The sequence below is a fragment of the Marinobacter sp. S0848L genome (assembly GCF_023016065.1).
GTDB lineage: Bacteria > Pseudomonadota > Gammaproteobacteria > Pseudomonadales > Oleiphilaceae > Marinobacter.
Map to the genome: position 1 here is coordinate 57,672 of NZ_JALKAQ010000001.1, position 56,665 is coordinate 114,336.

Below are 56,665 nucleotides of genomic sequence, written 5' to 3' on the forward strand. Positions count from 1 at the left end.
TCCTGATACTCCAATTGCTCAGCCAGGGCGCGCTCTCTTGCAATACGCCCTTCAATTTCCGATTCGGCCGCCGCCATACGCCGGCCCAGATTGAGAATGCCGCGATGAATCTGCCGAAGTTCCCGAGGGCCCGAGGGCGGAACCGCCAACAGCCAACGCCCGGGGGCCAGGTTCGCCATGTTTTCCAGTAAACGGCTGACATGCCGCCCCACCGTTCCGTAATGCCCCAGTACCACCACCGCAATCATGATGAAGGAAAATGCGGTCCATATCGTGACAGCCCACCAGCGCGAGGAAGCCACCAGATCGTGGAAATCACTGCGTTTTCGGGTGACCTGAAGCAGCCCCTGGATGCGGCCATCGTTGCCCACCAAAGGCGTAAAATGGGAAAACACCGATTCGCCATCCACTCGCCGGAATGCCCCGCCCAGTTCTCCGCTCGCGATGACTTTCTCGGCACTTGCACTGTTGGATACATCGGTATCGGCAACGCCTAAACTGGCGACCCGGTCGCTGTTTTCATCGAACACAGACGCACCGGATATTCGGCCAATCTGAAAAATGGACTTCAGCGATTCGCCCAGCACCAACTCATCGCCTTGCGCCAAAGCGTTGGAGACGGGCCCGCTCACAGCTTGCGCAACCAACTCCAGATCTTCTCTCAAGCGGTCATTCAGCGCTTTTTCAACGGCCCCCATGCCGATGTAGATAGCAATACCACTGAACAAAACCAACGGCACCACAATGCTCAATACCAGGGTCAGCTGAAGCGACCGGAACATATCCCGAATGCGCCGGCTAATAGGAAACATAACGGGCTCCTGTACCTATGTGTCACAGCATTTCTGACACATGAGGCATTTTGCCACAACCTTCATTACCAACGATTAACGACCAAAAACCATAACCTATTGATTTCATTGAAGTTAAAAGAAATAAAAGATTGGCATGACGAATGCGTTACCGAATATGACATTCACAGAAACGGGGCGCTGCAACATGTCGCCCGGCACCATCAAGCGTAAGGAGCCTGATTTATGAATAAGCTACTTGTTTCCGTAACGGCATCTCTGGCACTGCTGGCCGCTACGCCAACTATGGCACAGCAAGAGGGGCAGCAAGCTCCGGCCAATCCACAAACTCAGAACCCCGGCTATTCTGATCCCGCAGCCGCTGGCACCCAAAGCACCAATTTCAGCGATGCTCAGTTGAAGGAGTTCATCAAAGCGCAAGACCAGGTGATGGAAGTTCGGGAAGAGTACATCGAGAAGATTGAAGCCGCGGATTCCCAGCAGAAAGCTCAGGAGCTTCAAATGAAGGCAAACGACAAAATGGTTTCTGCCATTCAGGACGCAGGCATCGAGATCTCCACTTACAATGCCATCGCGACCGCATACGGCAGCGAGCCGAAGATCCGCAATCGCGTTGATGCGCTGATGTAACCCCACTGTCCAGCGTTCATCCGTTGCCCCGCCTACGCGGGGCTTTTTTATGTCACTGCCACAACAATGGGCGGGAGATCATTTTGACCTCTTCGGCAGCACAAACCTCTCCGGCGCGGGCGGTCAGCTCAGCGATAAACCGGGTTTGATCGCCCGGCGTTAACGGATAAGCCTTCAAGCGATATTTCATTCCCATATCCGTACCCAGCACAGCCACCACAACCGGCTGATAAGTTTTGGTCAAGGGACAGGTATAAATCACATCACGAAACAATTCGCGCATGCGGGCAACATCATGATTGGGCTCAAGATACAGCTCCGCCACACACATAAGGTTGTCGGTCCCGTCGTTGCCATTTGCCAGCAGGTTGTTCCACAACAAACCATGAGGAATCACGATAACGGTGTCATCCAGCGTGACGATTTCCGCTGCCCGCGTGCCGATTGCGCGCACTTCGCCATACTGGCCGTTGATCTCGATCCAGTCCCCCGGGCGGTAAGGCATTTCGTATAAGGTGACAATTCCGGCAATGAGGCTGTTTGCGTAATCCTTGAACGCAAAGCCCAGCGCCAACGCCAGGGCGCCAAATATCGCCAGCATGTTTTCGAAGGATGGCTCCACCAGAATCGGCACTACCATCACAATGGTCAGAACGATGATCACCAACCGGAACAACGGTACCGACGCTAACAGATACAAACGAGGTTTGCCGGACAGCTTCCGAGCCAGCATGGGCACCAGCTTCTGGATCGCCATAATCAGCAGAGATGCCAGCACCACCACCGCAACCGCTTCAATGATTGCGCCTGACGAGATCGTGGACAGTGCGTCTTTCAGCCCCAACTCTTCCATTCTGTGCTCCTAGAACCCATCTACCGGGAATCCGCGCGCCTGCAGATACTTGCGAACCGCCGGGTAACCCAGCGGAGTGGGCCGATACGCTTGCGTTTTTTCATCCTGAACAATCAGATCTGCCCTGAGAAATCGGGACAACAATAACTTTAGTTCGCGATTCGCGATGCCGGTGGCCCGCTCAAGCGATTCAATGGTTAATTGGCTGTGCAACAGAATGGCGTGCAGCACAAGCCCGGCTTGCTGGCCGGAGCCCTGTGGCACGCCGGGCAGGCTTAACTGGTCAAACGGAACGACCCAGCACTCAGCGGTGTTGCCGGCGCTTGCCTCTCCTTCACCCTGTTCGGCGTCCTGTTCCGGTTGGGCCCGCAATGCTCGCTGCCAAATCGCATGCGCAACGCCCCGATTACCTCTGGCGGCATTGGCAAGGTCCTGTGCAAAGCAACTGTATTTTTCTTTCGAGTCGTCCGCTTTAGGTGGCAACACATAAAGGCCGTCGTTGGTCATGCGGGCCGTTAGTGACCGCCCATTGCCACCACGGGCCAAGAAGTCCAGCCAACCGGTTAATCGCCCGGAATCCAAAGGCGCCGGCGTTAAAGGATTAACGTGGATCTCTGGCCAATATCGCACCCAGAATTGCCAGCACCAACTCGAACACGCCACAATGCCACGGCCAGTGCTGTCCAGAGCCACGCGAGCAAAGAAAGACTTCAACAGATTCAATCCGGAGCGGTGGCGCAACCAGAAGTTCGCGAGTTCAGGCACCACCCAGTCATCGTCACCCAACTGTTCGTCCCACCAACGATCGGCATCTGGCTCTGTCATCGACAGGTTTGCCGGTGGTTCAATAATTCGAACTGGCAGAGTCAACAACGCATCAGAGACCCCCGAAAAAGGCGGCGCGACAACAAAGCTCACCTCGCGATTGTGGGCACCTTGCTGACGCAGCGCTTCGAGCTGCTCGAGAATGGCCGACGCCAGAGCCGAGGCATCCGGTTCCGGCGCGTACCGTTTTAGCTTATTTGCGGATAAGGAAGGCAAGTCGTCCAGACTTTCGAAAGCTTCACTTTCAGGGGTAAGCCCCGAGCGCAACTGTTCCAATATGTCCTTCAACCCCGCACGCAGTGTTTTGTGCACCGATACATCTGGCGTACTCCACTGGTCCAGCGCTATCAAACCACCCGGCAGGCAGGGGTGTTCATTATCTGTTTCGGTCGTCAAAAACCCTCTCCCTTAGTGTTATTCGGGAACCAGCCAGGAAAGACTGGCCGACATCCCTAGTCTAGCCTCGCCTTCAAGCTCCGCCAGCATATCGCTCAGCCGCTGATCAAAGCCCCAGGGTGGATTGACCACCAACATGCCAGAACCGACCATGCCACGCTCCGGTGGCTGATCGAGCATTACTTCGCTGCGTAATACCTTGCGCACGCCACAACTTTCCACCCCTGCAATCAATGATTGTTGCAGGCCGCTGGTCAATATCGGGTACCAAATCAGATACACGCCGTGGCGACATTTTTTCCACGCTTGCGCCAAGGTGTTCGCGACCTGACCGTATTCGTCTTTCACTTCATAGGACGGATCGATCAAGGTCAGCAATCGGGGCTGTGCAGGCGGCAGGTTCTTTAGCAGACCCTTCAGTCCGTCTTCGTTCTGAACACGAACGCTGTTTTGCTCTGCCCAGGCTTGCAAAGACTTCCCCTCGGCCGGGTGCAATTCAAACGCAGTAATCGAATCCCCGGGCCGGCCAAAATTCGCCAGCCAAGCCGGCGAGCCGGGGTACAGCGACAAGGCTTCCGCGCCTTCGTTCAAACTGTCCAGCAACGCCACCATCGGCTGCCAGTCAGGTGATTTCAGCGTCTCTCGCAACGACCACAAACGGTGGATACCGGCGTCGGCTTCGGCGGTTTTTCTGGCCCGCTCACTGGTCAGATCATAGATCGCGCTGCCGGCGTGGGTATCAAAACACGCCATGGCGGTCTTTTTGGATTGCATCATGACCAACGCCAGGGTCAATGCCGCGTGTTTCTGAACATCTGCAAAATTTCCAGCGTGAAAGGCGTGAAGATAACTCAACATGTCGGGCTCCTGATTCCAGCCATCCATTAAGCCGCAGACACCCCCTACAAACAACACCCAACACCGCCCAGTGCCACGACAAAACAAAAAATCTTGCGTCAACCTTGCTAACCGCCTCATAATGCAAACGCTAACGCTTCCTATTACCACGTGCATCTAAAATACATGGAGTTCTCAATGACCGCTTTGTTCCGCCCGGCTCCACTGGCCCTTACCATTGCAGCCACCCTTTCCGCTGGCTGCGCCTTCACCCATTCCGCCGCCGAGACTGAGCCGGTCACCAAAGCGTCTGTCGTCTCCCATTATGCCGACCTGGCCCTCGCCAACTACCAGGATGCGCTGGTTACCGCCAAGGCTCTGGATAAAGCCACCGACCAGCTGATTGCGAACCCGACCGAAGCCAATCTGCAAGCCGCCAAAGAAGCCTGGCTGGCTGCCCGTGTGCCCTATCAGCAAACGGAAGTGTTTCGTTTCGGCAACACCATCGTAGACGACTGGGAAGGCCAGCTGAATGCCTGGCCACTGGATGAGGGCCTGATCGATTACGTCAAAACCGACGATTACCAGTACGAGCTGGGCAATGCCGGTGCCACCGCCAATATCATCGCCAACACCCGCGTGAACGTAGGCGGGAAATCTCTGGATACAACGGTATTGACGCCAGAACTGCTCGCAGACCTGAACGAAATTGGCGGCTCCGAAGCCAACGTAGCCACCGGCTACCACGCGGTGGAATTCCTGCTGTGGGGCCAGGATCAGCACGGCTTTGAGCAAGGTGCCGGTGAACGTCCGGTTACCGATTATGCAACAGGTTCGGATTGCACCAACGGCAACTGTGAGCGCCGCGGTGAATATCTGGACGCGGTAACAGACCTTCTGGTTTCCGACCTGGAATGGATGGTGGCGCAATGGGCGCCGGGTAACGAGAACAACTACCGCAGTGAGCTGACAAACGGCGATGAAAACGAAGCCGTTCAGAAAATGCTGTTTGGTATGGGCTCTTTGTCTCTGGGTGAACTGGCGGGCGAACGTATGAAAGTGGCTCTGGAAGCCAACTCCTACGAGGATGAGCACGACTGCTTCAGCGACAACACCCACAACTCCCATTACTACAATGGCCAGGGTATCCAGAACGTTTACACGGGCAGCTACCGCCGGGTTGATGGCAGCCTGGTCAGCGGTCCATCCCTGTCTGATCTGGTCGAAGCCAACAATCCTGAGTTGGATGCTCGCCTGAACGCTCAGCTGGACGCGTCCATGAAGGCCTTGGGGCAACTGAAAGCACACGCTGAAAGCAGCGAAAACCCAATGGCTTTTGATACCATGATCGCGCCGGGCAACACCGAAGGTGCACAAATCGTCAATAATGCGATTATGGCACTTGTTGAACAAACCGGTTCCATTGAGCAAGCCGCACGCCAGCTCGGCATTGAAGCACTGTCCCCTGACGATGCCGGCCACGCATTCTGAGGCACGATGAAAAAAGCACTGATCTGGGGAACGCTGGCTATGGCCAGCGTTCCCGTTTTCGCCGCCAGCCACGCTGGCTACCCGATACAAACCACACCGAATACCGGTGGTGAAGGCACGGTTCAGCAAACCGACACCAATGCGTATTCACTCCCCCAAGCCAACTTGTCGATGACCAAACGGCTGGATTTCAGTGTGGGTAACAGCTTCTTCCGGAACCCTTGGGTTGAAGCGCCCGCCAGCACCGACGCCCGCGATGGTCTTGGGCCCCTGTTCAATACCAATTCGTGCCAGGGCTGTCACATCAAAGATGGTCGCGGCCATCCTCCGGGTGTGGACGAACCGCCAGTATCCTTGTTCCTTCGGCTAGCGGTACCCGCAGATCCGCTGAAAGACGCGGATATACTCCGCACGCAAGGCTTCAAACCAGCGCCTGTTTATGGTGCTCAGCTGCAGACCGCAGCTCTGCCCGGCGCCAAACCCGAGGCCAACCTGCGTATCGAATGGCAATCCGTCACTGAAACCTTACCCGATGGCCATCAGATTTCTTTACGCAAGCCGGCGTACCACATTGATACCCCCAACTACGGTCCGCTACCGGACAACCTGTTGATCTCTCCTCGCGTAGCACCGCAAATGATTGGCATGGGGCTGCTGGAAGCCATTCCGGTCACCGACCTAGAGGCCTTAGCCGACCCAGAAGACAGTAACAAAGACGGTATTTCCGGCAAACTGAATCAGGTTTGGGATTTGGCGGCCAAGCAGACCGTGCCGGGCCGCTTCGGCTGGAAGTCTGCTGAGCCAAACGTGCATCAGCAGAGCATGGGCGCATTTGCCGGCGATATGGGGCTGACCTCCAGCATCAAACCCAACACTGACTGCACGCCCGAACAGAAGTGTGAACAATTCCCCGATGGCGGTGCTCCCGAAGTCACCGATAAAGTCGCCGGCTTTGTGACTTTCTACGCCAAGAGTCTGGCGGTTCCAGCCCGGCGCAACCTTGACCAGGACACCGTTCAGCAAGGCGCCAGGCGTTTTAACGAAATTGGCTGTGCGGCGTGCCACACGCCCAAACACACCACAGGCCAAATCGCTGACCGCCCGGACCTCAGTAATCAGACGATCTGGCCCTACACCGATCTGTTACTGCACGACATGGGGCCTGCCTTGGCAGATGGCCGTGACGAGTTTCTCGCAGACGGCAACGAATGGCGCACACCGCCCTTATGGGGCACGGGGCTGGCGAAGGTGGTGAATCCACAAGCGGGCTTCTTGCATGACGGCCGTGCCCGCACGCCGGAAGAAGCCATTCTTTGGCACGGAGGCGAAGCACAAGCAGCAGCCGATCAATATCGCCAACTGTCCGCCGCTGACCGACGAGCCCTGATCGATTTCCTCAATTCGCTTTAAGGAGTTGCCATGCAGCCCATCATTCGAGCCTTATGCGCGTCGACCCTCGCCGTTGCCGCTTCTGTCAGTTTCGCGGCCGCACCGATGGATGGTCCGCAGAGTGCCCGCACGGGCTGGCACCCGGCAATTCAATCGGGGTATGACTTGCTCGCCGAGGAAACCGCTCAGCTTGCCGAGCACGCCAGCCGTTACTGCGCTGCGCCCGACGAACAGCTAAGGGCACAACTGGAACAACACTGGCGTGACGCCTTTATGGCCTGGCAACAGGTGCGCTTTGTCGATTTCGGGCCGGTAGAAAACAACAATCTGGCCTGGCAGTTTCAATTCTGGCCAGACCCGAAAAATCTGGTTGCCCGCAAAGCCGCCTACCTGACGAAATCAGACCAGCCGATAACCGCTGACCTTATTGAGCAATCGGGCGTGGCGGTTCAGGGCTTTCCGATGCTGGAATACCTGCTGTTCGATGACGCATTGTCTAGCGGCGAAAATGCCCTGCCGGCTCCGCACAGCTGCGCAGTGCTGACCACGGTCACCAAACACCTCGCATCGAACAGCAAACAGCTCAGCGCCGACTGGCAAAGTTTCAAAACGCCTTACCTCAACACCGAGGCCTATCAGGTTTCTACCCTCAAGTCGGCCATGGCCGCACTGGAGATTCTTGAGGAGCGGCGGTTAGCAAAACCCATGGGGCTGCGCGGCAATGGTAAACGTAACCCCTACATCACCGATGCCTGGCGCAGCGGCACCAGCCTGTTATCGGTGGAAGCTACCCTACGCGGGCTGCAGCAACATTTTCTGCCGGAATTCCTGAAACTGCTGGAACAAAAGGGCGAATTACAACTGGCCAAGCGAATCCAGCGCCAGTTTGATGCAGCACTGGATAACTACCCCGAGGCTGATCGCCCGATGACCGTATTGCTGTCTGACGACAAGGCCTTTCGCACGCTACAAGGGCTTTACGTTGACGTTTCCCAGCTCGCCACACTGGTCAACGACCAAGCCGCCGTAGCTCTGGGTGTTGTGCGCGGTTTCAACTCCAGCGACGGTGACTGAAGGACCACGTGTAATGGATAGAAGCCGACGCCAACTCCTGAAAGCGGCGCTTGCCGGCAGCGCGGCATTAAGCCTGAGTGGCTGCAGTTTGTTGCCCCGAAAGTCCGGGTTCAACCCCGAGCAATACTCTGCAGCCGTGGGAAAGCCCGATGGCACCTTCGGTGTAAGCGCCTTCGGCCTGAACGGCCAGCCGCTTTGGGTGTCACCCGTGGCTACCCGTTGCCACAGCGGATGCACACGCCCCGTGAGCAATCAACTGGTGTTCTTCGAACGCCGTCCGGGGTGGCACTTCTATGTCCTGGACGCCTCTACGGGAAAACGACTGCACAATATTGAAGCCGCGCAGGGCGAGCACTTCGTCGGCCACGGCGTATTCTCCCCGGATGGGCGCTGGCTTTATGCTACCGCCAGCCGGTACGAACCTGGCGAGGGCATCGTGGCAGTTTATGACGCGGAGCAAAACTTCCAACGGGTGAATACCTTCGAATTAGCGGGCATCGGCCCGCACCAAATCACTCTGCACCCGGACGGTGAAACCCTCGCCATTGCCTTGGGTGGCATTCTCACCCACCCGGATTATGATCGGCTCAAGCTCAATCTCGACACCATGGCACCGGCACTGATTCTGATGAACCGTCGATCCGGAGAGATTGTTGGCCGCCTGAACCCGAGCCACCATCAACAGAGCCTTCGGCATCTGGACATTCACCCTTCCGGAAAAGTCTATATAGCCTACCAGCACCAAGGCCCAAGGCACGAAATGCCGGCATTGCTTGCCCGCATGGATCACAACCGGCTTACCGAAATTCGTTTTGACGATGAAACCCAAACGGGCCTTGCCAACTACATTGCCAGCGTTATTGCCCACCCGGAAAACGATCTGGTGGCCGCAGCCTCTCCCGTAGGCGGCACAGCTGTAGTTTTCCAAGGTAGCACCGGCAAACTACTGGCGAAAACCTCGATTCCCGATTGTTCGGGCGTGCAGGCATTAGCCGGCGGAGACTTCCTGATTTCCTCGGGCAAGGGCAAACTGGTTCGCCTTGGCGCACACCAGCCGGCTCAGGAGATTGCCCAACTGCCGCTGTATTGGGATCATCATTTGGTGTAGTCAGCCACAACCGCACCAACCGGCCCTTAAGCAACTTCCCGGCTCCTGCTATGCTTGGCAAAATCCTTCATCGGAGTAGCCGCCTTGTCCGAAAAGTCCTCCTATTCGATTGATCAGCTATACAGCCTGATCGCCAACGAAGAAGACGCGCGTGTTTGCAAAGACATTCCTGCCGAAGCCTGCCGGGAAGTACCTCGCAACTTTTTCTTAATTTTGTTCAGCAACGTACTGACCAAGCTCGGCGACCTGCTGATCAGCCCGAAAACCGTTCTGGCCTGGCTGATGAGCGCCGTTGGTGCCCCCGCTTTGGTGGCTTGGCTGGTGCCCATTCGTGAATCGGGCTCGATGGTGCCGCAAATGGTGATCGGCGCCTGGGTTCGCCGCAAGGCGGTGCGCAAATGGTTCTGGACATTGGGCAGTTTCGGGCAAGCCGTGAGTGTGATGGCAATGGCTGCGAGCGTGTGGTTTTTCGAAGGCTACGCCGCAGGCGGCGGCATTGTCGCGGCACTTGTTGTGTTCTCCCTGTCCCGAGGCTTTTGCTCCGTTTCAATGAAGGATGTGCAGGGTAAATGCATTCCAAAAACCCGCCGAGGCCGCTTGTCGGGATTGGCCAGTACTCTGGGCGGCTCAGCAACCGTAATTCTGACGGCGCTGCTGTTCTGGGATCGGGGCGACCCCACCATTGGCTTTTACGCCCTGCTGTTGTTACTGGCCGCCAGCATGTGGATCATCGCGGGTTTTCTGTTTGCGGGTGTTGAAGAGTACGCAGGCGAAACCGATGGCGGCGGCAACGCGTTGGCAGAAGCCTTCAAAAGCTTGTCGTTGTTGCGTACCGACACCCTGTTCCGAAACTTCGTGATTACCCGAGCACTGCTGCTGTGCTCTGCCCTCGCTTCGCCTTACTTCGTGGTACTGGCTCAAAAAGAATCGGACATCGGCTGGATGCTCGGCGTATTCCTGCTGGCCAGCAGCCTGGCCAGCTCTCTCAGTGCCAGCTTCTGGGGTTGGGCTGCCGACACCTCCAGCCGCCGGGTGATGATCCGTGGTGCCGCCATGGCCAGTAGCATTTGTGTTGGTGTGGGTTGTCTGGCCATCGTGTTTGGCCCGGGCTTCGGTGGTGCCTGGTTCTACCCGATCGCGTTCTTCATTCTGAGTATCGCCCACGCCGGCGTTCGCCTTGGCCGCAAAACCTATTTGGTGGATATGGCCGGCGGCAACAAGCGCACCGATTACACCGCAGTCAGCAACACGGTGATTGGTATTTTGTTGTTAGCAACCGGTGGGCTTACCGCGGCTATTTCACTGATATCCAATGTCGCGGTGATTATCGTGCTTGGCCTGATGGGGTTTGCGGGGATGATCAGTGCGTTGCGGTTGGATGAGGTGACGGAAGACTAACCCTCCAGAACAAATAGACAACGAAAAAGGGGCTGGTCACCAGCCCCTTTTTACTTTCATTAGACGATCTTCACTCAATTACAGCGATACCGTCACTTCTTCTTTGGAGGCACAGGCTCCGAACACTTCGAACTTTTCCAAGGCAGAGATGAACTCGAAACCACCACTGTAAATCTCGATTGCATCAAAACGCTTGGATGTTTGGAACACTACATAAACACGGTCGTTGGTGCCGATAATCTCGGAAAAGCCGAGCAGATCAAGATCAGCTCCCAGTTGCCCGCCAGAATCCTCCTGGATTTCACCGTTAAGCAAGGTACGTACTTTCAAGCCACCGTTGGTGAACAAGCCCAGCTTGAGCAACTGCGGCGCTTTTTCCACTTCGACACCAATAACGTTGTTACCCGGGAAGGCAAAACCGCTGGTTGTTGCAATTCGCAGGCTCACAGACGAAAGGCCCAGCAAGTTGGTGTTGCTGATGGTTGCAAAGTTGTTCAGGTCTTGGTCAACCAGATTGCCTTCATCCACAACACCACACAACTCGCCCAATGCAGGCAGAAGGCAGTTGGAATCGCCCTTAGATGCCTCGGCTGCAAAATCATTGTCGCTGGCCACGATAGGAGAGAACTGTTGCCCTGCACCGCACGAGAACTCAACACTCGCCAAATCGCAGGCATCACCAATGTTATCGCCATCGGCATCAGCCTGATCGGGGTTAGCTACTGTTGGGCAGTTATCACCGCCAGCCCAGACCTCGAGTGGCACCATGGCTCCAGGGGCCACATCGGTTTTATCATTAACACCGTCGCCATCAAGGTCTGCATCGCAGACGTCGCCTAAGCCGTCGCCATCAAGGTCTTGCTGATTGGGGTTGGCGACGGTCGGGCAATTATCATCATTAATATCGTTGCCCTCCAGATCTTTGTTGGCGATGCCGTCACCGTCACGATCTATTTTTTCCCAAAGGACACCATCCGTCTCACACGCATCACCAAGACCATCACCATCACTATCGAGCTGGTTCGCATTGGGTTGTAGCGGGCAATTGTCGCCTCCCTCGGCAACCGAAATCACGCTGAAGGTACCATCGGAAGCTTCAACCTTATCGGATACGCCATCACCATCGGCATCGGTATCACACGCATCTCCAACATCATTACCATCACGGTCCGCCTGCGACGGATTAGCGATTAACGGGCAGTTATCTCCGCCATTAGCTACAGATACCGTTTCAAAGGTGTCGTCAGACACTTTGACCTTACCATCAACGCCATCACCGTCCGCGTCGATGTCACAGGCATCGCCATACAAATCGCGGTCAGCATTCTGTTGGTCCGGGTTCGAAATCAACGGACAATTGTCTACATCATTAAGGACGCCATCACCGTCGAGATCATCCTGGTTCGAAACTTCTCCGTCACAGGCATCGTCAATGCCATCTGCATCGGCATCAACGCCATCATTGACGGTAGCCGGGCACGAATCCTCATTGTCCGGAATGCCGTCACCATCTTCATCAAACTCTTTCGAACCATCATCGTCCGCACCGTTGCCGGAACCGTCTACGTTCTGTTCACCACCATTAACGCCAGTTCCGTCACTGGAGCTATCGGCTTCACAGCCTGCTAATGCCAGCAAAGCCGTAAACAATAAAATCAAAGGCAAATTCAGGTTACGCAACTTCATAATTAAGCTCCCTCTCCGACTGTATCGGATACAACATTGAACTCAACGCGACGGTTCCGTTCACGCCCCTCTTCGGTGTCGTTGCTGCGCACCGGGTTGGCCTCGCCATAACCCGTGGCCGTTAACTGCTCAGGGGCAACACCCAGATCCAAGAGGTAATTGCGGACCGCGTCCGCACGCTTTTGCGACAGTTCACGGTTGTAGCCTGCGGAACCCTGGCTATCGGTATAGCCCGCCAACTCAACTTTCAGGTCGGTTTGGCCCTTCAAGGCATCCGCCGTGCTGATCAGAATGTCTTTGGCATTGGCTGTCAGGCGGTCAGAGTTAAATTCGAAAGTTACGCCCTGTAAAATGACGGTCTGAACCTGATTGGTTTCAACGCAACCAACGGCATTGACTTCAAGGCCTTCCAAGGTGTTCGGGCACTGATCGACACCATCAACCACGCCGTCGCCGTCTGAATCGGCCAGGTTCTTTTCAACCACCACCGGCTTCTCGATAACAACCGTTTTTTCGACGATTCGAGTGCGAGTCGCACCGATAGGAACGGTTAAACCAAGACTGAAATGAAGATCCGAGTAGTCTTCTTCAAAAGCATCCCACAGGTATCTCGCATCAGCTCTGAGGCGGAGTCCAGACTTGGAGAACGGGGAAGAAATAAAACCCAGAGCGGCGTTGGCGTAGCCATTAAACTCGCTACCGGAGCTGTTGAACACGTCGTTACGTGAAACACCGCCGCCGATAGAAACATAAGGGGAGAAAGTCTCGGGCCCAAACAGGCGGTAGTTGAAATCAGCGCCCAATCCCTGCTGGTAGAAGTCGGTGCCACCATCCACACCTGTTTCAAATATTCCCGCGAAGAATTGCGGCTCGAGCCACCAATGCTGGCTCAATCGATGGCTGTACATAGCCCGCATTGCGGTGCCGTAGTCATCAACACGATCCTTGTCAGGCTTGATATAGCTGCCTAGAACAGAGACTTCACGTTCGTGCTGAACCGGTTTGGCTTGCGCCAGTGGCAATGCGGCTATACAGAAACCGGCCACTGATAACGCTCGAAATATCCTTCTTGCCATGTAAAACGCCCTCCTTTAATGCGCACCTGATTAGATGCAACCTAAATCGGTAATTGACGGAGGGATTTTGGCTCAAATTGACAATTCGTAATACGGCTCAAATGACAAGGAACTACGTCACATTTACGAAAGATTTTAGACCGTTCGGCCATCATTCAGCGCCAAAGCGCCTTTGACAATCTTGTAGATCACCCAGATAGACGTACCCAAAAGAATGAACCACCCGATGATCAGCGGAGTGGTAACAACCCCAATCACCGTCCAAAGCAGACCTATCCAAAAGGTGCGAATTTGCCAACGGAAATGGCTCTCGATCCAAGTGCCACGGACGTCGTCCATTTTGACGTAATTCACGATCACCCCTACCAGGCCGGTAATACCGCCCAGAAAGAACGAAAGTGCTTGCAGGATGTAAACGACAATCGCGAGGTTGCGTGCCGAATCGGTGGGCGGTTGCTGGGGATCATCGTTGCGGGGAATAAATTCCGGTTCGGCCAAGGGTAGGGCTCCTGGAAATGGGTTTTCTCCAGTCTAGCATAGCGGGCTTGCCCTCTCGCAAAGCCCGCTATTCCTGAACCGCTAACCTAATATTTCTTCAGCCGAATCAGCTTCCGATCACCCCACCGTCTTTGCGGGTTACGATCACGGTGGCATCCCTTGGCCTTGGATCCTTGGCATCCGGCCAATTAGCGGCTGGGTGTTGAATGTTCACAAACATGGTGGCCATGTCTGGCGTGCCGGTTACACCGGTCACCTCACAGCCGACAGGCCCCACGAAAAAGCGTTTGATCTCGCGGGTTTCGGGGTTCGCCGCCAGCATCATATTGTTTTGATATGGCGCTTCATCCCGGCCATCGGTCTGGATCCACAGGCGGCCGTTGTAATCGAACCACAATCCGTCGGGGCTGTTGAAGATGTTGTCGTCGTTCAAGGTGACAACAGCCTCACCATCCACCACAGTTTGGGTGCCTTGCTCGCCGGCAAACACGAAAATGTCCCAATCGAAGCGGGTGGCGGCGTGGTCATTCTCCGCTTCCTTCCAGCGAATGATGTGGCCATTTCGGTTGTTGGCAATCGGGTTGGCAGCGTCGGTTTGTTCTTCGGTGCGCTTTGAGTTATTGGTCAGGGTGAAATACACCTCGCCTGAATTCGGGTCTACGGCACCCCACTCTGGCCGGTCCATCGGCGTGGCACCAGCAATATCCGCCGCCAAACGGGTGTTCAGCAGTACATCCGCCTGATTCTCAAATCCATCAAACGCAATGGTGCCAACAGTGGTGCCCTTGGCAGCGGTGACCTTGGCGGCAAAATCGGCATCACTCAGATCAAGCGGCAGCCATTCACCGGAGCCATCGTCGTTAAAACGCGCCACGTACAGTGTGCCTTCATCCAACAAATATCCACCTGCCGTCGCCGCGTAGTATGGCTTGGACGAGACAAACTTGTAGATATACTCGAACCGGGAATCGTCACCGGAGTAGCACACCACGGGCTGCCCTTCCTTAACCGGCGCAAAAATCACGCCTTCATGACCGAACCGCCCCAGCGCTGTACGTTTCTGAGGCGCGCTTTCCGGTGTGAACGGATCAATTTCAACCATGTAACCGAAGGTGTTGGCTTCGTTGCGGTAGTCATCGGTCGCCGTGGCTGCCTTGGGCGTTACATCAAAGCGCACATAGGCATCGGCGCCGTTATCCGCCAGTTCCCAGTCGTAACGGGAGGTGCCATCAACCCCGTGACGGACCTGTTCACGCGGACGTTCGCCCAGCGTTTTGTTCGCAAAGTAGCCGTGCCAGTTTTCTTCCGCAGCCAGGTAGGTGCCCCAAGGCGTTGGCCCCATCGAGCAATTGTTCAGAGTACCGCGAGTGCGCTCGGCCCCGGGGCTGAATTTCGTCGCCAGCTTTGGATAGCCGCGGAGTGGGCCTCGTAGTTCCATTTCCGTGCCGCCGGTAACGCGACGGTTGAACGGGCTGCCGAATACAATGTCCCAGGTGCCGCTTGTATCTTGCTTGATGTGAACCACCGACACACCATGGGCCGCTATTTCCTTACGGACTTCATCGGAAGGGCGCACGCCGCCGTTGCTGTTTGCTTCAGTAGCCCCCGAGGCATGCAAGGCGGCCTGATTGATGTACTCGTGGTTCATCACCAGCAAGCCTTCGGTGGAACTGCTGCCACCTGCTTTCAGGTCAATGGGAAAAAAGTGCACGCCATCATGGTGCATACCCATTTGCTGTTCTTGTTCTGCACCGGTGTTGGTGCCATCCGGCTTGTAGGCCGGGTAAGTTCCGGTAATTGGTGTGCCCCATGGCAGGAAAGCCTCAGTGGCGTAGCCTTCGGGTACGACAACGCGGTTAGCATTGGAAACCGGCACGGCCTGAAAGCCCATGGACAGATCAGTCGCTCCATCACCACCCGCGCCATCCGGTGTGGACACTGAACCATCGTCATCACTGCCGCCACCGCAGCCCGCAAGCCCTACGCCCACAAGGCTGGCCAAGGCTGCACCAACCGAGCCCTTCAACACAGACCGGCGCTGCATGCGGGTGGTCAATACCTGATCAAATGGACGATTACCCGAGTGATTCACCACCGGCTCGTAGTCCGGGTCCAGATAATTAGGATCTAGATCGTGCTTAGCCATACTTTCTCTCTCTTGAAGGATTGGGCCATCTGGCGTTGTCGAGAGATCAGTGTCGTTGGTCTGTGTGACAGCTTCGCATCGATTGGGTGTCAGTTCGGTTACGGTTTCGTTGCCCACAAAAAAAGCGCCCGCAGGCGCTTTTATAACAGATTGAACGATCGCCTTATTTGGCTACATCGTCCGCTGCCTCTTCCATCGCGTCGCTGGTGTCATCAGCGGCTTCTTCCATTTTGTCACCGGCTTCCTCGAAGCCTTCCTGAATTTCACCCATGGCGCTTTCGTCTGTACCTGTTGCCTCTTCCATACCCTCTTCCGCAGAATCGGCGGCATCGTCCATCATTTCCGCAGCGTTTTCGCCCGCTTGCTCGAAATCCGCACCTTCATCGCTTTCGGAACTGCAAGCTGCAAGGCCGAGCGTCATCAGAAGCGCCAGTGCACTTAGTGTGAGCTTGTTCATAACATTTCCTTCTGTTGGTACATGACTGTAGTGTTTCTAGCGTAGAGGCCCCGCGGTTCGATCGCAATTACCGCAGAATTACTGTTTCGTTAACTCTTTACCGTCGATCAGCAGTATCCGTTCAACGCCGAGCACTTTTCCGGTGCCTAACACCAAAAAATCATGACCGGCCCGGCTTAGAATATCGTGCAACACTTCGTGCACGATCATCATCTGCCCGGACGGATCCTGATAAACAATTTCCGCCTGCTGCTTTGTTCGTATGTACTCTCGAACCCACTCCTGAGCACTCCAGGAAATAACCGCCCGCGCGGGGTTTGTAGCACTCATCTCGATATGTCCTTGTTGTTTTTATTACCCGAAGAATGGACCACCGTTCCGCTTTACGCCAATTTGCCGAACTTATCATTCCAGGCCAGATGTCGCATATATTGTTGTATTGACCGATTGTCCGACATAGATTGATTAGAACAACGAACAAGAGGGAGCGCCTGCTATGAATGCCAAAGTCCAAATATCTTCTGACACATCACACAACACCTCCGCCCGCCCGGCCGGTAAAGACTGGAAAGACCCAAAGCGTTACTTGTGGTTACTCGGCCCGGCACTGCCCGGCATTGGTGTGGCGGCACTGGGCGCGTATGCCATCGCTCCGAAAAAACTGAAAGCGTTGGCGTGGACCGGGCCAATTTTGATTCACGGCGTTATTCCCGCCCTGGACCGAGCAGTAGGCGTGGATAAAAGCAACCCGCCCGAAGAGGCCGTAAAAACTCTGGAACACGACAAGTACTACGACCGGATTGTTAAAGCGTTTATCCCCACCCAATACGTCCTGACGTTTATGGGCGCCTGGCTGGCAAGCCGAAAGAACGTGCCACTCGAAGACAAAATCGGCTTAACCCTTTCGGTGGGGGCCATCAATGGCATCGGGATCAATACCGCTCATGAGCTGGGCCATAAATCGAACAAATTAAACAAGCTGATGGCGATGGCTGCCTTGGCACCAACCGGTTACACCCATTTCGTGGTTGAGCACAATTTTGGCCATCACAAGCGGGTAGCCACTCCGGAAGATCCCGCCAGCAGCAAGATGGGCGAGAGTTTCTGGAAGTTTTTACCGCGCACGGTGGTGGGGGGGCTGAAATCCGCCGTCAAGATCGAGAAGGCGCGTCTGGCCCGCAAGGGTAAGGGTTTCTGGAGCCTGGATAACGAGCTGCTACAAGGCTGGGCGATGAGTGCCGGGTTCTTTGGTGCGACCACGCTGGTTTGCGGCCCGCGAGCGATTCCGTTCCTCGCCGGCCAAGCTGTTTATGGAGCCAGCTTGCTGGAAAGCGTGAATTACATTGAGCACTACGGCTTGCTGCGCCAGAAGAAAGAGAACGGCAAGTACGAGCGAACCCAGCCGGAGCATAGCTGGAACAGCAACAATATTGTGACCAATTTGTTCCTGTATCAGTTGCAGCGGCATTCTGACCATCACGCGCATCCAAGCCGGAGCTTCCAGGCATTGCGTCACTTTGAAGACGCGCCCCAGTTACCCAGCGGATACGCGTCAATGCTGTTGCCAGCGTATTTCCCGAAATGGTGGTCGGAGATGATGGATAAGCGGGTGATCGATCACTACGAGGGTGATTTGTCGAAGATTAACTGGGACCCGGATCGTAAAGCGGAGCTTATGGCCAAGTATGCGGATTACGCCGCAGAGGTAGCGGCGGCCGCCAAAGCCCCTAAATCTGACGCAGCCTAATCCTGAAGCTGGTTCCGGCAGACAACCGGAACCAGCTTTACTCTTACTTTCCTTTAAAAACAGCTTCCCGTCTTTCCAGAAACGACTGGATTCCTTCCTTTACATCTTCACTGGCCATCACCGGCCCAAGGTCTGGAAACAAACGCCGTTTTGCGGCCTCCTGCCCTTCGCTAACGGCGATTTTGGACGATTTCAAACTGCCCTGAACGCCTAATGGTGCGGCTTTCGCGATCTTTTCGGCAATTTCCATGGCCTTGTTCAACTGCTCACCGGGTTCGACGAGTTCTTGAATCAGGCCCCATTGATAAGCTTGTTCAGCCGTCCACTCGTCACCCGTTAGCAAATACCGCTGGGCGTTGCCCCAGCCGATTTCCCGCTGCAACCGAATGGTCGCCCCACCGCAGGCGAAAATGCCGCGCTGCACTTCAAGCTGCGCAAAGCGTGTGCCTTTAGCCGCTACGCGGATGTCGGTGTTGAGCATCAGTTCTACGCCGCAGGTAAAGCAGATGCCTTGAGCCGCGAAGACTACCGGCTTGGTGAGCCCTTCGCCTGTAATATGAAACGGATCCAGTTCGCCTTCGGCGGGTTCGATGCCCTTGCCATTGGCGAACACTCCCGCCCAGTCGTCCAGCTGCAGGCCGCTGGTGAAGTGGTCACCTTCGGCGTACATCACCGCCACGCGCAGTTCCGGGTCGTTTTTCAGCTGGTGATAGGCGGCTGCGATTTCGTGATACATGGCCCGGTTCATGGCGTTCATTTTTTCCGGGCGGTTCAGTCCGATCAGCAGGATGTGGCCCTGCTTTTCTACGTTTACCAATGACATTGTTCTTGTCCTCTAATTTGGCAACCTAGCCTGGGTGTTCGGGAGGCTGCGCGGTCAACGGGGAGGGCTTTTCAGGACACGCCCACGAGTACGTCCCTGTAGGCTCGTTTCGGGCCGTCCATGGCCCTCAACGGTCCTGAAAACCCCTCCCCGTCGCCCGCGCGTCATATTTCTGGGATATACCAGTCCACAAAGCGGTAAACTCAGAACCAATCAGCTTTCATGTTCAAACAGGTATCATCCTGATTTCGGAGCAATACCAAGTCCTGCGCCACCGTTGGCAGTTCCCAGTGAAAGAAGTACTGGGCGGCTTGCAGTTTGCCTTGGTAGAAGTTGCGTTCGCTGTCGCTGTTGGCTGAGGCCAAGGCGTTGGCCGCCGCATTCGCCTGACGCAGCCACATCCAGGCAACCACAATGTGCCCGAACAAGTGCAAGTAGCAGCTGGCGTTGGCAAGTGTTTTGTCCACTTCTCCGCCCATCAGGGATTTACCCAGGCTCTGGGTCACTTTCACCGCTTGCTGCAAGGTTTCGCTCAGTGACAAAGCCCACTGCTGGCAACGGTCGGTAGTAGCAGCTTGCAGGTCGACTTGCATTTCCTGCATCAACAACTGCAATCCGTGGCTTTGCTCTTGCCAGATCTTCCTACCCAGAAGATCCAGTGCCTGAATGCCGTTGGTGCCTTCGTGAATCGGGTTCAAACGGTTGTCGCGCCAGCATTGCTCCACCGGATACTCACGGGTGTAGCCCGCGCCGCCGTAGACTTGAATCGCCAGGTCGTTGGCTTTGGGGCCATATTCTGAAGGCCAGGCTTTGATCACCGGAGTCAGCAGGTCCAACAATTTGCCGGCTTCAGCACGCTTTTGCTCGTCCGGATGAGTGTGTTGTTCGTCCATCAGGCGGGCGCCGTAAAGGCACAGCGCCAAACCGCCTTCACTGTAGGCTTTCTGGGCCAGTAGCATGCGCCGAACGTCGGCGTGGTCGATGATCGGCACTTGTGGGCTTTCCGGATTCTTCTCGCTGGCTTTTCGGCCCTGCAGACGGTCTTTAGCGTATTCAAGGCTGTGCATGTAGCCTCGGTAGCCGATCACTGCCGCGCCCATGCCCACACCAATGCGGGCTTCGTTCATCATCTGGAACATGTACTTCAGGCCTTGATGAGGTTCACCCACCAGATAGCCATGGCACGGCGCGTCATCGCCGAAGCTCAATGCGGTGGAGGTGGTGCCCCGATAGCCGAGCTTGTGAATCAGGCCGGCGAGGCTCACGCCGTTGCGTTCGCCCGGATCGCCGTTTTCGTCTACGTGGAACTTGGGGACGACAAACAGGGAGATGCCTTTCACCCCGGCCGGTGCACCTTTGATCTTGGCCAGCACCATGTGAACGATGTTTTCGGTGATGCTTTGTTCGCCGCCGGAGATGTATATCTTCGCGCCTTTGATCAGGTAGTGCCCGTCATCGGTGGGCGTGGCAGAGGTTCGTATATCAGCGAGGCTGGAACCGGCGTGCGGCTCGGTCAGGGCCATGGTGCCACTGAAGCGGCCGTTGAGCATGTTCGGCAGAATGGTGGCTTTTTGTTGGTCGTTGCCAAACACGCGGATCAGGTTGGCGGCAGCCGTGGTCAGGAAGGGGTAGCCTGCAGTGCCGGGGTTGGCGGCGGTGAAGAAGCCGTTGCAGGCGGCCATGACGGATTCTGGTAATTGCATACCGCCGAGTTCGTAATCGTAACGTCCGGCGAGGAAGCCCGCTTCGGCGTAGGCGCCGAAGGCTTCTTTTACTTCCGGGAGCATTTCCACCTGGCCGTTGACGAATTTCGGTTCGTCTTTGTCGGCTGCGCTGTTGTGGTTGGCGAATTTTTCTTTCGCCATTTTGTCGGCGGTTTCGATGACGGCGTCGAAGGTTTCGACGCTATGTTCGCTAAAGCGTTCGCGCTTGGTCAGGGCTTCGGTGTCCATGACTTCGTATAGCTGGAATGCGAGGTCGCGGCGGTCGATCAGGGTGTCGGTCATTCGTGTTCTCCTGTTGATTGACTATAGCCTCTCACAACCGTTGTACTTGTTGAAATTGTCGTTTCTGACTTATTCTTGGTGAAATCCGCCAATCACTAGAGCGGGCCGCCCGGCGCTTACTGCAGGGAGGCTTCTCCGAGAGACGCCTCCCTGCAGTAACCCCCTACTCTTCGAATAGCTGGTCTGGTTTTCTCTAAAAGGAGTCATCTTTGTGAAAACGGTCACGATCATTGGTTTTAGCGGGGCGCTTGCCAGCGCGATTACGGGGGTGATCGATCTGTTTCGTATGGCCGGTGTGACTTGGGCGCGGGTTCATGGGGAACAGCCACAGCCGTATTTTCGCACGCGTTTGCTGACCGAATCCGGCGAGGCCTGCCGGTGCATCAATGGGCTGACCATTGGCGCGGATGGCTCGTGGCAAGATGTTGCCGCGCTGGGTGAAAACGATTTGGTGATCATTCCGACCATTGGCGCGCCGATTGATCAGGTGTTGGCCGAAAATCCGGGGCTGGTCGGGTGGCTTTCACAGTTTCAATCCACCAGCGATGATCAGGTACGGATTGCCAGTAATTGCACCGGGGCTTTTCTACTCGCTGAAGCCGGGGTGCTGGATAGGCGGCAAGCGACCACTCATTGGGGGTTTAGCAGTCAGTTTCGGCAGCGATTTCCGGATGTGGATTTGCAACCGGACAGGCTGGTGACGGTGGATGGCCATGTTGCTTGTGCCGGGGGCGGGATGGCTTGGTGGGATCTTGGGGTGTATCTCGTGGAGCGGCATGCGGGGGCGCAGGTTGCCCGGGAGTTGGCTAAGGCGTTTGTGATTGACGCGGGGCGATCGAGCCAGGCGCCTTACAGTGCGCTGCAGGCCCGGCGTTATCATTCCGACCCCGCCATTCTGAAACTGCAGGAGTGGCTGGATTCCCATTACAGCGAACCAGTCACATTGGCAGCCCTGGCTTCTTTGAGTGGTTTAACCGAGCGTTCGTTGATTCGCCGGTTCAAAGCGGCAACAGGTGACACCCCTACCGGCTATTTACAGGTGCTTCGCATCGAATCGGCACGGCAGCATCTGGAGAATTCGCGCTTTACGATTGAGGAGGTTACACGGTTGGTGGGCTATGAAGATGTGAGTTCTTTCAGTCGGTTATTCCGCAAGCACACGGGGCTGGCCCCCGGTGCGTACCGTTTACGGTTCGGTCGGTAATGCCTCAACGAACCGTTCTGGCGCGCGTTATGCAGCGATTTCTGTAAAAGGTTCGTTTTGGGCCATGAATGTAAGGAATCCCGACAGATGTACCAAGGGGAAGATGCCGTGAACACAATATTGAGACAGAGCCAGTCCGAGGTTTTAAGTCGTCTCTATGAGATGAAGTGCAAGCAAATCAAGCACGCTCGCGAGAAAGGAGAGCATCTGCACAGCCAGGTATTGGAAGCCGAGGCAGAGGCCATTTCGAACGCCTTGAAGTCCGTTCGTTAAGCCTGGAGCATTGAATGCTCAAGAGTGACTTCCACGGTCACTCTTGAGCTCAGAACGTCTGCTTCAGAGAGCGGCGGCCACTTCGGTGCCTTGCCTGATCGCGCGCTTCGCATCCAACTCTTCAGCCAGGTCCGCGCCACCAATCAAGTGCGCTTTTACGCCGGCGCCTTCAAGCTGATCGTAAAGCTCCCGGTAAGACTCCTGCCCGGCACACAAGATCACGTTATCAACCGGCAGCACTTTCTTTTCGATTTCTTTGCCGTCTTTATCCGACACAGTAATGTGCAAGCCTTCGTCGTCGATGCGGTCGTAGCTGCACCCTTTCAGCATTTCTACGTCGCGATTCTTCAAGCTGCTGCGGTGTACCCAACCAGAGGTCTTGCCTAAGCCGCCTCCCACTTTGCTGGTTTTCCGCTGCATCAGGTAGATCTTACGTGGCGTCGGTGTAGCTTCACGTTCGGCTAGGCCACCGGGGCCGTCAAATTCAGGATGCACACCCCACTCTGCTTGCCAGTCGCTGACTTTGACTTGTTCGCCCTCGGGCTGACGCTCGAAGTCGTGGGTCAGAAACTCGCTGACGTCAAAACCGATTCCGCCCGCACCGATCACAGCCACGGTTTTTCCAACCGTTTTGTTATGGCGCAGTACATCGAGGTATCCGAGCACTTTCGGGTGGTCCACACCTTCGATTTTCGGTGTCCGGGGTTTAACACCGGTGGCAATGATCACGTCATCAAAGCCCTGGGCTTTCAAAGATTCGGCATCCACCCGGGTGTTGAGTTGCAGATCAATTTCCAGCAATTCGATCTGGCGCTGGAAATAGCGCAGGGTTTCGTAGAATTCTTCTTTGCCGGGAATACGCTTGGCGTAATTGAACTGACCACCGATTTTGTCGTCGGCTTCAAACAGCGTGACGTTATGACCGCGCTTGGCCGCAGTCGTGGCAGCCGCCAGCCCGGCAGGCCCCGCTCCGACGACCGCAACACGGCGCACCACCGGCGCTACGGTCAGCACCAATTCTGTTTCAAAGCAGGCGCGCGGGTTCACCAGACAGGACGCGCGCTTGGCTTTGAATACGTGGTCCAGACAAGCCTGGTTACAAGCGATGCAGGTATTGATTTCATCACTGCGATTCTGTTCCGCCTTGCGCACAAACTCACTGTCGGCCAGCAAGGGGCGCGCCATAGACACCATATCCGCCTTGCCGTCGGCAATAATCTCTTCGCCCTTTTCCGGTGTGTTGATGCGGTTGGTGGTGCACACCGTGATATCGACTTCGCCATAGAATTTGGCGGTCACATCGGCGAATCCACCCCGCGGCACGGAGGTTACGATGGTGGGTACACGGGCTTCGTGCCAGCCAATGCCGGTATTGATGATGGTCGCGCCCGCTTTCTCAATGGCTTTACCCAGTGTCACGATCTGATCCCAGGTTTGGCCACCTTCCACCAGATCCAGCATCGATAAGCGATAAATAATGATGAATTCAGGCCCGACCGCTTCGCGAATGCGCCGAACAATTTCAATCGGCAAGCGCATACGGTTTTCGTATGGGCCGCCCCACTTATCGGTGCGTTTGTTGGTGCGTTCGCACAGGAACTGGTTGATGAAGTAACCTTCGGAGCCCATCACCTCAACACCGTCGTAGCCCGCGAACTTGGCCAACTTCGCTGCGTTAACGAAATCGTTGATGTGTCGATCAACGCCTTTGGTAGACAGCGCTCGCGCTTTAAAGGGGCTGATCGGAGCCTTGGTGGCCGAAGCAGAAACAATCAGCGGCTGGTAGCCATAACGGCCTGCGTGCAGCAACTGAAGGCAAATCTTACCGCCCGCTTCATGCACAGCACCGGTAACGTGACGATGCAGCAAAGCCGTTGCACGATTGTTCATGGTGGAGGCAAGGGGGGCTAACTGGCCGGCGAGGTTAGGTGAAAAACCACCGGTGACCATCAAGCCCACACCGCCTTCAGCACGCTCGGCAAAATAGCGAGCCAGTTTATGAATATTCCAGAACCGGTCTTCCAGGCCCGTGTGCATGGAGCCCATCAGTACGCGGTTCTTCAATTCTGTAAAACCAAGGTCAAGTGGTTTCAGAAGGTTAGGATACGGTGTGCTCATGGTTCTCTCTCAACGATTATTTTTGGGGAGTATACACTTGATTGCCGTCAAGTTGACTTGACCTACCCGCCGAGCCGCGTATTATCGGCTTTCAAGTTTCATTGACGGAGCAAACATGACCGGAAGGTCCACCGGCCGCATCGTTTCGCCAGGATTCCTCCAGCCCGCTGACATTGTCTTGCAGCGCGGGCGTCTTCCCTATTTTCCGGATCCGCCAGGTTTCGACTAACTCCTGTATAAACCGTTGCTTACTCGGTTTTTCTGTGCAGTGAGGCCACCCGCCCACTACACTTTGAGGGGCGTTTCGCCCTACATTCACGCCTGAAAACACCAAAAACGAGGTTGCGATGTCGCTACCGCTGGTTGTCCTACTGCCCTTTTTAGGCGCGATTGCAGCTCCCCTGTTTGCTCAGGGAGGGCGTACAGCGATTGCTATAGCTTCTTCCGTGCCCGCGCTGATTGCACTTGCGGCCCTTTTTCCTCATTGGGCGACGCTGGCCGATGGCGGCGTCGTTCTGCACAGTTTCGAATGGCTGCCGGCGATCGGGATTTCGTTCTCGTTCCGCCTCGACGGCCTGGCGCTGATGTTTGCGCTGCTGATCCTGATCATCGGGCTGCTGATCATCATTTATGCCCACTACTATCTGAAAGCCAGCGAAAACGTCAGAAAATTCTACTCGCTGCTGCTGTGCTTCAAGGGTTCTATGCTGGGCATAGTGTTGTCTGGCAACCTGCTGTTGATGCTGATTTTCTGGGAAGTCACCAGCCTGACCTCGTTCCTGCTGATCAGTTACTGGACCCATAAACAAGATGCCCGCCGGGGTGCCCGAATGGCGCTGGCCGTGACCGGTGGTGGCGGTCTGGCGTTGCTTGCAGGCATTCTGATCATCGGTAACATCGTCGGCAGTTTCGAACTGGATGATGTACTGGCCGCGGGCGACCTGATTAAAGCCCACGCAATGTATCCCGTGGCTTTGGTACTGGTGCTACTGGGTGCTTTCACCAAGTCTGCACAGTTCCCGTTCCATTTCTGGCTACCTCATGCCATGCAGGCGCCCACGCCAGTATCTGCGTACCTGCACTCGGCCACCATGGTTAAGGCGGGCATTTTCCTGATGGCGCGGTTGTACCCGGCGCTTGCCGGCACCGAGCTGTGGTTCTATCTGGTCAGCTTCACCGGCATGGCAACGCTGCTGATTGGTGCCTATACCGCGATGTTCAAGCACGACCTGAAAGGTCTGCTGGCGCACTCTACAGTCAGCCATCTTGGCTTAATCACGTTGCTGTTCGGCATGGGCACCAAGCTGGCGGCGGTTGCAGCGCTGTTTCACGTGATCAACCACGCCACCTTTAAGGCTTCGCTGTTTATGGCGGCCGGAATTATCGACCATGAAACCGGCACCCGGGACATGCGCCGAATCAACGGCCTGTGGCGCTACATGCCTCACACGGCCACCCTTGCGATGGTGGCTGCATCGTCGATGGCAGGCGTTCCTTTGCTGAACGGTTTCCTGAGTAAAGAGATGTTCTTTGCCGAATCGCTGGCACTGAACCTGCCCGGTTTCTGGGCGTGGTTGCCGCCCATCGTTGCAACGCTGGCGGGTATCTTTGCGGTTGCCTATTCCGCCCGCTTTATTCATGACGTGTTCTTCAACGGTAAGCCGGTGAACCTGCCAATTTACCCTCCCCATGAGCCACCGCGCTACATGAAATTCCCGGTCGAAATCCTGGTCTTTGCCTGCATCATGGTGGGCATGTTCCCAGCTATTTCGGTTGGTCCGCTGCTGTTTTCTGCGGCTCAGGCGACCCTGGGTGGCGCGGTACCGGATTACCAGCTGGCCGTGATGCACGGCATTAACCTGCCGTTGATGATGAGTGTTGCGGCCTTTGTGGGTGGTTTGCTGATGTACAGCCAGCGCCAACGCTTCTTCGATTTCCATGCGCGCTTCAAGGAAATTGACGAGAAAGCCGTTTTCGAAGCGGTGTTGATGCGCGTCGAAAAGTTCACCCACGATCTGACCGCACGTATCGAAAACGGCTCACTGCAACGCTACGCCATGCTCATGGTGGTGAGTGTCATCGCGGTATCGATTGTGCCTATCATGGATCTGGGCATCTTTGTCGGTAGCGAGGGTTTATCACCCATTGACTGGCCTACCGCACTTGGCGCCGGGTTCCTGATTGTGTCGGCTCTGGCCACGGCGTTCGTTCATCGTGAACGATTCACCGCTTTGGTACTGCTCAGTGTGGTTGGCCTGATGGTTGCGCTGGCGTTTGCCCGTTTCTCCGCGCCCGACCTGGCCATGACACAACTGTCGGTGGAAGTGGTCACCATGGTGCTGCTGATGCTGGCACTCTATTACATGCCGTCGTGGACACCCGTTGAAACATCGAAAGCACGTCGGGTCCGGGATATCGTACTGGCGTTGCTGGCGGGCACCGGCATGACACTGGTCACCTTGGCCATGCTGACTCAGCCGTTTACCTCCATCTCCGAGTTCTTCCTTGAGAACAGCAAGCCCGGCGGTGGCGGCACCAACGTAGTGAACGTGATTCTGGTCGATTTCCGGGGCTTCGATACCCTGGGCGAAATCACCGTACTCGCTATTGCAGCCATGGGCATTTACGCGCTGCTCAAGAATACCGCGCTGACACCCCCTCCCGGTGATGGTCAGGGCCATACATGGACCCGTGATGCCTATCCGTTGATGCTCAAACAGGTCGCTCGGCCGATGCTGCCGATGGCACTGATGGTGTCGGCCTACATCTTCCTGAGAGGCCACAACATGCCCGGCGGTGGCTTCATCGCCGGCCTGATCACCTCGGTGGCTTTGGTTCTCCAGTACGTTGCCAATGGCATGATCTGGACTCAGGACCGGGTGGGTATCAAATACCACAACGTGATCGGCCTTGGTTTGTTGTTCGCCACCATTGCTGGCGCAGGCAGTCTGGCCTTCAGCTATCCGTTCCTGACCTCCACCTTCGGGTACATCACCTGGCCGGTGGTCGGTAAGTTCGAAGTCGCCTCGGCACTGATATTCGATCTGGGCGTTTACCTGGCGGTCATCGGCGCGACCTTGCTGATACTGGTCAGTATCGGCCGCATGTCGCCGCACTCAGCCATCAAGAGCCCGCGGAGGAAGTCGTAATGGAACTTTTGTTTGCTTTGGTTATCGGTACGCTCACCGCATCAGGCGTTTACCTGTTATTGCGGGCTCGTACCTTCCCGGTTGTTATGGGGCTGACGCTGTTGTCCTACGGGGTCAATCTGTTCCTGTTTGCCTCCGGTCGGCTGAGTACTGCGCAACAGCCCATTCTGGGTACGGCGGAAAATTATTCTGACCCTTTGCCTCAGGCGCTGGTGCTAACCGCGATTGTTATCGGCTTCGCCATGACCGCCTTCGTAGTGGTGTTGTCTTTACGTAATCTGGCCGACAACGAAGACGATCATGTAGACGGCTGCCCGCCGGCACATCCTGCCAACAGCAAGCAGGAACAGGAGGAAACCGGCAAATGAATCACTGGCTCATTGCTCCCATCGCCATCCCTTTACTAGGCGGCATACTGCAGACCTTTATGGGCTATGCGCCCATCAGCCTGCGGCGAACGCTGGCCATCACCACCAGCGTGCTGGTCTTGGTCGCTTCGATCGTTCTGGTGGGTCTGGCTGACGACGGCAGCTACCGGGTATACGCGTTCGGCAACTGGCAACCGCCCTTTGGCATTGTACTGGTGCTCGACCGCCTCGCTGCGCTCATGCTGGTGCTGACATCGGTACTGGCTGTCTTTGCTCACATATTCTCGATTGGCGGAGCAGACGAAGGTAACCGGCAGTTCCACACGCTGTTCCTGTTCCAGATTATGGGTCTGAACATTGCGTTCCTGACCGGCGACTTGTTCAACCTGTTTGTGGCCTTTGAAGTGCTGCTGATTGCGTCCTACAGCCTGTTAATGCATGGCGGTGGCACCATTCGAACTGTGCCCGGGCTGCACTATGTGGCCTTGAACCTTGTCGGTTCAGCCATCTTCCTGATTGCCGTGGGCATGATCTACAGCGTCACCGGCACCCTGAACATGGCGGATCTGGCGGTCAAAATCCCGCAGGTATCCGGTGAAAATCTGGCATTGGTGAAAGCCGGCGCCATGCTGTTGCTGGTGGTGTTCGGTCTTAAAGCCGCCATTCTGCCGCTGTGCTTCTGGCTACCGAAAGCCTACGCCAAAGCCACCGCGCCAGTGGCAGCGTTGTTTGCGATCATGACCAAGGTTGGTGTTTACGCCATCATCCGGGTGTATGTTTTGATCTTCGGTGAAGGCGCGGGCGAGCTGGCCTCTGCTGGCATGAACTGGCTGTTCCCGTTGGCGTTGATTACGCTGTCGATGGGCGTTATCGGTGCTTTGGGCGCGAACAACCTGAAAACGCTCATTGCCTGGCAAGTTATCATTTCGGTAGGCACACTGCTCGCGCCGGTTGCGCTCGGTTCCGAAGCAGGTGTTTCGGCGGCCTTGTTCTATCTGCTCAGCACCACCTGGACGGTGGCAGGCCTGTTCCTGGTGGCCGAACTGGTGGCTATCCAAAGAGGCAGCGCGGGCGACCGCATTGTCACAGCGCCCAAAATGCCACACAGGACGTTTATCAGCGTACTTTTCATGATTGGCGCGGTTTCTGCGGCCGGGTTACCCCCGTTGAGCGGCTTTTTCGGTAAGGTGTTGATTCTCAAATCGGTCGAGGCCGGCCCGCAAATGGCTTGGCTCTGGTCGGTGCTGCTGGTCGGTAGCTTCCTAACGCTGATCGCCTACAGTCGCGCCGGGAGCATTTTGTTCTGGCGCACTATTGATGGGCACATCAAGCCGCCGGAACCGATGAAAGGCGTTGTCTCGGTATCAACCGGTGCCTTGATCGGGCTGACGGTACTGATCGTGGCCTTTGCGGGCCCCATCAACGAATACACGGTGGCCACTGCCGCTCAGCTGTTCGACACGTCCGCTTATACTCAAATACTCGAAACACCGATGTTTGGGGGGAAAAACTGATGTTCGATCGTTTGAATTTCCCGCAACCCTGGTTAAGCCTGGTGCTGTTCAGCACTTGGCAATTTCTGAGCGACGGCATTTCCGGAGCCAGCGTGGTAATGGGTCTGGTACTGGCTTGGGTCATCCCTCAAATCACACACGGCTTCTGGCCGGAAAGACCGGCTTTCGTGAAGGTATGGCGAATGCCGATGTTCGTTCTGGTGGTGCTCTGGGATATTCTGGTTGCCAGCTTTGAAGTGGCGATCCTGATTCTAAACCCCAGGCAACCCAAGCCGGTTTTCGTAAACTATCCTCTCCAGCTGGAACACCCTCTGGCCATTTCATTACTGGCCAGCACCATTTCACTGACCCCGGGCACGGTGAGTGCTGATGTCAGCGATGACAACAAAACGCTGCTGATTCATGCGCTGGATGCCGAAAGCGAACAAGAGGTCATCGATGCGATCCACAAGCGATACGAGAAGCCGTTGATGGAGATGTTCCGATGATGACAACTGCACTCTACATAACCATCGCCATGGTCATGATTGCGGCTTTACTGAACGTGTATCGCCTGATCAAAGGCCCCGACGCTCCCGACAGGGTTCTGGCGCTAGATACGCTTTATATCAATGCCATTGCCATGATCATTCTGCTCGGCATTACCTTCAACTCGCGCATGTACCTCGAGTCTGGCCTGTTGATCGCGGTCATGGGCTTCGTCAGCACCGTCGCGATGGCCAAATACCTGAAACGCGGCAGCGTCATCGAATAACGGGGCCGAAGGAGGCATTCCATGAGTCCAATTACTGAGTACATTGTTTCGGCTCTGCTCATTGTAGGCGGCGCATTCACCTTGGTCGGTGCCATTGGGTTGGCGCGACTGCCCGATTTCTTCACCCGCTTGCATGGCCCCACGAAAGCAACCACAGTAGGTGTCGGCGCAATCATGCTTAGCTCGGTGATCTATTTCAGCAGCCACGGCTTTGGTATTTCAGAAATACTGATCACCGTATTTCTATTCATGACAGCACCAGTAAGCGCCAACATGCTGGCGAAAGCCGCCATGCATATGGGCGTAAAATCTATGAAAGGCACCCAAGGCAATCCCTGGGAGCAATAACAAGAAAGCAAAAGACACGAGGTGTTCAGAGATGGCCAAAACAAAAATTCTTCAGCCAGCAGATAATGCCTACCAGTACCCGCTACTGATCAAACGACTCCTGATGTCCGGGCCCCGATACAACCCCGATCAGGAAATCGTCTACGCCAATCGCAGCAAGTACACCTACAGCGATCTGGTGGAACGGGTGAATCGTCTGGCAAACGCGCTCACAAATGCCGGTGTGAAAGCCGGGGATACCGTTGCGGTGATGGACTGGGACACGCCCCGTTACCTGGAATGCTTCTTCGCCATTCCGATGATCGGCGCCATCCTGCACACCGTGAACGTTCGGCTGTCACCGGAACAGATCGTCTACACCATGAACCACGCTGAAGACGACGTGGTGCTGGTACACGATGATTTCATGCCAATCATTGAAAACGTCAAAGACGACATCCAAACGGTCAAAACTTGGATTCAGCTGACAGACAATGAGTCCGCCGCGGATACCTCGATCAACACACTGGGCGAATACGAAGCCTTACTGGGCAAAGCAGACAACCAATTCGATTTCCCGGATTTCGACGAAAACAGCGTCGCCACCACCTTTTACACGACCGGCACAACCGGCAACCCCAAGGGGGTTTTCTTCAGTCACAGGCAGCTGGTTCTACACACGCTTGCGATGACCGGCACTCTGTCGGCCTATGACGAGATGCCGTTCCTGCGCTCGTCCTCCGTGTACATGCCGGTAACCCCCATGTTCCACGTACACGCGTGGGGGGTGCCCTATGCCGCCACACTGCTGGGCATCAAACAGGTCTATCCGGGCCGCTACGAGCCCGAGTTGCTGGTTGATTTGATCAAAACTCACAAGGTAACCACGTCGCATTGCGTACCCACCGTCATGCAAATGATGATGGCGACGGAATCGATCAAAACCGCCGACCTCAGCAACTGGCATGTACTGATCGGTGGCAGTGCCCTGACCAAAGGCTTGTGTGATGCCGCTGCCAAACTCGGCATCAAGATGTACACCGGCTACGGCATGTCGGAAACCTGCCCACTGTTGAGTACCACCTACCTCAAGCCGGAAGATCTGGAATTGCCGCTGGAAGAACAAACCCACATCCGTGTGAAAACCGGCATTGCGGTGCCCATGGTGGAACTGGAAATTGTGGACCCGAGTGGCAAACCGGTTACTCACGATGGAGAAGCCAAAGGTGAAGTGGTAGCCCGGGCACCTTGGCTGACCCAGAACTACTTCAAAGAGCCCCAGAAAGGCGAAGACCTCTGGCAAGGCGGCTGGCTGCACACCGGCGATGTGGCCTCGATGGAGCCGAATAACACGCTTACCATCAAAGACCGCATTAAAGATGTGATCAAAACGGGCGGCGAGTGGCTGTCTTCTCTCGATCTGGAAAACCTGATCAGCCAGCACCCGGCCGTTGCCGGTGCCGCCGTTGTGGGCGTACCCGACGAAAAATGGGGTGAACGGCCTTATGCTCTGGTGACCCTAAAGCCCGGCGAAAACGTTGGCTTGGAAGACATTCAGCAACATCTGCAGAAATTTGTGGAGAGCGGCGAAATCAACAAGTGGGCAATTCCGAGCCAGATTGATTTCGTGGAAGACATTCCGAAAACCAGCGTGGGCAAGATCAACAAGAAACTGATTCGGGATCAGCTGGCAGACTAACCTGCCAGCCCGCTGAAGGCGAAGTCCACTTCAGGTCTTCGCCCGCTGACGATGTCAGCAAGCGCCGCGGCGGAGCCACAGGAGTGGGTCCACCCCAACGTGCCATGTCCGGTATTCAGGTACAGGTTACTGAACGGGCTTTTCCCGATGTAAGGCACGTTGGACGGCGTTGTGGGCCGAAGCCCGGTCCAGAACGCGGCCTGCTCCCAGTGCGCGGCTTCAGGCATCAGCTCGGCCGCCCTGCGTACGATTGCCCGGCAGCGGGTGGCGTTCAGATTCCGGCTGTACCCACCCAGCTCGGCGGTACCGGCCACCCGAATACGGTCGCCCAGTCTGGAATACACCAGTTTAAATTCATCGTCCGTCAAACTGACCTGAAACGCGGCTTCCTCATTCTTAACCGGAACCGTGATGGAATACCCTTTGGCCGGATAGATATTCAAAAACAGGCCGAGTGGCCGGGCAAGTACCGCACTGAAACTCCCCAGACTCAGCACATAGCTGTCGGCCCGAAGCGTGTGATGTTTGCCTTCGCTCAAAGCTTCCACCCCAAGAATCCGTTTACCGACTTTCTCGAAACCCAACACCTCGGTGCCATAAAGGAACTCGACACCCGCTTCCCGACAACGCTCCGCCAGCGCTTGGGTAAACTTTCGGGCATCGCCGCTTTCATCTTCGGAAGTGTAAGTGGCGCCTGCGATCCGGTGGTGGATGGGTTTCAACGCCGGTTCCAGCTCCACCGCCCGGTCGGCTTCCACCACCTGCCGATCACAGCCCAGCTCCCGCATAATGCGCGCTGGCTCGAGCGCTGCCTCGAATTCTTTGGGGTTGGTATAGAAATGGAGAATGCCTTTATCGAGCTGATCGTAGTCGAGCTCGATCTTTTTCCGTAAGGCCTGAAGCTGACCCCGGCTGTAAGTACCGAGGTTCACCATCTGGCGAATATTATGAGCTGCTTTGGCCGAGGTGCACTGCCCCAGAAAGGAAAGCGCCCAACGCCATTGGTAGGGGTCCAGCCCCGGCCGATACAGCAAGGGGGCCTCGGGTTGCGACAGCCATTTCAGGATTTTCAGTGGCGCGGCCGGGTTAGCCCAAGGCTCCGCGTGGGACACGGAAATCTGGCCGCCATTCGCGTAGCTGGTTTCCAGCCCGGATTGAGGTTGACGATCGACCACCGTAACCTGGTGCCCCTGCGCCTGAAGAAACCAGGCCGTAGTAACTCCCACGACCCCAGCGCCCAGTACCAGAAGGTGCATACCTCTTGTTCCTTACCAATCGAATTAAATAAAACCTCAGCCGCCGGACCGCTTCACAGTCCAGCCTTTTTGCTCAAGCAGCGGCACCAGCAGATCCCGATGATCGCCCTGAATCTCCACCACGCCATCTTTTACTGTACCACCTGTGCCGCATTTTGCTTTTAGCACTTTGGCATAGTCTTTCAACGCTTTGCTATCAAGGGGGATACCGGTAATCAGGGTCACACCTTTGCCTTTCCGGCCTTTGGTTTCCCGGCTCACGCGCACAATGCCATCGCCTTCGGGCTGCTGCGGCTCTCCGCACGAACATTCGGAAACCGGGTTACGGCAGCCCGGACACATGCGGCCTTGCTCGGTGGAAAAGACCAGGCCGCCTTCCCGCTTTTTCATACCCATCAAGACAATCCTGTCGGTTAATCAGTTTAAGCCGGGAGGGTATTTCGAAAACATTTCCGCGACAACCTCATCAATCAGCTTGCGCCGGGTTTCCGGAGACTGGTTTTCATTCAAGTACCGGCGACTGGCGGCTCGCCAGACCACTTCCTCACTTTCCTGATCGACCAGCTCTACCACCAACTTGCCTTCAGTGACTTCACGAACCGGTGGCGGTGCCGACAAGGCCCAGCCAAAGTTACCGCGACCAAACCCGAAGCCCAGACCTAAACCGCTCTGTTCCAGCCGCTCCTCAGATACGATCTGCCAGCTAACGAGCAGGTCGGCGTTATCCTTTTCGGCTTTTTTCATGGCCTTGCGGTTGAGTTCACGCTCGACTGCACTGCGAACCCGGGCGTCGTCAAGAGAGGCAAAACCGGATCCTTGATCCATCGGCGCGTAGGCCCAACTGCTGTAATTTCCGAACACCGTTGAGGTGTTGTAGTCCGTCACGACATTGCTGGCACAACCGGCCATTAAGATCGCCACAGCCGCCATCATTAGAACTCGCATAGATGTTCTCCTGCATTGGAGTTATCTGTCACATTATACCCGCTGCACCTGTCGTTCCACCCGTCAGATTGATCAGGTTTCAAAACGGTAATCCAGTTTCTGGGATTCACAAAACGCCGCCAGTTCATGTTGCCGAACTTCAGGCACGGAAACCAATGCCCGAACTTTGGCACTGTATTCAATCGATTCGATCGTACCTTCGTGCCCGTCACACCAATGCCGCAGCGGCTGTTCATCGGCAAAATCCAACTCAACTTGGGCCTGCACCCGGGTTTGCTGAACCACCCGGCCGACTTCCGACAACACGCTCTCGGCTGCGCCGGCATAGGCGCGCACCAAGCCACCCGCGCCCAGCTTAATGCCACCGAAATAGCGCACCACAATCACCAGCACATCGCCCATATCTTTGTGCTGAATCACGTTTAAAATCGGCTTGCCCGCCGTGCCGGACGGTTCACCATCGTCGTTCATGGCAGCTTCTGCGGCCGAGCCCGGACGACCAATCTGATAGCCCCAACATACATGACGGGCATCCGGGTAATCCCGGTGCGCCTCGGCGACCCGCTCGCGCACCTCGTCTCGGCTGCCGACCGGGTACACCCGGGCAATGAAACGGCTTTTCTTCACTTCCGTTTCCCGCTCAAGGTATCCTGACGGAACCGGGTAATCTTTACTCATGAGGCAACCTATGACATCCAGCGACAGTGAAAACAAAACACCAGGCACCGCCAGCCCGGCAAAATTCCGCAAAGCCGGCTGCGGCATTCGATTTGAAGAAGACGAGTTGCAGGAAGGCATCGATTTCTCGAATGCCACTCACCTGAAACCTGCTGACGACGAAGTCGAACACGCGCCATCAACCAACGCCCGTTCAATCCCCGAAGAAAACCGGTAACCGAACGATCACCTGAAGACCGCCCGTCTCACGATTGCGGGCTTCAACGGTGCCATCGTGGGCCCGAACGATATCCCGGGCAATGGAAAGTCCCAAACCCCAGCCTTTCCCGCCGCGCGATTCGTCGGCCCGGAAAAACGGTTCGAACAACTGGTTGAGCATATCGGATGGCGCTCCGGGGCCCTCATCGGCAACCGACACTTCGACCTGATCCTTCGTTATCGACAGCTCAACATCAACCGATTGGCCCGGCGGTGTATGATCCAGCGCATTTTGCAGAACATTGTCGAATGCCCGCTGCAGCAACCCCGAATCGCCCAAAATGGAAACCGCGGCCACGTCATCGCTTGCAACCAGTTTGCAATCTACCCCTTGCTGCTCGGCATAATCACTGGCATCGCCCAATACCCGATTGATCAGCGCCAAGGGTTTGACCGGTTGCTGCTCGAACGCACGGCCATTTTCAGATACCCGATATAGGGTCAGGATCTGGCCGGTCATGGTTTCAAGCCGCTCATTCTGCCGCAGAATACTCTCCATAAGTGCCGGATCAGCACCTTCATCACTGGCCAGTTCAATCGCAATTCGCTGCCGTGCCAGTGGGGTTCTCAGGTCGTGGGATATATCTCTGAGCAAACGGTTATGGCGATCCAGCAGTTGGCACAAACGATCGGTCATGGCATTAAATGCAGCCGCCAGCTGGCCAATCTCGTCGCGGCGTTGAGCGATGGTATCGGACACTCGCAACTCCGTATCACCGTTAGCAATCGAACGAGCGGTGCCCTCCATATGCTTGAGCGGCCGAGAAACCAATCGGGCGATCCACCAGCAAGCCAGTGAGATAACAACAAACGCAAGGACCAGCTCGAACATTCGGAATAGCCCAGGATGTAACCAGCCTTCACCACCCATGCGAGGCCAGGCAACTAACCTATAACCGTCATCCAGATCTAACACTGCCGGTTTACTCAGGTGCCAACTTGACTGCATGCGTTCGCGCACCATTCGCGGCAGCCGACGATGACCCTGTTCCGCTTCAATCAGAATTAAATGAAGATGCAGCCGCTCACCTTCTATTCGCAAAAATCGCCGAGCCTCGGACCGGCCTAACTGTTCCCGTAGATTCACCGCTTCGCCAGCAATGTCCTGCAAGCCTACCTGGCGAACAATGGCTTGACGCTCCCGGTCCTGCAGGAAGCGGTTGGCTAGCTGACTAGTCACCATCGTTACCGCCATCGCCAGCCAGATCGACAGAAAAATACGCCAAAACAAGGTAAACCTGAAACGCGTCATTCAGTTGGCACCCGATAGCTGTATCCAAGGCCCCGCACCGTTTCCACTCTGGGCGGGTCGTCATTTCCCAGTTTTTTGCGCAAGTTGCTCACGTGCATATCCAGTGTGCGGTCGAAGGCTTCGAGCCTCCGCCCCAATGCCCACTGCATGAGGTCGGTTTTGCGAACGACACTGCCGGCATGGGCAAGCAACACCTGCAACACTTCGTATTCGGTCGCGGTCAGTTCAAGAGGCTTATCATTTTGATAAATTCGCCGCTGGTCAGGCTCAACCCTCAGGTCACCGTAAACCCGACTGGCATCCACATCGGCTTGCTGATCCCAGGCAACCCGCCGCAGAATGGCCTGCAACCGAGCAACCAACTCGCGAGGATTACAGGGCTTGGGTATGTAATCGTCCGCGCCCACTTCCAGGCCCACAATCCGGTCGGTTTCGTCGCCCCGGGCTGTCAGCAGTATCACCGGCAGGTGGGTTTTCCCTCGCAGCTCACGCAGCACATCCAGACCATTGATGTCGGGCAACATGATATCCAGAACCACAATGTCGCAATCCTGCCCTAAAGCCAGCGACAAGCCATCATGGCCATTGGCCGCCTCTCGCACGCTGAAACCTTGGTTTGTCAGATAGCGCGACAGCAACTGTCTCAACTCGTCGTCGTCTTCAACTAGCAATACCCGATTCTGCATGTCTGCCCCTCAACCTTTATCTGCCGCTAGTCTAGCACGGCGCTCCGGCCCGTCTGCCGCGTAGGTTTTTCTCTTTACCCAACCTTTACACAAGCCTGACACTCGCTGACGTTCCAAGGGCGTAACATGGGTTCCGTAGACAGTCGAAACTCATAGAAGGAAGACATCATGAAAGTACATACCTCTGTAATGACCGCCGGCGTTTTGATGGCCGCCCTGTTCGCAGCCAGCCCTGCCGCTTTTGCCCATGATCACAAAGGCATGGACCACCGAGAAGGCAAGCACAACAAGAAAGAGATGTGCGAAGACTTCCGCGAAGGCAAAGGTAAATTCAGCGAAGAACATCGTGAAGAGCGCCGCCAGGAAATGCAGGAACACCGCGCCGAAATGGCCGACCGCCTGATGCTCACCGACGAGCAGCGCGTGATCTGGAGCGAGATCCACGACGAGCGTCAGGAAAAGCACCATAAGCGTATGGAAAAATGGCAGAAGAAAATGGAAAAACGCTGCGACGACATGAAATAGTGATCAACCCTCGGGTTCTGTCGTATGGTATGGCCTTGGTTTCACAGAGCTCATTATCATCATGGCAGCACCCGAGATCACGGTAACCACCTGCGCAAGCATCGCCGACATTCCCCAAACGGAGTGGCGGCGGCTGGCCGGTTGTCACAATCCGTTTCTTCGCTACGAATTCTTTCAGGCGCTGGAGGCTTCCGGCTGCACATCCCCGGAAACCGGCTGGACGCCCAGCCATTTGGTTTTTCGCCGTAATGGTCAGATTTGTGGTGTGGCTCCGGCTTATCTAAAAAGCCATTCGATGGGTGAGTACGTGTTCGACTGGGGCTGGGCAGACGCCTACCAACGCCACGGCCTGCCCTACTACCCGAAGCTGCTGATTGCCATCCCTTTTACGCCTTCACAAGGCCCGCGTTTGTTGTTGGATGACTCGGCCAGGGCACAGCTAACACCCACACCGCTGGATAATCTGCTCACCAACCTGACGGCACAGCTTGGCGCCCACTCCTGGCACCTGCTCTTCCCCAACGCAGCCGACCAACGTTTGCTTAGCCACGATCAGGAACTCCACCGCATTGGCTGCCAGTTTCATTGGCACAACCGTGACTATCAGTGTTTCGACGACTTTCTGGCTGAACTCACCTCCCGTAAACGCAAATCCATCCGCAAAGAACGGCGACAGGTAGCCGAGCAAGGAATCGGCTTTCAGCATTTCCACGGGCGGGATGTTTCAGACCGGGTACTGTCGGCGTTTTACGTGTTCTATCAGGCCACGTACCTGAAACGCGGCCAGCGGCCCTATCTCAACAAAGTCTTTTTCGAACACCTTCGGGAAAACCTGCCCGAACACCTGCACCTGATCATGGCCCTACGCGACGGCGAAATGATTGCCGGCGCGTTGTTTCTGGCGAGCGAGTCAACGCTTTATGGCCGCTACTGGGGGTGTCTGGATGAATACAACCACCTGCACTTTGAAACCTGCTACTACCAAGGCATTGAGCTTGCGCTCGAACTGGGCCTTCAGCATTTCGATGCCGGTGCTCAAGGGGAGCACAAACTGGTACGCGGGTTTGAGCCGGTGATTACCCACTCCTGGCATGGCATTCTTCACTCGGGCTTCAGGGATGCCGTTGCCGATTTCACTCGGGAAGAAGCAGTGCAGGTAAAGGGCTACTTTAACGATGCCCATACCGTGTTGCCCTATCGGCAACAGAATCAGGATTAGGCTCTATACTGAAAGCTTGAAACGGGAATTCGACGGAGGTCGAACGCCATGGACGCAGGTCAACTCTGGACCATGCTGCCGCCGCACAACCTGTCGCTTCTGATCGCAGCAGGCGCTTCGCTGCTAGCATTGGTTGCCATTTTAATACTGTTTAACAACCGCAGACGCAGCCAGCATCAAATCAGTGCTCTGAAGGAGCGAATTGATTGTCTCTGGCGTGAAGTGGACGAGATGCGAGTGATGGATTTCAATCAGCCACTGGGCGCCAAAGCGTCCGATCAGGGATTCGCTCTGGACCAGGAACGCTACCGTACCGAAAAGACCGCCTATGACACCATCTGGCCCAAAATATGGCAACTTCACGACCGGCTGGGCGTTTTCTTGCGCGCTGTTGAAGCAGGAGAAGCGGCTAACGAACTGCGCCTTGAAGCACGCCAGGCGGCCATTGAGGCCCGAAGTAACTTGAACCAGAACCGCCCGTTTTGCAGCGAAACGGTTGAGAATCTGGCGTCACGGTTGATAGACACAGAAATTAAAGCCCATCTGGCCGCCTGCCAGCACTTGGACCAGAAAAAAGAAGTCGCCAACGCTCCCAGTGCGCACGATCTGCGCGTGCTTCAGGACAAATGCCATACCCTGCACGATGGCGAGGCCAGAGAACTGCTGAACCAGCTCGCCTCTACCATTCGCCATCGGACCCTGAGAAACATCTGAATACCAGCCACAATGGCCGTTAACCGAGGTAACGCACCAAAGCCGCTGCGACCAAGCCCACCGATATCGCCGGCAGCGGCTTACGAATCGCCAGCATGGTGATGGCCGTCGCCACCAGAGCCGCCAATGCACCGGCATCACCCGCCACGGCCATAGGCACGATAATGGCAATCAAAACGGAGCTGGCCATGGCGTTGATAAAGCTTTCAACCCGCGGGCTGATTTTCACGAACGACATGGCGAACACACCGCCAAAGCGGGTGATCAAAGTAACCAACGTCATGAGCACAATCAGAATCAGAACGCCGACGGGTGTGGTTTCAATGGTCATGACCGGCTCCCTCTTGCTCTGAATTACCGGCAACGCGCGGTTCCAGCCAGAACAGCCCCACCGCGCCGCCCGCCAATGCACCAACCACCACGTGCATATTAGCGGGCAGCCACTTCCAGGCCGCAAGAGACGTCACGCCCGCCACCAACCAAACCACCACAACTCTCGGCGTGGCTTTACCGCCCAATACCATCGATAACAGGAAGCAACCCAGCACCATGTCCAAACCAAAAGCTTTCGGGTTCTGCAGCAGACCGCTGAAATAGGCTCCGAAAGCCGTCCCCAACACCCAGGCCAGCCAAAGCACCACGCCACCGCCGAGAATCACTTCGAGATTGCGTCGGCCGTTCTGGTAATCCTGCGCCGAAACCGCCCAATTGGCGTCGGTCAGGAACAACAACAGGCCATACCGGCGCGCCGGCGAGACATCTTTCAGCATGGGGTAAAGCGAGGCCCCCATCAGCAAGTGGCGTGCGTTGATGGCAAACACCACAACCATCATGGGAATGACGGAGACTTCGGTGCCCCATAAATCTAGCGCACCAAACTGGGAAGCCCCGGCAAACACCGTGAAGCTCATCAGAATGGACTGAAACGGAGACAAGCCGGATTGAGTCGCTGCTAATCCGAACGCAGCACCAAAGGCAACAACGAACAGAGATATCGGCAGCAAGCGGAAAAATTCAGCGCGCACCTTGTGCGGCTGAAATTGGTACGAATAAGTATGAGCAGACATCGAAGGAAATTAAGCCGAAAGCGGCAAAACACGAATAGGTAAAAACCACTAAGCCGAATTATTTTCTACCGCCGCCTCAGCCAGTTATATGCAAACCTCACACTTTAATCAGCCGATGGCACCCGCCACCTGTTGACGTACACGTAAACTTACTCTAGTTTGTTTTTCGTCCAGTCCCAAAAGGACAACCCGGGTAATCCACCGGGTAGGACCGATGAAATCTAACTCCGGCCAAAAGCCGGGATTACAAAAACAAGACATTACCTACCGCCGCGATCCGGCCAGGTAGTAGAGGATTTCAACATGTCAGATCTTTCACGCTCCCCCACGGGGCTGCGTCCCGTCAGCCTTGACGATGTCTGGAAAAAAGATACCGGTTCGGTTTACATGAATGGTAGCCAGGCTCTGGCGAGACTCCCCCTGCTCCAAGCCCAACTCGACCGTAACAACGATCTGAATACCGCCGGCTTTATCTCCGGTTATCGCGGGTCTCCTCTTGGCGGTTTCGATAAAGTTTTATGGAAAGCCCGCGATCACCTCAAAGAGCGCAATATTCACTTCTTGCCCGGTGTAAACGAAGATTTAGGCGCAACCGCTGTCTGGGGCAGTCAGCAGGTCAATATATTTGAAGGCGCCCGCTACGACGGCGTCTTTGCGCTTTGGTACGGCAAAGGTCCGGGTGTCGATCGCACCGGCGATGTGTTCAAGCACGGTAATGCGGCGGGCACTTCCCGGTTTGGTGGCGTACTGGCGGTCGCGGGCGACGATCACGCGTGCAAATCATCCACCCTGCCCCATCAAAGTGATTACGCCTTTCTCGATGCCGGCATGCCGGTTCTGAACCCTGCTGGTATTCAGGACATTCTTGATCTGGGCCTGTACGGCTGGGCTATGTCGCGGTTCAGTGGCTGCTGGGTAGGCTTCAAAGCCCTGGCCGAGAATATGGATTCGTCCATTTCCGCCAATCTGGATCTGAGCCGAATCAACATCCGCACGCCCACACATTTCCCGTTACCGGAAGGCGGCCTGAACTCACGCTGGCCCGACAAACCCATGGAGCAGGAAGAGCGCCTGCACCGGTACAAATTAGAAGCGGCGAAAGCCTTTTGTCGGGCCAACCGGCTGGACCATACCGTGCTTGAAGCGAAACAGCCTCGACTGGGTATTGTGACCACCGGCAAAGCTTATCTCGACGTTATTCAGGCATTAGCCGACCTGGGCTTAGGCGATGAGGAACGGGAAGCCATAGGTCTGGCCGTCTACAAAGTCGCTATGCCTTGGCCTTTGGAGCCCGAGGGCATTCATGAATTCGCTTCAGGGCTGGAAGAAATTCTGGTGGTTGAAGAGAAACGGGGTTTGATCGAAGAACAGATCAAAACCCAACTTTATACCTGGCAGGATGGCAAACGCCCGAACGTGATCGGCAAAAAGGACGATCACGGCAAGGATCTGCTGCCAACCATCGCCGAACTGACGCCCGCTATGGTGGCACGAGCCATCGCGTCCCGACTGGATGGCCGCTATTGCAACGACACGCTGCAGCAGCGCCTGAACTTCCTCACTGAAAAAGAGAACAGTCTGGCGCAGCCCAAGGAGCGGTTGGAACGCACACCTCATTTCTGCTCTGGCTGCCCGCACAATACGTCCACTCAGGTCCCCGAAGGCAGCCGCGCCCTTGGCGGCATTGGTTGCCACTACATGGCCACCTGGATGGATCGCGGCACCGACACCTTCACCCAGATGGGCGGTGAAGGGGTAACCTGGCTTGGCCAGGCACCGTTTACCAACCAGAAGCACGTGTTTCAGAATCTGGGCGACGGCACCTACTTTCATTCTGGCGTTTTGGCCATTCGAGCCGCTATCGCTTCCGGTGCCAACATCACCTACAAGATTCTCTACAACGACGCCGTCGCCATGACCGGCGGCCAGCCGGTGGACGGAACCTTGACGGTTCAACAAATCAGCCACCAGCTCTACGGCGAAGGCGTGCGACGCATTGCTGTGGTCAGCGACGATATCGACAAATATCCGTCCCGGGCCGATTTTGCCGACCGTACTACCTTCCATCATCGGGATGATCTGGACGCTCTGCAACGAGAGATGCGAGAGATTGAAGGCTGCTCGGTGATCATCTACGACCAGACCTGCGCCGCCGAAAAACGCCGTCGTCGCAAGCGCGGCACCATGGAAGACCCAGACCAGCGCGTGATGATTCACTCGGATGTGTGCGAAGGCTGCGGTGATTGCGGCATTCAATCCAACTGCTTGTCGATTCTGCCGAAAGAAACCGATGCCGGGCGCAAACGCACCATCGACCAGTCTTCCTGCAACAAGGACTTCTCCTGTGTGCGCGGTTTCTGCCCCAGCTTTGTCACCGTCAAAGGCGGCAGGCTGAAAAAACCGGCGGGAGTCAGCTCCGCGGTGGACTTCCCCGAGCTTCCGGAACCTACGCCTGTATCTGGCAGCAACCCTTACGGCATTCTGCTGACCGGCGTGGGTGGTACCGGTGTGGTCACGGTCAGTGCCCTGCTGGGCATGGCCGCTCACCTTGAAGGCAAAGGCGTATCCGTACTGGATCAAGCCGGCCTGGCCCAGAAATTCGGTGCGGTGGTCAGTCACATTCGCATCAGTGACAAGCAAGAGGACATCCACGCCGTACGCATTCCCGCCGGCGAGGCAGACCTGATGATTGCCTTCGATCTGATGGTGTCAGCCACAGACGATGCCTTGGCCAAACTGGATAACCGTTTTTCACGGGCGGTGGTCAACACCGAGAAAGCCATGCCCGCAGCCTTTACCCGGGACCCGGACATCCAGTTCCCCGGCGAGTCGATGGAGCAGACGGTGAAAGAAGCCTGTCGCCCTGATGGCAGCTGGTTCCTGAATGCCGGTGATCTGGCCAAAGCGTTGATGGGCGATGGCATGGCCGTGAACCTGTTTACCGTTGGCTTCGCCTGGCAACAAGGGCTGCTGCCGCTGAGCGCCGCTGCCATAGAGCGCGCCATCGAGCTCAACAACGTAGCGGTTGAGAAAAACAAGCAGGCCTTCCTCTGGGGTCGTCGTGCTGCCCACGATCTTGATCGGGTCATGGCGCTGGCTTTCCCGAAACCCAAAGGCACGCCGGTGCAGGTCATGGAAACCACAGACCAGCTGATCCAGCGCAACATGGCCCATTTGAGCGACTACCAGAATGCATCGCTGGCCAAACGCTACGAGAAACTGGTGCGCAATGCAGAACAGACCATCGAACACAAGCTGGGCCGCGACCCGCTCCTGTTGCGATCTATCGTCGAGAACTACGCCAAAGTGCTGGCCTACAAGGACGAGTATGAAGTCGCCCGTCTGTTTAGCAATGGCAGCCTGCGCAAGCAACTCGAGGAACAATTCGAGGGGGATTTCGAGCTGGAATTTAATCTGGCGCCGCCTCTGCTTAGCCGCGGTAAAAACGGCGAACGGCCGAAAAAGCACACCTTCGGGCCCTGGATGGAAACCGTGTTCACCTGGCTGGCGAAAGCCCGCACCCTGCGCGGCACTCCGCTGGACCCGTTCGGATACACCGCCGACCGGCGCCTGGAACGTAAAATCATTCGGGAGTACGAAGCCGACGCGGCTTTTCTGCTCAAGCATCTGAGCAAAGACCATGCCGATGCGGCCCGCAACCTCGCCAGCCTACCCGCGAAGATCCGCGGCTACGGGCCGGTGAAAGAAGCCGCCTATCATGCTGCCCAAAAAGAACGGGCGCAGTACCGGGCTGAATTAAGCCCGAATGAAAGGGCTCATCAACAAATCGCCAACGCAGCTGTCTAAAACAATAAATGGCCACCGCAGGCCCCACAAGGGTAGCGGTCGGCCACCGACAAGAGGTGAAACGCCATGAACGTATTCAGCCATCCGGAGTTCGATACCCACGAACACCTGTCTTTCGTCTGCGATGCCGAAACCGGCCTTAAAGGTATTATTGCCATTCACAACACATCTCGGGGAGCCGCGCTTGGCGGTTGCCGAATGTTCCCTTACGCCAGTGACGAAGAAGCGCTCAGAGATGTCCTTCGCTTATCGAGAGGCATGACCTATAAATCGGCACTGGCCAATCTGGACCTCGGCGGCGGCAAGTCGGTGATCATCGGCGACCCTCGCAAGCACAAGACCGAAGCCTTGCTCGAAGCCATGGGCCGACACCTGGAAAGCCTTGGCGGCCAGTACATTGCCGCTGAAGATTCCGGCACCAGCGTGCCTGACCTGAAAGTCATGGGTCGCCAGACCGCCCATGTGGCCGGCATAACCACCCGCACCGGTTTCGATGGCCTGCCCAGCACGGGCGATCCGTCACCGGTAACCGCCTACGGTACGTTTATCGGCCTGAAAGCGGCCGTCAAACACAAACTCGGCACGGATGACCTGAATGGTTTGAAGGTAGCGGTTCAGGGTATTGGCAATGTCGGCTTCCGTCTGGCCCGATACCTGAAAGAGGCCGGTGCCGAACTGTGGGTGACTGACATTCACGCCGACAACCTCAAACGGGCTGTAGATGAGCTGGGAGCTACTCCCGTTGCGGCCGATGACATCCTCACCCTACCGGTCGATGTTGTCGCCCCGTGCGCTATGGGTGCGGTGCTGAACGATCAAAGCATTCCGGCCATCCGGGCTGCCATCGTGGCAGGTGCTGCCAACAACCTGCTGGACCGCCCCGAGCACGACGCCGTGCTCAAGCAACGCGGCATTCTCTATGCCCCGGACTTTGCCATCAACGCCGGCGGCATCATCGATGTGTTTTACGAGCGCAACAATGGCTCACCGGAGCAAATCCGCGCTCACGTAGACACCATTGGCGATACCCTCGCCGAGATATTCCAACGCTCCGACCGCACAGGCCGTGCAACCGGCGACATCGCCAACGAACTGGCTGAAGAGCGTTTCAGAAAGCATGCCCCGGGTGCCGGGCTTATGCCCAGCCGACTGGCTCGCGCCGGGTAACCTGACCCGGCGTTTCCCCTTGGGAGCTGCAGAGTTCTGCGGCTCCCCTTTTTAACCCCTGAAACAAAAACAATACCTTCGGGAGATCATTATGTCTGTCACTTCATCCGGCTCCGCTACCTATTCGGAAGCCCTTGAGGGCTCCAATGCGAAACGAGGACTCTGGTCCTCACGGCTCGCGTTTATACTGGCGGCCACCGGTTCCGCCGTTGGCCTGGGCAATATCTGGAAATTCCCCTACGTCACTGGCGAGAACGGTGGGGGTGCTTTTGTACTGGTTTACCTTGCCTGTATCGCCGTGGTGGGTATCCCCATCATGATGGCCGAAGTGATGATTGGCCGCCGGGGTGGCCGCAGCCCGGTCAACAGCATTCGTCTGATCACCGAACGCGACAAGCTCAATCCGGCGTGGAAACTGGTGGGGGCCATCGGCGTTCTCGCAGGTTTTTTGATTCTGTCGTTCTACTCAGTGATTGGCGGCTGGGCCATCTCCTACGTAGGCACCACCGCCAGCGGGCAACTGGCCGGGCAATCATCCGAGTCCATCGGTGCGATCTTCTCGGGATTACTCAGCACCCCGTCTACCCTGCTGCTCTGGCACACGGTGTTTATGGCTCTGGTGATGGTCGTCGTCGCCCGGGGTGTTCGCTCTGGCCTTGAAAAAGCCGTGAGCATACTGATGCCCGCGCTGTTTGTATTGCTGCTGCTCGTGGTCGGGTATGCCATGACCACCGGTCATTTCGGACAGGCCGCTGCGTTCCTGTTCCAGCCGGACTTCTCTAAACTGACCACCTCTGGCGTGTTGGTAGCCCTTGGTCATGCGTTCTTTACGCTGAGCCTCGGTATGGCGGTGATGATGGCTTACGGCTCTTACCTGCCGAAGAACATTTCCATCGCCAAAACCTCCATCACTGTCTCGGTAATCGATACCGGCGTGGCACTGCTGGCCGGCATGGCGATTTTCCCGATTGTCTTTGCAAATGGTTTGGAGCCGGGCGCCGGTCCCGGGCTGATTTTCCAGACCCTGCCGCTGGCCTTTGGCCAGATGCCGATGGGCTCGCTGTTCGGCACCTTGTTCTTCGTGTTGTTGGTGTTCGCGGCCTGGACATCGGGCATCTCGCTACTGGAACCCATCGTGGAATGGCTGGAAGAGCAGAAAGGTATGAACCGTGCCATCAGCACCCTGGCCGCCGGTGGCGTGTGCTGGGCGCTCGGTATTGCCTCGGTGCTGTCACTGAACGTGTGGGCAGACGTCGCGCCGCTGGGCTTCATCCCGATGCTGGAAGGCAAAACCATTTTTGATCTGCTGGACTTCTTGACCGCCAACATTCTGCTGCCGCTGGGTGGCCTGTTGGTCGCACTGTTTGCCGGCTGGGTGATGTCTCGTCAAGCCATGGAAAACGAGCTGTCGCTGTCACCGGGCGTGTTCAACCTGTGGTTTGTCACCGTCCGCTTTATCACGCCGGTCGCTGTGGCTATCGTGTTTATCTACAACCTGACGTAAAAAAACGCCCGGGCAGCGCGCTGCCCGGGCGTTTCACTGGTTCACTAAATTAAGTTCCAGGGTTCTCAACTGTCAGAAATACGAAATCCTATTTTCAGCACTACCTGATAATGGCCTACCTTGCCGTCAACAATATGGCCGCGGGTTTCCATCACCTCAAACCACTCCATGTTGCGGACACTTTTTCCACACTCTTCAAGCGCATTTTCGATAGCATCCTCGATGCTTTTTTTCGAGGAACCGACAATTTCCACTTTCTTGTAAACGTGGTGATTCGACATAAACACCTCCTGCAACTTGCTCCGTTTACTTGAGCCTAGAAGACAAGAGGCGTACCGGCAAACCTCAGTTTTTCACGCAGGCTTGCGGGCAACGTAGACGGTGTTGAAAGATTCCCGATTTTGGAAGGGATTGAAGAAGCTGACAACGTGGCAGGCTACGTCTTCGAATACTTCGTTCAGAACCGCCATAAACTCGTCATCTTCGCCTTCGTTTGACCACATGGCAAAAATGCCGCGCGGCTTCAGCTGCCGGGCCATCAGGCTGATATTTTCGGTGCTGTAGAAGCTGGCACTGGAATCGTGCAGCAGGGCTCTGGGCGAGTGGTCGATGTCGAGCAGAATAGCATCAAACTGTTTCCCCGGCGCTTCAGGGTCAAAGCCTCCGGTAGCGGGGTCTGCCACGGCCATATCGAAGAAGCTGCCGTGTACGTATCGGTGCCGTGGGTCGTCGTTCTGTTCTTTGCCAAGGGGTACGAGCTCTTGCTGGTGCCAGCCGATCACGGGCTTGAGGTATTCAACGACCAGCAGTTCGGATACGCGTTGGTGTTTGAGGGCTGCAACGGCGGTGTAGCCCAATCCAAGGCCCCCGACGACGACACTGAGGTTGTCGCCTTCGGTTTCATTCAGACCAATATCAGAGAGCGCAATTTCGGCATCAACGAACATGCTGGACATGAGAAACTCTTCGCCCAGCTTCACTTCGTAGATGTCCCGATCACCCAGTGCCGGTATTTTGCGGCGGCGCAGAGTGATTTCCCCGATTACCGAAGGTTGGCTGTCTATTTGTTCGAAAAGCAGTCCCATGTTTTGGCTCTTGTGGTTTGTCTGATTTGGAGAACGGTTAAGTTTGGGAGTTGCTGCCACTAGCCTGCTAGTTCGTGCAATCGCCAGTGGGTAGGGCGCTTCCAAAAACCGCTCCTTCGGCACGTCCATGTGACGCTTCTGCTCCGCCATCCATGGCTCCGCACATTTTTGGAAGCGCCCTACCCACTGGCTTCGTTCTTCTACTCCCCGGTTCGCTTGTTTTCTATCTCGGAGAAACAGGCCTTAAGCAGGCTTTTCAGCTTGTCTGCGCCTTCCCGGTTCATCAGTTCGATATTTCGGTCGGGAATGCCATCCACATCGGGATAGCTATCAATCGCAGACTCCAAGCTCGCTTCACGCAACAAATGCAGCATAGGGTATGGAGAACGGTTCGTGTAATTCTCTGCCGCATCGGCCTCGGTGTGGGCAAACTGGTAATCCGGATGGAAGCTGGCGATCTGATAGATGCCTTCCAGTTCCAGATAATCCAACAGAGCGTCTGCGGTATCCAGGAACTCGTTGTAGGCATAGAAATTCTGTAACACGCTCGGGTGAATCAACAACGTGGTTTCAACGTCCGGCTGGTCTTCCAGCAACTGCAGCTCAGCATGCAGCGCCTGCACAAGCTCGTCTTCTGTCCCTGCCTCCGTCACTACAAACCGAACCCTGTCTTTCACCAACTCACGCTTGGCAAACGGGCATAGGTTGTAACCAACCACAACGTCTTCAACCCATTTTCGCGTTGCGTTTACAACCTCTGATTCACTCATCTAATCATCCCTAAGTTCAGTTGAAGACCACTCACAAGCTTAAGCGGTTGGGTGGGTAAGCCTTTCCAAAAATGTGCGGAGCCATGGATGGCGAAGCAGAAGCGCCACATGGATGTGCCGCAGGAGCGGTTTTTGGAAAGGCTTACCCACCCGACCGCAAACACCCAAAGTTAAAGATTAATCTCGGACTCAGAGGTAACCCTGACTCCGCAAGTAATCATCGTAACTACCACTGAAGTCCGTAATCCCATCCGGCTTCAACTCGATGATGCGAGTCGCCAAGGAAGAAACAAACTCCCGGTCGTGGCTCACGAAAATCAGCGTGCCCGGATAATTCTCCAGCGCCAGGTTCAACGCCTCGATAGACTCCATATCCAAGTGGTTGGTGGGCTCATCCAACAGCATCACATTCGGCTTCTGCAGAATCAGCTTACCGAACAGCATCCGCCCCTGTTCACCACCGGACAACACCTTCACCGATTTACCAATGTCATCACCCGAGAACAACATCCGCCCCAACGTACCGCGAACCAACTGCTCGCCACCGGTGGTCCATTGCGCCATCCAGTCAGTCAACGTGTCATCACGCGCAAAGTCTGCGGTGTGGTCCTGCGCGAAGTAACTCACCTTCGCACTGTCGGTCCACTTCACCTCGCCAGCGTCAGGCTCGTAAGCACCCGCCAAACACTGCAGCAACGTGGTTTTACCAATACCGTTCGGGCCAATGATGGCCACACGCTCGCCGGCTTCAATCTGCAAATCCAGATTCTCAAACAGCGGGCCTTCGTCGAAGCCTTTGGTCAGGCCTAGCAGCGTAACCGCTTGCCGGTGCAGTTTCTTTTCCTGCTCAAAGCGGATAAACGGACTCACTCGGCTGGAAGGCTTCACTTCTTCCAGCTGGATCTTATCAATCTGCCTGGCTCGCGAAGTCGCCTGTTTCGCTTTCGAAGCGTTAGCGGAGAAGCGGCTTACAAACTGCTGCAATTCTGCAATTTGAGCCTTCTTCTTGGCATTATCTGCCATCATGCGCTCGCGGGCCTGTGTGGCGGCAGTCATATATTCATCATAGTTGCCCGGGAACAGGCGCAGCTCGCCATAATCCAGATCCGCCATGTGCGTGCACACGCTGTTCAGGAAGTGACGGTCGTGAGAAATGATGATCATGGTGCTGCTACGGGCCACCAAAATGCTTTCCAACCAACGGATGGTGTTGATGTCCAGGTGGTTAGTGGGCTCGTCCAGCAGCAGAACGTCCGGATCGGAAAATAGTGCTTGAGCCAGCAGAACCCGAAGTTTCCAACCGGGCGCCAAGGCACTCATCGGCCCGTTGTGCTGATCCAGCGGAATATCGAGGCCCAGCAGCAGTTCACCGGCGCGAGATTCAGCGGTGTAGCCGTCCATTTCGGCGAATTCCACTTCCAGATCCGCCACCGCCATGCCGTCTTCTTCCCTCATTTCCGCCAATGAATAAATGCGGTCACGCTCTTGTTTAACGTGCCACAGCTCTTCATGCCCCATGATCACGGTGTCGATCACCGTGCAGTCTTCATAGGCAAACTGATCCTGGCGCAGCTTACCCAAGCGCACGTTCGGCTCCAGCATGACCTGGCCGGCGGAAGGCTCCAGATCGCCACCCAGTATTTTCATCAGGGTGGATTTGCCGCAGCCGTTGGCGCCGATGAGGCCGTAACGGTTACCACTGCCAAATTTGGCAGAAACGTTTTCAAACAGGGGCTTAGCCCCGAATTGCATGGTGATATTGGCAGTGGAAATCAAGAAAAGAACCTATACACGTGAGGGCCAGCGCTGTGGCGGCAAAAGAAACGGCGCATTGTACAGGTTTGCAAGCGCAACTGTGAGGCCGAAGAAACACGCATAAAAAGCACTTGCCTCGGGCGGGCGGTACGGGCAGCATTCACCTTCTGAACATTCCACCCATCCGACAACAGGATATTGATCATGGCACAAGCAACTGCACGCCACATTCTGGTAGACAGCGAAGCAAAATGTGAAGAACTGAAGAAAGCCATCGAAGGCGGTCAGGACTTTGCTGAAGTTGCCAAGCAGCACTCTTCCTGCCCATCCGGCCGCAATGGCGGCGACCTGGGTTCATTTGGCCCGGGCCAGATGGTTCCCGAGTTTGACAAGGCTGTGTTCAGCGGCGAAGTGAACACCGTTCTTGGCCCAATCCAGACTCAGTTCGGCTATCACCTGCTGGAAGTGACTTCCCGCAGCTGATAGCTGTTGGCCTGCCCGTGTGACCATCACACCGGCAGGCTGCCCTCACTGAGCGTTTTCTTTCCCGAGATTCCTGAACCTTGCCAGTTGGTTGCCAATATTCTCAATCGGCTCCGTCACAGCCTGTTGAACACTCTCTGCCACCACCTTGGTGAACTGCTGACCGGCATCACTTTCCAGAAACTCCAGATACATCTCCATCTCTTTTGGCGTGATCTTTTGGTAGGTGTACAAATAGCTGTCGTAAACTTGCTTGCCCACCACACCTTGCAACGCCGGGCGCTGCGCTTCTAATTGCTGACGCGTTTCGTCAGGATTCGCGGGTTCACCTCGCACCGCAGCCATCGCTGAGGATAAGCCCAACTGCAGCGCAATGGCAGTATCGACGGCACTTTCAGTGGCGCGGGCTGCACGGTCAAAGCGATCGAAGCGTGCTTCGCGATCGGTTCCCTTATTCAGCTCGTTCAGCTCCGCGGCCTTCTTGCGTATTTGTGGCCAGATCGCCGGGGCGGAAGCTGCCACTTCAGCCCGTGCAATCTTTTTGGCCACCGGCTTCTGGTACCAATCATGCACCTTCGTCAACTGCTCATCGCTTAACGATGCACCGAGGTTTGACGCGATCTTCCGCTTGATCTCTTCCGGGCGAAAGCTGTTTTGCACCACATAGGCGATGGTATCCGCCACCATCGGCGGCACCTGTGCTCTTTGCTTGAGGCCATCCCGTATGCCCTGCCCCATCATCGCCGGATATTGCACAACAATGTCGTCTACGGGCGAAGCTTCCAGCACCTGCTGAGCACTGGGTGCGGCTTGTACCAGAGTGCTCACAAGCAGCCCGGCTATTAAAAGCGGTTTCATCAGGGTGTTCAAGGTCATGTCACTCTTATCCTGTTACGGGAACAAAGGTGTTTATGACACGCAGGCCGCCTCTTCAGCAAGCACCTGAAGCCGCTGAAGATGACGGTTTGGTAGGAATGTTTCCGTGCCTGCCGGAAAATCCTTGGGATTTCCGGCACAAGCGCGTTAATGCCTGAGGGCTCAGAGCGTATTACTGAATTCGATAGCCGGGCCGAGCGCCTTCAGCCGCTCCACCAGAAACTCCATCACAATCCGAACCCGGGCCATCTGCTGGGTGTCCTGGTTAACGTGCAACCAGAGATCGATGCTTTCCCCATCCAGCGGGTCAGAAAGCCGCCGCAACTCCTTCGCGGCCTCCCCCAGATAACATGGCAATACCGCCAAGCCAGCACCGGCCCGCGCCAAAGCGTGCATAGACTGCAGACTGTTACAGCGAATCACCGTGGGTACGTTCTTAAGGTGCTTTCGATACCATTTGCCGGTCGCCAAATGGCTAAACGACTCATCCGGGATCAGCCAGGTGCAGTCCTCCGGATGGTTCTCTATGTCCATTTTTCGGTTTCGGCGGCAGTAGTTAGTCGAGCCATAAACTGCGGAATCAATAGCCGCAATACGCTCTCCTTCAAGGGTCGCCTGCGGTTTGTTCTCCGGACGCAAGGTTAAGTCAGCTTCCCGGTGGCTCAGGTTTGCCACATCGTTGTCGGTCAGAACCTCCAGCTCGATTTCGGGGTACTCCCGCACCAGAGCCGCCAGCACGGGGCTCAGCAATTCATACATCACCGCATCTTCCGCCGCGATTCTGACTTTGCCAACCGGTGCGCCATCCTGCCCAACCAGCTTGCGCTCCAGGTTTTCCATGTCTACCGCGAGTTTTTCAGCTTCCCGATAGGCCATTTCACCCGTCGCTGTAAGCTGCAATCCATCGCGATTACGATCAAAAAATTGCACACCCAACGACTCTTCCATCTGATCAAGTCGTCTTAAAACAGTAGTTTGGTGCACACCCAGCATTTCACCCGCTTTTGCGAAGGTTCCAGCTATTGCCAGAGCCCGTATATATCGAAGATAATCCCAGTCCATAGTCACTGCACATTTGCAACATGAGTACGAAGTTTAACGTATTCAAACTGCAAATAAGAACCTCTAGAATGATTTATAACCTAACAAACCCAGCCACCCTAATAAGGAGGAAGGCATCATGATTCATCAGCGTAACGTGAGCGTTCGCCCACAGCCATCCGGCATCCTCCACAATGGAGTGGAGATGCGACGGGAGTATACCCGTGCTGCAGTCAAACAGGGGCTTCAATTTTTAGGCCGCAAGCTGCGAAAAGCGAATCGCGAAGCCGTAGCGGCGGTGCAAGATTTGCCTCAGGCTCAAGGCGGCGTATAAATAACCGCTTTGACTCCACAAAAAAACCGGCATGTTTGAACATGCCGGTTTTTTTGTGCCTTGCGGTTGGCTCAGAATTCCCAAACTACCTGCCGGTTCTCCGCGAACCAGGTATCCATCTTCTGCCGATAAAACTCTTCAATCACATTGCGTTTGATCTTCATGGTAGGCGTTAACATGCCGTTTTCCATACTCCAGAGTTCTTTTACGACCACCAGAAACGCCACTTTCTCATGCGACTCACAGTCCGCATTCACGGATTCCAGTTCTTGGGCTAATTCCTGCTCCAACGCATTCCGGTCCATACCGGAATCCAACGCGGCTCGTGCCTCCTCCGACAACAGCAGCATCAGGCAGGGTTGAGGCTGATTAGCGCCTGCCACACAAACCACCTCAGCCATGGGGTGATTAAAACGGTTTTCGATTGGCACCGGGACCACGTATTTACCTTTGGAGGTTTTGAACAGGTCTTTCACCCGCCCGGTAATTCGCAAATAGCCCTGATCGTCTATTTCGCCCATATCGCCGGTTTTCAGGAAACCGTCGCTGGTGACATCTTCTTTCGTTTTCTCGTCATTCTTGTAATAGCCGAGCATCTGCCCCGGGCTTCGGACCTCGATTTCTCCGGCCTCGCCAATCCGTTGTTCCACACCGGGATTCGCAACCCCGACATAACCTACTCTGGCCTGCCCCGGACGACTGGCATGGGAATACCCGAAATTCTCGGACATGCCATACACTTCAAGTAACTCAAGCCCAAGGTTTCGATACCAGTTGATGATCTCGGCGGACAAAGGCGCAGCGCCGGTGAGTGCGACCCGACAATGATCCAGCCCTAATTGCCTCAATACTTTCTTCTTTACCAGACCGCCCAGAACGGGAATGTTAAACAGCACTTTCTGTTTTTTGAGCGGGAGCTTGGCATTTACCCCGAGGTAAAACTTCATCCAAAGGCGAGGGACCGAGAAAAACATGGTTGGCCGCGCCCGCTGAAGATCTTCCTGAAAGGTATCTAGCGAGTTTGCGAAGTAAAGATGGAAGCCGTAATACAGCGATTGCGTTTCGACGGCCGCCCTTTCGGCCACATGGGCCAAGGGTAGGTATGACAACATCCGGTCGGCTGGTGTCACCTGAAACAGTTGCTGTAGACCGTCCGCAACAGAAATCATGGTTCGAAAGCTGTGCATCACACCCTTGGGGCGACCGGTGCTGCCAGAGGTATACACGATGGTTGCCAGGTCATCCGGCGCTGGCAACCGGGGGCTAGCCGGGCCGTGCTTTGCCACAATATCAAGCCACATCGGGGTATCGTCGCGCGGGGAAAGCGGCAAAGAAATAATAGGCAGATCCTGCGGTATATGGCGTTTGATATCGTTCCAACCATCCGCCGTGCCATCCAGCTTACCCAAAAACAACAATTTTACGTCACTGTGATCTAACACATAAGCGGCAGTATCGCCGTTGAGCGTGGGGTACAAAGGCACACTCACGTGGCCCGATGACCAGATAGCAAGGTCGGCCAGAATCCAATGGGCACTGTTTTTACCCAAAACTGCGATTTTGCTTCGCTCGGGAAGCTCAAGGCTGGTCAAGTACGCCACCATACGGCAAACCTGATCCGCAGCCTGCGCCCATGTAATGTCTTCCGTCCGCCCATCGGGGAATGGCTGGGTAAGGTATACGTTATCCGGGGTTTTCTCGGCCCAATAAAATAGACAATGGGCAGACGTCAGCTTGTGAGGGTCTACAGTCATATGGAGTCCTTGTTATTGTTTTTCTCACTACTCGAAAATGCTCGCCTTTAACCTACTCCATACTAGTCGAATATTTAAAAGATGGATCGTGACATTCCGCAAGAATGGTCTAAATTGAAAATGACCGCGTAATGATTAGCTATACCGAAGGAGGTTACGATGATCAGACCGGCACGCTCTTTGATGATTGTTCCCGCTTGGAGCCTGATTCTTCTGGGTTCCTGTGCATTCTTTTACACCGCTTACTCAGGCCTGCTTGGCTCCTGAGCAAACAGGCGTCAGAAACGGTTACATCCAAACGGTAACCAGCCCGATGCTGCTTACCACCAGCAGGATAGTGCCCAGCACCCGGTAAAACAGTGAGGTTTCTGCGTGCAGCATTCGGTCGTGTACGTACAGGCCGATCACATGACCGATCGCCGCTGCCGGCAGCAACCAGACGTGGTGAATCAACTGCAAATCAACACCGGCCCACACGAACGCTCCGAGCTTGATCATCACCAGAATAAACCACAGCGCAAATAAGGTGTCTCGCAGTTTCTCTTTCGGCAGGTGTTGGGCAGCGACCGCGATGATCAAAGGCGCGCCAATGAGCGACGTGCCGCTGATATAGCCTCCAAGCATCAAGAACACAGCATCAACCGCTTTGCTCCCGCTTCGAAAGGGCTTGTTGACGATGTAAGAAACCGAATACAGGCCTACAATAACGAATATGATCGCACTGAGAATGTGGCCCGGCAGGGTGATCAGGCCGAACACGCCGATGAGTTTTGGCACGATTAGAATCGCGAGCATCCGCCCCAAATAGTGCCAATCAACGGTGCCGGCATG

55 protein-coding genes (2 of these 55 only partly in view) are annotated in these 56,665 nt (G+C 55.8%); 26 read left to right on the forward strand and 29 right to left on the reverse strand.

From position 1 onward, the window contains the following. Window positions 1-812, reverse strand: the 5' portion of a protein-coding gene (locus tag MWU64_RS00230; RefSeq protein ID WP_247059056.1) for an ATP-binding protein. It extends 658 nt beyond the left edge of the window; only the first 812 of its 1,470 coding nucleotides appear in the window; it begins with the start codon at window positions 810-812; its stop codon lies off the left edge, out of view. 396 nt (window positions 813-1,208) lie between these two features. Here MWU64_RS00230 and MWU64_RS15465 point away from each other — a divergent pair, with 396 nt between their 5' ends. After that, window positions 1,209-1,442, forward strand: a complete 234-nt coding sequence (locus tag MWU64_RS15465; protein WP_348645538.1) for a DUF4168 domain-containing protein — start codon at window positions 1,209-1,211, stop codon at window positions 1,440-1,442. A 52-nt stretch (window positions 1,443-1,494) separates the two neighbouring features. Here the strand turns inward: MWU64_RS15465 and MWU64_RS00240 are convergent, their stop codons facing one another. Genes MWU64_RS00240 through rlmJ form a run of 3 tightly spaced genes read right to left on the reverse strand, consistent with a single transcriptional unit; the run spans window position 1,495 to window position 4,374 of the window. Further along, the gene (locus tag MWU64_RS00240) at window positions 1,495-2,295 is read right to left on the reverse strand and encodes a mechanosensitive ion channel domain-containing protein (RefSeq protein WP_247059060.1); all 801 of its coding nucleotides are present in this window, start codon (window positions 2,293-2,295) and stop codon (window positions 1,495-1,497) included. Window positions 2,296-2,304: 9 nt separating this feature from the next. Beyond that, window positions 2,305-3,516, reverse strand: a complete 1,212-nt coding sequence (locus MWU64_RS00245; protein ID WP_247059062.1) for a hypothetical protein — start codon at window positions 3,514-3,516, stop codon at window positions 2,305-2,307. An 18-nt stretch (window positions 3,517-3,534) separates the two neighbouring features. Continuing rightward, complete coding sequence (gene rlmJ / locus MWU64_RS00250; protein WP_247059064.1) at window positions 3,535-4,374, reverse strand: 23S rRNA (adenine(2030)-N(6))-methyltransferase RlmJ; 840 nt, start codon at window positions 4,372-4,374, stop codon at window positions 3,535-3,537. A gap of 177 nt (window positions 4,375-4,551) precedes the next feature. Here rlmJ and MWU64_RS00255 point away from each other — a divergent pair, with 177 nt between their 5' ends. The 5 genes from MWU64_RS00255 to MWU64_RS00275 all read left to right on the forward strand — a co-directional run bounded on the left by MWU64_RS00255 (window position 4,552) and on the right by MWU64_RS00275 (window position 10,813). Further along, window positions 4,552-5,844: an imelysin family protein gene (locus MWU64_RS00255; protein ID WP_247059066.1), complete on the forward strand. Its 1,293-nt coding sequence runs from the start codon at window positions 4,552-4,554 to the stop codon at window positions 5,842-5,844. Window positions 5,845-5,850: 6 nt separating this feature from the next. Then, window positions 5,851-7,254, forward strand: a complete 1,404-nt coding sequence (locus MWU64_RS00260) for a di-heme oxidoredictase family protein (RefSeq protein WP_247059067.1) — start codon at window positions 5,851-5,853, stop codon at window positions 7,252-7,254. Between the two features lie 9 nt (window positions 7,255-7,263). Continuing rightward, complete coding sequence (locus MWU64_RS00265; RefSeq protein WP_247059069.1) at window positions 7,264-8,307, forward strand: imelysin family protein; 1,044 nt, start codon at window positions 7,264-7,266, stop codon at window positions 8,305-8,307. 13 nt (window positions 8,308-8,320) lie between these two features. After that, the gene (locus MWU64_RS00270) at window positions 8,321-9,415 is read left to right on the forward strand and encodes a DUF1513 domain-containing protein (protein ID WP_247059071.1); all 1,095 of its coding nucleotides are present in this window, start codon (window positions 8,321-8,323) and stop codon (window positions 9,413-9,415) included. Window positions 9,416-9,499: 84 nt separating this feature from the next. Beyond that, window positions 9,500-10,813 carry an MFS transporter gene (locus MWU64_RS00275; protein ID WP_247059073.1) on the forward strand — a complete coding sequence of 438 codons (1,314 nt, stop codon included), beginning with the start codon at window positions 9,500-9,502 and terminating at the stop codon, window positions 10,811-10,813. A gap of 78 nt (window positions 10,814-10,891) precedes the next feature. Here the strand turns inward: MWU64_RS00275 and MWU64_RS00280 are convergent, their stop codons facing one another. From MWU64_RS00280 to MWU64_RS00305, 6 genes are all read right to left on the reverse strand, one after another. Next, on the reverse strand, window positions 10,892-12,499 hold the full coding sequence (locus tag MWU64_RS00280; RefSeq protein ID WP_247059075.1) for a thrombospondin type 3 repeat-containing protein: 1,608 nt from the start codon (window positions 12,497-12,499) through the stop codon (window positions 10,892-10,894). 2 nt (window positions 12,500-12,501) lie between these two features. Next, on the reverse strand, window positions 12,502-13,575 hold the full coding sequence (locus tag MWU64_RS00285; protein WP_247059077.1) for an OmpA family protein: 1,074 nt from the start codon (window positions 13,573-13,575) through the stop codon (window positions 12,502-12,504). 135 nt (window positions 13,576-13,710) lie between these two features. Beyond that, window positions 13,711-14,073, reverse strand: coding sequence for a hypothetical protein (locus MWU64_RS00290; protein WP_247059078.1), 363 nt, complete (start codon window positions 14,071-14,073; stop codon window positions 13,711-13,713). A gap of 106 nt (window positions 14,074-14,179) precedes the next feature. Continuing rightward, window positions 14,180-16,219: a PhoX family phosphatase gene (locus MWU64_RS00295; RefSeq protein ID WP_247059081.1), complete on the reverse strand. Its 2,040-nt coding sequence runs from the start codon at window positions 16,217-16,219 to the stop codon at window positions 14,180-14,182. A gap of 163 nt (window positions 16,220-16,382) precedes the next feature. Further along, the gene (locus MWU64_RS00300) at window positions 16,383-16,676 is read right to left on the reverse strand and encodes a hypothetical protein (RefSeq protein ID WP_247059083.1); all 294 of its coding nucleotides are present in this window, start codon (window positions 16,674-16,676) and stop codon (window positions 16,383-16,385) included. Window positions 16,677-16,754: 78 nt separating this feature from the next. After that, on the reverse strand, window positions 16,755-17,006 hold the full coding sequence (locus tag MWU64_RS00305) for a hypothetical protein (RefSeq protein ID WP_247059085.1): 252 nt from the start codon (window positions 17,004-17,006) through the stop codon (window positions 16,755-16,757). Window positions 17,007-17,172: 166 nt separating this feature from the next. Between MWU64_RS00305 and MWU64_RS00310 the strand changes: the two genes are divergently transcribed. Beyond that, window positions 17,173-18,423, forward strand: a complete 1,251-nt coding sequence (locus MWU64_RS00310; RefSeq protein WP_247059087.1) for an alkane 1-monooxygenase — start codon at window positions 17,173-17,175, stop codon at window positions 18,421-18,423. 43 nt (window positions 18,424-18,466) lie between these two features. On the opposite strand, the gene MWU64_RS00315 is transcribed toward MWU64_RS00310, so the two are convergent. Both MWU64_RS00315 and MWU64_RS00320 read right to left on the reverse strand, forming a co-directional pair. Further along, the gene (locus MWU64_RS00315; protein WP_247059089.1) at window positions 18,467-19,246 is read right to left on the reverse strand and encodes a crotonase/enoyl-CoA hydratase family protein; all 780 of its coding nucleotides are present in this window, start codon (window positions 19,244-19,246) and stop codon (window positions 18,467-18,469) included. Between the two features lie 203 nt (window positions 19,247-19,449). Next, the gene (locus MWU64_RS00320; RefSeq protein WP_247059091.1) at window positions 19,450-21,252 is read right to left on the reverse strand and encodes an acyl-CoA dehydrogenase; all 1,803 of its coding nucleotides are present in this window, start codon (window positions 21,250-21,252) and stop codon (window positions 19,450-19,452) included. Between the two features lie 211 nt (window positions 21,253-21,463). On the opposite strand from MWU64_RS00320, the gene MWU64_RS00325 reads away from it, so the two are divergent. Both MWU64_RS00325 and MWU64_RS00330 read left to right on the forward strand, forming a co-directional pair. After that, window positions 21,464-22,456 carry a helix-turn-helix domain-containing protein gene (locus MWU64_RS00325; RefSeq protein ID WP_247059093.1) on the forward strand — a complete coding sequence of 331 codons (993 nt, stop codon included), beginning with the start codon at window positions 21,464-21,466 and terminating at the stop codon, window positions 22,454-22,456. A gap of 87 nt (window positions 22,457-22,543) precedes the next feature. Continuing rightward, window positions 22,544-22,729, forward strand: a complete 186-nt coding sequence (locus tag MWU64_RS00330) for a hypothetical protein (protein WP_247059095.1) — start codon at window positions 22,544-22,546, stop codon at window positions 22,727-22,729. A 63-nt stretch (window positions 22,730-22,792) separates the two neighbouring features. Here the strand turns inward: MWU64_RS00330 and MWU64_RS00335 are convergent, their stop codons facing one another. Continuing rightward, window positions 22,793-24,847: an NADPH-dependent 2,4-dienoyl-CoA reductase gene (locus MWU64_RS00335; RefSeq protein ID WP_247059096.1), complete on the reverse strand. Its 2,055-nt coding sequence runs from the start codon at window positions 24,845-24,847 to the stop codon at window positions 22,793-22,795. A gap of 347 nt (window positions 24,848-25,194) precedes the next feature. Between MWU64_RS00335 and MWU64_RS00340 the strand changes: the two genes are divergently transcribed. From MWU64_RS00340 to MWU64_RS00370, 7 genes are read left to right on the forward strand one after another with little or no spacing between them, the layout of a single operon-like run. Continuing rightward, a complete protein-coding gene (locus MWU64_RS00340; protein WP_247059099.1) occupies window positions 25,195-27,996 on the forward strand; it encodes a monovalent cation/H+ antiporter subunit A in 2,802 nt (933 codons plus the stop codon). Further along, window positions 27,996-28,364 carry a Na+/H+ antiporter subunit C gene (locus tag MWU64_RS00345; RefSeq protein WP_247059101.1) on the forward strand — a complete coding sequence of 123 codons (369 nt, stop codon included), beginning with the start codon at window positions 27,996-27,998 and terminating at the stop codon, window positions 28,362-28,364. Before MWU64_RS00340 ends, MWU64_RS00345 begins: the two co-directional genes overlap by 1 nt. Continuing rightward, on the forward strand, window positions 28,361-29,878 hold the full coding sequence (locus tag MWU64_RS00350) for a monovalent cation/H+ antiporter subunit D (protein ID WP_247059103.1): 1,518 nt from the start codon (window positions 28,361-28,363) through the stop codon (window positions 29,876-29,878). The genes MWU64_RS00345 and MWU64_RS00350 overlap by 4 nt, the downstream gene beginning before the upstream one ends. After that, a complete protein-coding gene (locus MWU64_RS00355) occupies window positions 29,878-30,366 on the forward strand; it encodes a Na+/H+ antiporter subunit E (RefSeq protein WP_247059105.1) in 489 nt (162 codons plus the stop codon). Before MWU64_RS00350 ends, MWU64_RS00355 begins: the two co-directional genes overlap by 1 nt. After that, on the forward strand, window positions 30,363-30,632 hold the full coding sequence (locus MWU64_RS00360) for a K+/H+ antiporter subunit F (RefSeq protein WP_247059107.1): 270 nt from the start codon (window positions 30,363-30,365) through the stop codon (window positions 30,630-30,632). The genes MWU64_RS00355 and MWU64_RS00360 overlap by 4 nt, the downstream gene beginning before the upstream one ends. Before the next feature lie 21 nt (window positions 30,633-30,653). After that, window positions 30,654-30,980: a Na+/H+ antiporter subunit G gene (locus MWU64_RS00365; protein ID WP_114334238.1), complete on the forward strand. Its 327-nt coding sequence runs from the start codon at window positions 30,654-30,656 to the stop codon at window positions 30,978-30,980. Window positions 30,981-31,011: 31 nt separating this feature from the next. Further along, window positions 31,012-32,658: a fatty acid--CoA ligase gene (locus tag MWU64_RS00370; protein ID WP_247059109.1), complete on the forward strand. Its 1,647-nt coding sequence runs from the start codon at window positions 31,012-31,014 to the stop codon at window positions 32,656-32,658. Here MWU64_RS00370 and MWU64_RS00375 read toward each other — a convergent pair. The 4 genes from MWU64_RS00375 to MWU64_RS00390 form a co-directional block, all read right to left on the reverse strand. Next, window positions 32,655-33,914: a D-amino acid dehydrogenase gene (locus MWU64_RS00375; RefSeq protein WP_247059111.1), complete on the reverse strand. Its 1,260-nt coding sequence runs from the start codon at window positions 33,912-33,914 to the stop codon at window positions 32,655-32,657. The genes MWU64_RS00370 and MWU64_RS00375 overlap by 4 nt on opposite strands. Before the next feature lie 36 nt (window positions 33,915-33,950). Beyond that, entirely contained in the window at window positions 33,951-34,310 is a 360-nt protein-coding gene (locus MWU64_RS00380; protein ID WP_247059113.1) for a translation initiation factor Sui1, read from the reverse strand. A gap of 21 nt (window positions 34,311-34,331) precedes the next feature. Further along, the gene (locus tag MWU64_RS00385; RefSeq protein ID WP_247059114.1) at window positions 34,332-34,859 is read right to left on the reverse strand and encodes a DUF4136 domain-containing protein; all 528 of its coding nucleotides are present in this window, start codon (window positions 34,857-34,859) and stop codon (window positions 34,332-34,334) included. Between the two features lie 72 nt (window positions 34,860-34,931). Continuing rightward, window positions 34,932-35,537, reverse strand: a complete 606-nt coding sequence (locus MWU64_RS00390) for a YigZ family protein (protein ID WP_247059116.1) — start codon at window positions 35,535-35,537, stop codon at window positions 34,932-34,934. Between the two features lie 10 nt (window positions 35,538-35,547). Between MWU64_RS00390 and MWU64_RS00395 the strand changes: the two genes are divergently transcribed. Beyond that, the gene (locus MWU64_RS00395) at window positions 35,548-35,754 is read left to right on the forward strand and encodes a hypothetical protein (protein WP_247059117.1); all 207 of its coding nucleotides are present in this window, start codon (window positions 35,548-35,550) and stop codon (window positions 35,752-35,754) included. On the opposite strand, the gene MWU64_RS00400 is transcribed toward MWU64_RS00395, so the two are convergent. Next, window positions 35,731-37,047, reverse strand: coding sequence for a HAMP domain-containing sensor histidine kinase (locus MWU64_RS00400; protein WP_247059119.1), 1,317 nt, complete (start codon window positions 37,045-37,047; stop codon window positions 35,731-35,733). The genes MWU64_RS00395 and MWU64_RS00400 overlap by 24 nt on opposite strands. Beyond that, complete coding sequence (locus MWU64_RS00405; protein WP_247059121.1) at window positions 37,044-37,733, reverse strand: response regulator transcription factor; 690 nt, start codon at window positions 37,731-37,733, stop codon at window positions 37,044-37,046. The genes MWU64_RS00400 and MWU64_RS00405 overlap by 4 nt, the downstream gene beginning before the upstream one ends. 168 nt (window positions 37,734-37,901) lie before the next feature. On the opposite strand from MWU64_RS00405, the gene MWU64_RS00410 reads away from it, so the two are divergent. The 3 genes from MWU64_RS00410 to MWU64_RS00420 all read left to right on the forward strand — a co-directional run bounded on the left by MWU64_RS00410 (window position 37,902) and on the right by MWU64_RS00420 (window position 40,191). Continuing rightward, window positions 37,902-38,258: a hypothetical protein gene (locus MWU64_RS00410; protein ID WP_247059123.1), complete on the forward strand. Its 357-nt coding sequence runs from the start codon at window positions 37,902-37,904 to the stop codon at window positions 38,256-38,258. 61 nt (window positions 38,259-38,319) lie between these two features. Beyond that, a complete protein-coding gene (locus MWU64_RS00415; RefSeq protein WP_247059126.1) occupies window positions 38,320-39,477 on the forward strand; it encodes a GNAT family N-acetyltransferase in 1,158 nt (385 codons plus the stop codon). A gap of 48 nt (window positions 39,478-39,525) precedes the next feature. Beyond that, on the forward strand, window positions 39,526-40,191 hold the full coding sequence (locus MWU64_RS00420) for a hypothetical protein (RefSeq protein ID WP_247059127.1): 666 nt from the start codon (window positions 39,526-39,528) through the stop codon (window positions 40,189-40,191). Window positions 40,192-40,210: 19 nt separating this feature from the next. Here the strand turns inward: MWU64_RS00420 and MWU64_RS00425 are convergent, their stop codons facing one another. After that, window positions 40,211-40,522: an AzlD domain-containing protein gene (locus MWU64_RS00425; RefSeq protein ID WP_247059129.1), complete on the reverse strand. Its 312-nt coding sequence runs from the start codon at window positions 40,520-40,522 to the stop codon at window positions 40,211-40,213. After that, entirely contained in the window at window positions 40,512-41,258 is a 747-nt protein-coding gene (locus MWU64_RS00430) for an AzlC family ABC transporter permease (protein WP_247059131.1), read from the reverse strand. Before MWU64_RS00430 ends, MWU64_RS00425 begins: the two co-directional genes overlap by 11 nt. 303 nt (window positions 41,259-41,561) lie before the next feature. Between MWU64_RS00430 and MWU64_RS00435 the strand changes: the two genes are divergently transcribed. From MWU64_RS00435 to MWU64_RS00445, 3 genes are all read left to right on the forward strand, one after another. After that, window positions 41,562-45,065, forward strand: coding sequence for an indolepyruvate ferredoxin oxidoreductase family protein (locus MWU64_RS00435; protein ID WP_247059133.1), 3,504 nt, complete (start codon window positions 41,562-41,564; stop codon window positions 45,063-45,065). 66 nt (window positions 45,066-45,131) lie between these two features. Continuing rightward, on the forward strand, window positions 45,132-46,232 hold the full coding sequence (locus tag MWU64_RS00440) for a Glu/Leu/Phe/Val dehydrogenase dimerization domain-containing protein (RefSeq protein WP_247059135.1): 1,101 nt from the start codon (window positions 45,132-45,134) through the stop codon (window positions 46,230-46,232). 91 nt (window positions 46,233-46,323) lie between these two features. After that, window positions 46,324-47,736, forward strand: coding sequence for a sodium-dependent transporter (locus MWU64_RS00445; RefSeq protein WP_247059137.1), 1,413 nt, complete (start codon window positions 46,324-46,326; stop codon window positions 47,734-47,736). A gap of 65 nt (window positions 47,737-47,801) precedes the next feature. Here the strand turns inward: MWU64_RS00445 and MWU64_RS00450 are convergent, their stop codons facing one another. From MWU64_RS00450 to MWU64_RS00465, 4 genes are all read right to left on the reverse strand, one after another. Further along, a complete protein-coding gene (locus MWU64_RS00450) occupies window positions 47,802-48,017 on the reverse strand; it encodes a dodecin (protein WP_199006262.1) in 216 nt (71 codons plus the stop codon). 72 nt (window positions 48,018-48,089) lie between these two features. Further along, complete coding sequence (locus MWU64_RS00455) at window positions 48,090-48,821, reverse strand: spermidine synthase (RefSeq protein WP_247059139.1); 732 nt, start codon at window positions 48,819-48,821, stop codon at window positions 48,090-48,092. A 200-nt stretch (window positions 48,822-49,021) separates the two neighbouring features. After that, on the reverse strand, window positions 49,022-49,591 hold the full coding sequence (locus MWU64_RS00460; RefSeq protein WP_247059141.1) for a DUF1415 domain-containing protein: 570 nt from the start codon (window positions 49,589-49,591) through the stop codon (window positions 49,022-49,024). A gap of 189 nt (window positions 49,592-49,780) precedes the next feature. Next, a complete protein-coding gene (locus tag MWU64_RS00465) occupies window positions 49,781-51,367 on the reverse strand; it encodes an ABC-F family ATPase (protein WP_247059143.1) in 1,587 nt (528 codons plus the stop codon). Window positions 51,368-51,550: 183 nt separating this feature from the next. Here MWU64_RS00465 and MWU64_RS00470 point away from each other — a divergent pair, with 183 nt between their 5' ends. Continuing rightward, window positions 51,551-51,829: a peptidylprolyl isomerase gene (locus MWU64_RS00470; protein ID WP_133004771.1), complete on the forward strand. Its 279-nt coding sequence runs from the start codon at window positions 51,551-51,553 to the stop codon at window positions 51,827-51,829. 45 nt (window positions 51,830-51,874) lie between these two features. On the opposite strand, the gene MWU64_RS00475 is transcribed toward MWU64_RS00470, so the two are convergent. After that, window positions 51,875-52,705: a DUF2059 domain-containing protein gene (locus tag MWU64_RS00475; protein WP_247059145.1), complete on the reverse strand. Its 831-nt coding sequence runs from the start codon at window positions 52,703-52,705 to the stop codon at window positions 51,875-51,877. A gap of 35 nt (window positions 52,706-52,740) precedes the next feature. On the opposite strand from MWU64_RS00475, the gene MWU64_RS15395 reads away from it, so the two are divergent. Continuing rightward, entirely contained in the window at window positions 52,741-52,863 is a 123-nt protein-coding gene (locus tag MWU64_RS15395) for a hypothetical protein (RefSeq protein WP_281496191.1), read from the forward strand. Between the two features lie 4 nt (window positions 52,864-52,867). Here MWU64_RS15395 and MWU64_RS00480 read toward each other — a convergent pair whose 3' ends face one another. Further along, window positions 52,868-53,767, reverse strand: coding sequence for a LysR family transcriptional regulator (locus MWU64_RS00480; RefSeq protein WP_247059147.1), 900 nt, complete (start codon window positions 53,765-53,767; stop codon window positions 52,868-52,870). Between the two features lie 118 nt (window positions 53,768-53,885). Here MWU64_RS00480 and MWU64_RS00485 point away from each other — a divergent pair, with 118 nt between their 5' ends. Then, window positions 53,886-54,080, forward strand: coding sequence for a hypothetical protein (locus MWU64_RS00485; RefSeq protein WP_247059149.1), 195 nt, complete (start codon window positions 53,886-53,888; stop codon window positions 54,078-54,080). Window positions 54,081-54,151: 71 nt separating this feature from the next. On the opposite strand, the gene MWU64_RS00490 is transcribed toward MWU64_RS00485, so the two are convergent. Together MWU64_RS00490 and MWU64_RS00495 are read right to left on the reverse strand one after the other, a co-directional pair. Then, complete coding sequence (locus tag MWU64_RS00490; protein WP_247059151.1) at window positions 54,152-55,834, reverse strand: AMP-binding protein; 1,683 nt, start codon at window positions 55,832-55,834, stop codon at window positions 54,152-54,154. Between the two features lie 288 nt (window positions 55,835-56,122). Next, window positions 56,123-56,665, reverse strand: the 3' portion of a protein-coding gene (locus MWU64_RS00495; RefSeq protein ID WP_247059152.1) for a TSUP family transporter. Its footprint extends 237 nt past the window's final position; the window shows 543 of its 780 coding nt (coding positions 238-780); the start codon falls outside the window, past its right edge; the stop codon is at window positions 56,123-56,125.

Excerpts from the sequence above, each read along its gene's own strand:
- MWU64_RS00240 (WP_247059060.1), bottom strand. The coding sequence starts at position 2,295 with ATGGAAGAGTTGGGGCTGAAAGACGCACTGTCCACGATCTCGTCAGGC.
- rlmJ (WP_247059064.1), bottom strand. The coding sequence starts at position 4,374 with ATGTTGAGTTATCTTCACGCCTTTCACGCTGGAAATTTTGCAGATGTT.
- MWU64_RS00255 (WP_247059066.1), top strand. The coding sequence starts at position 4,552 with ATGACCGCTTTGTTCCGCCCGGCTCCACTGGCCCTTACCATTGCAGCC.
- MWU64_RS00260 (WP_247059067.1), top strand. The coding sequence starts at position 5,851 with ATGAAAAAAGCACTGATCTGGGGAACGCTGGCTATGGCCAGCGTTCCC.
- MWU64_RS00265 (WP_247059069.1), top strand. The coding sequence starts at position 7,264 with ATGCAGCCCATCATTCGAGCCTTATGCGCGTCGACCCTCGCCGTTGCC.
- MWU64_RS00270 (WP_247059071.1), top strand. The coding sequence starts at position 8,321 with ATGGATAGAAGCCGACGCCAACTCCTGAAAGCGGCGCTTGCCGGCAGC.
- MWU64_RS00280 (WP_247059075.1), bottom strand. The coding sequence starts at position 12,499 with ATGAAGTTGCGTAACCTGAATTTGCCTTTGATTTTATTGTTTACGGCT.
- MWU64_RS00285 (WP_247059077.1), bottom strand. The coding sequence starts at position 13,575 with ATGGCAAGAAGGATATTTCGAGCGTTATCAGTGGCCGGTTTCTGTATA.
- MWU64_RS00295 (WP_247059081.1), bottom strand. The coding sequence starts at position 16,219 with ATGGCTAAGCACGATCTAGATCCTAATTATCTGGACCCGGACTACGAG.
- MWU64_RS00300 (WP_247059083.1), bottom strand. The coding sequence starts at position 16,676 with ATGAACAAGCTCACACTAAGTGCACTGGCGCTTCTGATGACGCTCGGC.
- MWU64_RS00305 (WP_247059085.1), bottom strand. The coding sequence starts at position 17,006 with ATGAGTGCTACAAACCCCGCGCGGGCGGTTATTTCCTGGAGTGCTCAG.
- MWU64_RS00310 (WP_247059087.1), top strand. The coding sequence starts at position 17,173 with ATGAATGCCAAAGTCCAAATATCTTCTGACACATCACACAACACCTCC.
- MWU64_RS00315 (WP_247059089.1), bottom strand. The coding sequence starts at position 19,246 with ATGTCATTGGTAAACGTAGAAAAGCAGGGCCACATCCTGCTGATCGGA.
- MWU64_RS00320 (WP_247059091.1), bottom strand. The coding sequence starts at position 21,252 with ATGACCGACACCCTGATCGACCGCCGCGACCTCGCATTCCAGCTATAC.
- MWU64_RS00330 (WP_247059095.1), top strand. The coding sequence starts at position 22,544 with ATGTACCAAGGGGAAGATGCCGTGAACACAATATTGAGACAGAGCCAG.
- MWU64_RS00335 (WP_247059096.1), bottom strand. The coding sequence starts at position 24,847 with ATGAGCACACCGTATCCTAACCTTCTGAAACCACTTGACCTTGGTTTT.
- MWU64_RS00340 (WP_247059099.1), top strand. The coding sequence starts at position 25,195 with ATGTCGCTACCGCTGGTTGTCCTACTGCCCTTTTTAGGCGCGATTGCA.
- MWU64_RS00345 (WP_247059101.1), top strand. The coding sequence starts at position 27,996 with ATGGAACTTTTGTTTGCTTTGGTTATCGGTACGCTCACCGCATCAGGC.
- MWU64_RS00350 (WP_247059103.1), top strand. The coding sequence starts at position 28,361 with ATGAATCACTGGCTCATTGCTCCCATCGCCATCCCTTTACTAGGCGGC.
- MWU64_RS00355 (WP_247059105.1), top strand. The coding sequence starts at position 29,878 with ATGTTCGATCGTTTGAATTTCCCGCAACCCTGGTTAAGCCTGGTGCTG.
- MWU64_RS00360 (WP_247059107.1), top strand. The coding sequence starts at position 30,363 with ATGATGACAACTGCACTCTACATAACCATCGCCATGGTCATGATTGCG.
- MWU64_RS00365 (WP_114334238.1), top strand. The coding sequence starts at position 30,654 with ATGAGTCCAATTACTGAGTACATTGTTTCGGCTCTGCTCATTGTAGGC.
- MWU64_RS00370 (WP_247059109.1), top strand. The coding sequence starts at position 31,012 with ATGGCCAAAACAAAAATTCTTCAGCCAGCAGATAATGCCTACCAGTAC.
- MWU64_RS00375 (WP_247059111.1), bottom strand. The coding sequence starts at position 33,914 with ATGCACCTTCTGGTACTGGGCGCTGGGGTCGTGGGAGTTACTACGGCC.
- MWU64_RS00380 (WP_247059113.1), bottom strand. The coding sequence starts at position 34,310 with ATGGGTATGAAAAAGCGGGAAGGCGGCCTGGTCTTTTCCACCGAGCAA.
- MWU64_RS00385 (WP_247059114.1), bottom strand. The coding sequence starts at position 34,859 with ATGCGAGTTCTAATGATGGCGGCTGTGGCGATCTTAATGGCCGGTTGT.
- MWU64_RS00390 (WP_247059116.1), bottom strand. The coding sequence starts at position 35,537 with ATGAGTAAAGATTACCCGGTTCCGTCAGGATACCTTGAGCGGGAAACG.
- MWU64_RS00395 (WP_247059117.1), top strand. The coding sequence starts at position 35,548 with ATGACATCCAGCGACAGTGAAAACAAAACACCAGGCACCGCCAGCCCG.
- MWU64_RS00400 (WP_247059119.1), bottom strand. The coding sequence starts at position 37,047 with ATGACGCGTTTCAGGTTTACCTTGTTTTGGCGTATTTTTCTGTCGATC.
- MWU64_RS00405 (WP_247059121.1), bottom strand. The coding sequence starts at position 37,733 with ATGCAGAATCGGGTATTGCTAGTTGAAGACGACGACGAGTTGAGACAG.
- MWU64_RS00410 (WP_247059123.1), top strand. The coding sequence starts at position 37,902 with ATGAAAGTACATACCTCTGTAATGACCGCCGGCGTTTTGATGGCCGCC.
- MWU64_RS00415 (WP_247059126.1), top strand. The coding sequence starts at position 38,320 with ATGGCAGCACCCGAGATCACGGTAACCACCTGCGCAAGCATCGCCGAC.
- MWU64_RS00420 (WP_247059127.1), top strand. The coding sequence starts at position 39,526 with ATGGACGCAGGTCAACTCTGGACCATGCTGCCGCCGCACAACCTGTCG.
- MWU64_RS00425 (WP_247059129.1), bottom strand. The coding sequence starts at position 40,522 with ATGACCATTGAAACCACACCCGTCGGCGTTCTGATTCTGATTGTGCTC.
- MWU64_RS00430 (WP_247059131.1), bottom strand. The coding sequence starts at position 41,258 with ATGTCTGCTCATACTTATTCGTACCAATTTCAGCCGCACAAGGTGCGC.
- MWU64_RS00435 (WP_247059133.1), top strand. The coding sequence starts at position 41,562 with ATGTCAGATCTTTCACGCTCCCCCACGGGGCTGCGTCCCGTCAGCCTT.
- MWU64_RS00440 (WP_247059135.1), top strand. The coding sequence starts at position 45,132 with ATGAACGTATTCAGCCATCCGGAGTTCGATACCCACGAACACCTGTCT.
- MWU64_RS00445 (WP_247059137.1), top strand. The coding sequence starts at position 46,324 with ATGTCTGTCACTTCATCCGGCTCCGCTACCTATTCGGAAGCCCTTGAG.
- MWU64_RS00450 (WP_199006262.1), bottom strand. The coding sequence starts at position 48,017 with ATGTCGAATCACCACGTTTACAAGAAAGTGGAAATTGTCGGTTCCTCG.
- MWU64_RS00455 (WP_247059139.1), bottom strand. The coding sequence starts at position 48,821 with ATGGGACTGCTTTTCGAACAAATAGACAGCCAACCTTCGGTAATCGGG.
- MWU64_RS00460 (WP_247059141.1), bottom strand. The coding sequence starts at position 49,591 with ATGAGTGAATCAGAGGTTGTAAACGCAACGCGAAAATGGGTTGAAGAC.
- MWU64_RS00470 (WP_133004771.1), top strand. The coding sequence starts at position 51,551 with ATGGCACAAGCAACTGCACGCCACATTCTGGTAGACAGCGAAGCAAAA.
- MWU64_RS00475 (WP_247059145.1), bottom strand. The coding sequence starts at position 52,705 with ATGACCTTGAACACCCTGATGAAACCGCTTTTAATAGCCGGGCTGCTT.
- MWU64_RS15395 (WP_281496191.1), top strand. The coding sequence starts at position 52,741 with ATGACACGCAGGCCGCCTCTTCAGCAAGCACCTGAAGCCGCTGAAGAT.
- MWU64_RS00480 (WP_247059147.1), bottom strand. The coding sequence starts at position 53,767 with ATGGACTGGGATTATCTTCGATATATACGGGCTCTGGCAATAGCTGGA.
- MWU64_RS00485 (WP_247059149.1), top strand. The coding sequence starts at position 53,886 with ATGATTCATCAGCGTAACGTGAGCGTTCGCCCACAGCCATCCGGCATC.
- MWU64_RS00490 (WP_247059151.1), bottom strand. The coding sequence starts at position 55,834 with ATGACTGTAGACCCTCACAAGCTGACGTCTGCCCATTGTCTATTTTAT.